Below are 56,152 nucleotides of genomic sequence, written 5' to 3'. Positions count from 1 at the left end.
CATTCCGACATGCCCGAGTTGCCCGGTTTCGCGGACCACGCGACCCCGGCCAAGCCGCTGCACCGGTTCGCTGAACGCTGGGCGCGTCAACTGGAACGGTTGCGCGCCGATCCGAACCTGGCGGACCGCGGGCTGGCCGTGGTCGGCGGCGGGGTCGCCGGGGTCGAGCTGGCCATGGCGATGGCCCATGGCGCCCGGCAGGCCGCCGGTCGCACCGGCCCGGTCCATGTCATCGAACATTCGGACGCCCTTTCGGGGATCGGCGCGGGCGCGGCGCGGGCCCTGCGCGCGCGGATGCGGGCGATGGGAATCACCTTGCTGGAACAGACCGCCGTCACCGCGCTGGACGCCGAGGGCGTTGTTCTGGCCGACGGACAGCGCCTCACCAGCGGTTTCACCACCGGCGCGGCCGGGGCACGGCCGCACGACTGGATCGCGCACACCGACCTGGCCCTGCACGAGGGGTTCATCCGCGTCGGCGCCACGTTGCAGACCCCTGACGATCCCGATGTCTTTGCCGTGGGCGATTGTGCGCACATGGGCTACGCACCGCGCCCCAAGGCCGGGGTCTTTGCCGTGCGCCAGGCCCCCGTTCTGCACCGCAACCTGATGGCGCGGCTGGGCCATGGCACGCTGAAACCCTATCGCCCGCAAAATGGCTATCTCAAGCTGATCTCGCTGGGCGAGAAATCGGCCGTGGCCGACAAGTTCGGCCTGCGGCTGGCGGGGCCGTTGCTGTGGCGCTGGAAGGACCGGATCGACCGCGCCTTCATGGACAAGCTGGCCGACCTGCCCCGGATGGCAGGGCCGAAACCGCCCGCAAGGGTGGCGGCCGGCATGGACGCGGCCCTGAACGGGGGCAAGCCGATGTGCGGCGGCTGCGGCTCGAAGCTGGGTCAGGCGGGGCTGAGGGCGGCGCTGGCCGCCCTGCCCGCGCCGTCACGTGCGGATGTGCAAAGCGCGCCGGGCGACGATGCCGCAATCCTGCGCTTCGGTGACATTCGACAGGTCATCACCACCGACCATTTGCGCGCCTTCACCGAAGACCCGGCCGTGTTCGCGCGCATCACCGCCAACCATGCGCTGGGTGATGTCTTTGCCATGGGCGCGCATCCCCAGGCCGCGCTGCCCACCGTGATCCTGCCGCGCGCGACGCCGGAAATCCACGCCGACATGATGGCCGAGATAATGGGCGCGGCGGCCGAGGTCTTTGCCGCTGCGGGGGCCGAGATCGTCGGCGGTCACACCCTGATCGGCGATCACCTGTCGCTGGGCTTCACCATCACCGGGCTGGCCGACGGGGCGATCACCTTGGCCGGCGCACGGGCGGACGACGTGCTGATCCTGACCAAACCCGTCGGCACCGGCGTCATCCTTGCCGCCGAGATGGCGATGGGCGCGCGCGGTGGCTGGGTTGGCTGCGCGCTCGAGGCCATGCAACAGGGCCAGGGCCGCGCCGCCGAAATCCTGCGCCACGCCCATGCCATGACCGACGTGACGGGCTTTGGCCTGGCGGGACACTTGATGGGCATGCTCGACGCCTCGGGGCTGGCCGCGGCGGTGGCATTGGGCGATGTGCCGTTGCTGGATGGGGCGGCAGATTTGGCGCGGGCCGGTCACCGCTCGACCCTGTTCCCGGAGAACCACAGGATCGCCTTGCGCATGGCCCTGCCCGACACGCCCGAGGCGGATCTGTTGTTCGATCCGCAGACCGCGGGCGGCTTGCTGGCGGCCGTCGCGCCCGACGCGGCGCGCGAAACGCTGGCCGCGCTGCAGAAGGCGGGATACGCGGCGGGCGTCATCGGCACCCTGCACGCGGGCGCGCCCTTCATCACGGTGCGCTAGCCGACGCCGAACATCAGCGATCCGGCACTGCCTGCGCCGCCAGGCCGTGCATAAGGGCCGCGATCCGGTCCGCGGCGCGGGCAAGGCCGTCGGCGTCCAGCGTCGCCGCCTCGATCACGGCCAGCCGGTCGGGCGCGCCGCGTTCGCGACCATAGCGCGGATCGTAGTGGTCGCGCATCAGCTCCAGCGCCAGGGTTTCATGTGCGCCGGCCATCGCCAGATCCTTCCAGCGCGCCACCCGGTCATGCCCCTGAAGGCGCACCAGCGCCGACAGCGTCTGCATCAGGCGGGGCGTGTCGGCCACGATGTCGGCATAGGTGCGGGTCAGATAGCTGGCGCGCGCTTCGGGCGGCACCCGCAGTTCGATGCGCCGCGCCCGGCCCATGGCCGACCAGAGCGATGGCGGCACGACCCGCTGGCCGACCTTGCTGGATTCCGCCTCGACCAGCACCGGACGGCCCGGCGTCAGGGCGGCAACGGCGTCGGCCAATCGCGATTCGAACCCTTTTTGCGCCGGTTGGTCGCCCATGGCACCGAACAGCGATCCGCGATGGTTCGCCAGCCCTTCGAGGTCCAGGATCTGCACCCCCCGATCGCGCGCGAGGTGCAGCAGTTCGGTCTTGGCGGTGCCGGTGTTGCCGTCCAGCAGGACCACCGGACAGGGAAACGGCTGGTCATAGAGCATGGCCTTCACCGCCCGCCGATAGCTGCGATAGCCGCCCTCGACCACCCCGGCGCGCCAGCCGATCTGCGTCAGGATCGACGCGAAGGCGTTCGAGCGTTGACCGCCGCGCCAGCAATAGACCAGCGGCCGCCAGCCACCGTCGTGTCCGGCCAGCGCGCCCTCGATATGGGTCGCGGCATTGCGCGCCACCAGCGCCGCGCCGATCTTGCGGGCATCAAAGGCGCTGACCTGTTTATAGATGGTGCCGACGCGGGCACGTTCCGCATCGCTGAGCACGGGCAGCGAGATCGCGCCGGGAACGTGATCCTCGGCGTATTCCGACGGTGCGCGCACGTCGATCAGCGTGTCGAAGCCGTGGTCGCGGAAGGCGGTGAATGTATCGAACGCAATGGCCATGGTGCTGCCTACTCCAACCTGTGGGGGGCGACCAGCCCCGGCGCCGGACTCAGCCCCCCAGCGCACGGCCCATGGCCTGACCGCTGGTGAAGGCATGGCCGGCCTGCGGGCCAAGCGCCCAGTCCCCCCCGATCAGGACGCGCCCGCCGGCCTGCGCGAGGAAGTCCCGGCCCATGGGCACGGCAGTGCGGGCATAACGCCAACGGTGCGCCATGGCGATGTCGGGCTGACGGGTTGTGCCGAGGTGCGCCATCAGGGCATTGGTCAGAACGTCGCGGGCATCGTCGCGGTCGAGTTCGAGATTGGCCCGGCTCCAGTCGGGGGCGGCGTGGGCAACCCAGACGGGGCGGTCGCCATGGTGCTGACACAGGACGCTGGCGAAAGGTGCGCCGCCCGTTTGACGCGCCAGCGCCGGTCCGCCGTTCCAGCTGGCCATGAGGGTCCAGCAGGGATCCATGCGCGCCGCCTCGATCCGCTGCACGCCGGTGCCGTCCAGCACCGCCGCCAGAACCCGCGCGGCCTGTGGCGCGGGAATCGCACAGATCAGCCGGTCGAACGTGCCCAGATCCTCGTCACAGGCGTCCAGCAAGGCCAGGCGCCCGCCACGCCCGATGACGCGGGCAACCTCGGTTGCGCGCCGGATGTCCAGCCCGACGGCCAGCGGTTTCACCAACCCGCTCATCCCGGGCAGGCCACGGTGGGTGTTGGGCGCATCCCGGATCGGCTTGGCCGCGCCCGCCGCCGTGGCAGCGATCAGGTAGGCGGCCAGATCGCCCCCGGCCGGAGCGACCCCCGGTGCGCCGTGATCGAACGCCCAGGGTGCGCGGCGGCGCGTCGCCAGACGGCCGCCGAGGCCCCGCCCCTTGTCGAAGATGACCGCCGGTCTGCCGGCATCGGCCAGAATGCGCGCCGCCGCCAGCCCGGCCAGCCCCGCCCCGATGATCGCCACGTCCATGTCGTTTCCTTTGCCAGGGTTCAGCGGAGTCTAGCCCCCGCACCGGCCATGACCAGACTTGGCGGCGGAATGAGTATTTGGATCAATGAGAAGCGGGGGATGGCATTGCCGGGCCGGGGCGTGCGGTCTAAGACGAGGCCATGGAACGTTTTGATCAATCGCCTACCGATCCCGCCTTTGTCCAATCGCCCTATGGCGCCTATGATCGTGCGCGCGACATGGGAGACATCGTGTTCTGGGCCGATTACGGCTTGCCCGCCACAACCACGCACGCCGCGACGCAGGCGGTGTTGCGCGACCGCCGGCTGGGCCGCGAGGCCCCGGGCGAACATGCCGAGGCACCGGCCCCCCATACCGCGCCGTTTTATGCCGTCGAAGCCCATTCGATGCTGGAACTGGAACCGCCGCGCCACACCCGGCTGCGCGGCCTGGTGTTGCGGGCGTTCACGTCCCGCCGGATTGCCGGGCTGGCCCCGGATATCGAGGCGCTGTGCCATCGGCTGATCGACAGCTTCGGCGGCGAGGTCGAACTGCTTTCGGCCTATGCGCGGGCCGTTCCCGTCACCGTGATCGCGCGGCTGCTGGGGGTACCCGAGACCATGGGCGATCAGTTGCTGGCCTGGTCGGGCGCCATGGTCGCCATGTATCGGCCCGGCCGCACCCGCGCCGAAGAGGATGCCGCCGCCACGGCCGCGCGCGCGTTCTCGGATTTCCTGCGCCGCCATATCGAGGCACGGCGCAGCCGCCCGGCCGACGATCTGATCACCCATCTGATCGCGGCGGAGGAGGACGGCGCCAGGCTGACGCCGGACGAGATGATTTCGACGTGCATCCTGCTGTTGAACGCGGGACATGAGGCGACGGTGCACGCCCTGGGCAACGGCGTGAAGACCCTGCTGGAGACCGGCACGCCGTTCTATCCCGAGAATTCCGTCGCGATCGCCGAGGAGATCCTGCGCTTTGATTCGCCGCTGCACCTGTTCACGCGTTGGGTGTACGAGTCGGTGGAGATCTTCGGCCACCGCTTTGCGCGCGGCGACCGGATCGCCTGTCTGCTGGGGGCGGCGAACCGCGATCCCGCCGTGTTCGCCGATCCGAACCGGTTCGATCCGGCACGGTTTGGCGGCAAGGCCCCGGTGCAGCTGGCGTTCGGCGCGGGGCCGCATTTCTGTGTCGGGGCGCCGCTGGCGCGGCTGGAGTTGCAGATCGCGCTGACGGTGTTGTTCGCGCGTTGCCCCGACCTGGCGCTGTGCGGGGTGCCGCGCTATGGCGACATCTATCATTTTCACGGGCTGGAGCGGCTGGAGGTCACGACAGGCTGAGCGCCCGTTGATAGAGCGCGACCAGCCGGCGCGCGGTCGCGTCATCGGGCGGCACGCTGTCGGCGGCGAGCAGGAGGCGGCCGAACAATGCCGCCGTGTCCGGCGATTCCAGCATCGCGTCGATCCGAGCGCGTGCCGTCGTGCGGGCCGCCTTTTGTGCCGCGGCCACACCCGGCAAGGCCAGAAGGCGATCGAACTCCGCGTCCGTTGCCGCCGCCATGGCGTCGATCGAGCGGTCTTCGACGGTGTTGAAGTTGCGTTCGATCCAATAGGTCAGGTCGATCGCCTTGTCGGTGTGGTTGGGCAGGCCCCGGGCCTGTTTCAGAAGGAAATCCCCCGCCGAACGCAGGGAATAATGGTTCAGCTGGACCAATCCGGTGGCCAGGGGATCGCCCCAGAGCATGATGCGGTTCGCGGCGCTGGCAAACCCGTCTGGCAACGCGCGACCTGACCCGTCGACCCAACGCACCGTCCGGTCACCGGGTTTCGGCCGATGCACCCCCGGTTTCGCGAAGGCGGCGCGCCGGTACAGGGTCTTGAAGAAGCGCGACAGCGGCGGATAAAGCGCGTCGGGCGCTATCGCCCGCCTGAACGCGCGCCGAGTCGCCTGATCGGGCGGCATGGCGTGGCCGCCATGGCCGAACAGCCGCCATGGCAGGACGATGGCATCGGCGGCGCATCGGTCGATCAGGCCCGGCAAGCCGCCACCGGGCGCGCGCAGGTTGATGAACTCGTCACAATCCATCACGGCGATCCAGTCGGCCGCCGCATGAACGGGATGGCGGGCCGCAAGGCGCAGGGCCGACCATTGCGGCGTGCGCCCGTCCGGCACCGGGTTGCGGATGTGATGCACGACGCCGGCGCCGCCGAGCAGGTCCAGCATCGTGTCGGTGCCATCGCTGCAATCGTTCGAAAAGACCAGGAAGTCATCGACCCCCGCCGCGCGATGATGGGCGATCCACTCCAGAAGGTGCGGCGCTTCGTTGCGCATGGTGGTGACGATGGCGATCCGGCTCATGGCGTGCCGCCCGTCGCCGCGTGCCAGAACCGGTCGTAAAGCGGCGCCAGCACGGCCATCCTGGCGGGGCCAAGGGTGTCGTTCAGGCGCGCAAGCTCGGTTTTGAACTGTGGCCAGTGCGGGCCGTAGGTGAAGGAATGATAGTGCAGGATCTTCGGCGTCGCGTCGGGTTCGAACGCGCGGTCCGAGATCGAGAAGTTATAGACGTCGGGCAGCACGTCATAGGCCAGCCCGAAGCGTTTCAACGTGACGGGCAGCGCGATCTGGTCCAGCCAGGGGCGCTTTTTCGCCACCGACACGTTCCAGTCGATCTCGCGCGCGGTGGCGAGCCAGAGTTGGGCAAACGGCTTTGACGCGCCCGGATCGCTGTGAAAGCCGATCAGGCCGGCGTTGAAGTATGGCAGATACGAAACCCGGCGGCGGCGGGTCAGGCGGACGCGGTCGGTGGGCAGGGCCAGATCGAAATGCCCATAGACCCGGTCCCAGCGATCGTTGCCCTTGCCCCAACCGGGCGTGCCGTCGGGAACCAGCGATACCGCGGTGGGCGTGATGCGGCGTTCCAGGTCCAGGGGGGCGACACAGACCATGTCGGTGTCGAGAAACACATGCCGCGATGTGGCCCGTGGTGCCGCACAGGCGAACAGCTTGTTGCCATGGGGATAGGGCTTTTTCCAGAAGGACCGATCGACCGCCAGCGGGCGCAGATCGACGCCGAGATGGGCGAACGCCTCGGCCGTGACCCGCGGCATCGCGGGTGCATCGGGCCCGTCGGGGCGATAGGCGATCAGCGTATAATCATCGCCGGTATGGCCGCGCAGGGACGATGCCAGAAGCAGGCCCTGCGCTTCGAGATGGGGGCCTTCGACCACGAAGAAGGCTGACAGGTCGGCGCTCATGGCTGCACGGCTTCGGCGGTGGTCCAGCCTGCGCAGATGGCCGAATCCAGCGGCAGGCGGGCGCGATAACCGTTGGCTTTCAGGGCGGTCTTGAACGACTCCAGATCTGGCTGCGCCTCGGCCCAGAGCCGCCCGGCAAGAATCAGCACCGGCGGCACCGGAGCGCGCAAGGCGGCGATGGCGGCCGGTGTGATCGCCGGATCGCCGAGGAGAAGGACATGGGGCAGAGCGTTGGCAACCTGGGTGGCCAGCGTGCCGGGATCGGTTGCCATGGGGCGGGCGGTCAGCGTTATCCGGCCTTCGGGAACGATCGCGTTCTCGGCCATGATCCGTCTGATCAATCCATGCAGCGGGGCGGATTCCTCTTGTATCCACAGTGTCAGATCGGGGCGTTCGCGCGCCAGCCGGGTCGCCAGGAATCCGGCACCTGCACCGATTTCCATGTAGGTCGTGAACTCGGGCAGCAGGGTCGGCAGGTTGCGCGCGAGGTTGCGTTCGAACTTGCCCGCCTCGATATTCAGCAGGGCCGGCGGCGTGAAGACACGCGGATCGGCGGGCAGCCGGATGGAATGATTGTCGAACCAGTCGAGCGGAACATTCGCGGCAAGGTCGATGTCACCGCGCACATAGGTTTCGACCGGCGCCAGCGCGCGATCCTGCGCGGGCTTTGCCTTTTCGGCGTCGCGGGTTTCGCCGGCGCGCTTTTCCACCTCGCTCATCAGGGCGGCGATCTTTTCGGGGTCGCGTTCCTTTGGGGGTTTCGCTTCGACCTGCGTGATGGGCACGGCGCTGGCGGTCTTGAGTTGCGCGACGAAACCGGCATAGTCGGGCGTGCGCTTGAATTCGGCCAGCCGTGCCTCGGCCCGCTCAAGCGCCGCGTGATGCAGCCGGTTCAGGACCGGATCGCCCAGCAATCCTTCGAAGATCTCGCGCCGGCACGCGGAATAGCGCAGCATCGTGTCGTCGCGCACCTCGTTTCGGTCCTGCAGCGACCAATAGCTGTCGTTGTACTTGTCTTTCTTGTCGTTCACGTTGCCGCGGAACTTGCGGATCGCATAGCTGTCGATGCTTTTCACCGCGTAATGGTTCATCTGCGCCCAATCGTATCCGACCGTGCGCACGATCGAACGCCAGCCGCGGAACTTGAAATACTCCTCCATCTCGCGGCCCGATCCGTTCAGCCAGCGCACCGAGGCGGGATAATCGGTGTCGAGCACGCGGTTCTTCAGCTTGGGCCGGTGGATGCCTAGCTTCCAGGCGTCGGGATCGAATCGGAACAGGGTTTTGACCCCCCATCCCTTGTTCCACATCGGCGGCGCGGCCATCAGGTATTGTTCGGTGACGAAATCGCGGCTCCAGTCGACCACGCCACCCGACCCGAAAATCCGCCATGTGATGACGATGCCGTTGGCTCCCGCCGCCACAACGCCGTCGAGCAAATCGTCGAGGGTGCCGTCGCCGTGACGGATCGACAGGAATTCGTCGGCGTCGAACACCATCACCCAATCGCTGTCCTGCACCTGGGGTTCGGCCTGGGCGTGCTTGATCGCCGACGGCTGTGGCTTGATCCCCGGCTTGATGACGTTGCGGCGGTGATGGGCCAGGCCCAGCGTTTCCAGCCGGATCAGCATGTCGTCGGTGCCGTCGGTGCAATCGTTGGTATAGACCACCAGATCGGTGAACCCGACGGCGATGTGATGCGCGACCCATTCCAGAAGGAACGGCCCTTCGTCCTTCATCATCGACACGGCGGTGATCTTGCCATGGCGGCTGACGTTCTTCGCCGGCAGACCCGGACCCGTGCCCTCTGAAATGCCCAATCGTTTCCCTGCCCGCATTATTCCGGCACATGGCCGTTATTTCTTCACTTTCGTGCATCATAAGGGCGGAGGAACGTTCCGCACAACCGCACCTGTCCGCGTGACAGTGTTCCCCAAATCGGGCAGGGTCATGGCAGAACAAGAAACAATCGCGGGCAACCCGCGAAACGAGAGGCATATATGGCAAACCCCGAACGCCGCCCGGTCGCATCCCTGTGGATTGGCGAAAAATTGCAGTATATCAATCAACTGTGCCTGCTCAGCCACGTGCAGCAGGGGCATCCGACGACGCTGTATTGCACCGATACGGTCGAAAACGTGCCCGACGGCGTGATCGTGCGCCCGGCCACCGATATCATGGACATCGACATGGGCGTGGTCGGCGCAACGTCGGCCTCGTTCCTGTCGAACGTGTTCCGTTACAAGATGATCCAGAAGACCGACGCGATCTGGATCGATTGCGATGCGTTCTGCCACCGGCCGTTTCCCGACGACATCGACCACATCTATGCCGGGCACGGGTTTCGCGGCGCGCTGAACTGCGGTGTGGTCAAGATCCCGCGACAAGGCGCGTTGATCGACGCGCTGCTCGATTACTATGACAACCTGCCGCCGGCCCCGCCCTGGTTCAACAAGAACCAGAAGAAGCGGCTGGCCCGCCAGGACGAAAGCCTGCCCCATGCGGTCAAGATCTATAACGCCGAGCGGACGGCCTTCGGCCCCCAGGCATTCACCTATTTCGCCCAGCAGACCGGCGATTACGACCGCGCCATGGCGCCCGAATACCTGTATCCCGTGCCGTTCCAGTTGAACGACATTTTCTTCGATCCCCACGGGCGGGTCGAGGGGTGGTTCACCGACAACACGCTGTCGGTGCATCTTTATACCAACGGCACCCGGCCCTGGTGGAGGAAGAACGTGCCGCTGGAAAATTCCTATGTCTGGCGGATGGCGCGGCAGGTCGGCGTCGATCCGGCTCTCGCGCTGGAGTGACCGGATGGCCCGCCCCCGTCTGACCTTCGCCTATATCGTCGAGCCGCCGGAATACCAGATCTTCGCCTGCACCCTGCTGGCTTCATTGCGCAAATGCTGGGGACCGGACGTCGCGGCGGTGGGATATTGCCCCGCCCACCGGTTCGACGAATTGCACCCCGCGGTGCACAAGGCGCACGCGATGATGGGGGCCGAGGTGCGCCCGATGGTCACCGAAGGCATGTGGGACACCGAGTATCCCCACGGCAACAAGATCATAGCGGCGATGCAGCCGCGCGATTCGGATTTCTCTGCGTTTGTGGACTCTGACGTGCTGTTCCTGGAACCCAACGACCCGGCGAACCTGTGCCGCGACGGCCATGTGTCGTGTTCCATGGCCGCGTCGATGACATGGGCGGATCAGGACATATGGGATCCGATCTGGGGCGCATTCGGTCTGCCCGTTCCGGACGAAAGGATGCACCTGATGCGCCGCTCGCCGGATCCGGTGGTGCCCTATTTCAGTGCCGGGCTGGTGGTGTTTCCCGAGAACGCGGAAGGCGGTGCGCAGCGGTTTCCCGACGTCTGGTACGACAGCGCGCGCACCGTCGACCGGATCGAAACACTGGACAACCGCCGCCCCTACCTCGACCAGATGACCCTGCCGGTGTCGATCCGGCGGGCCGGGCTGGACTGGAACGTGCTGCCCGAGGAACAGCATTACATCATGGGCGGGCGGATACGCGGCGAACCCCTGCCCGACGACCGGACGATCCACACCGTGCATTATCGCCACAACGGCGTGCTGAAGGAAAGCGGGCTGCTGAAGACGGCCCGCGGCATCCTGCACGAACAGACCGGCGTGTCCTATGTGCGCCGCCTGACCGAAGGCAACCTGCGGAAGACCGGCTGATGCGTATTGTTATTTCTTCCCCCGACTCTTCCCGCCCTGCGCACCGTTGCCCCCGCCATCATCCATGAGAACACCATGACCCTGCCCCTGCCCGAAGCGCCAAAGACGGATGGTGAACTCCAGGCGGACAAGATCATCCGCCGTCACAAGCGCAACCTTCGGAAGGCCAGCGCCGAAGGTTTCCTGCGCGGCGTCTGCGCCATGCTGCGCCCCGGCGACCTGGCGCTGGATTGCGGCGCGAACATGGGCGTGGTCACCGCACAGCTTGCCGCGACGGGCGCCGACGTCATCGCCTATGAGCCGGACCCTTTCGCCTTTGCTCGCCTGTGCGAGCGTTTCGCCGATCACGCCAACGTCATCCTCGTCAATGCCGCCGTGGGCGCAACGGCGGGAACGGTCCGCCTGATGCGTGCCGAGGGATTTGACGACAACCCCGAGGGCGCGTCGGTGAAATCGACGATCCTCGACGGCGGCCGCGCGATCGACGCCAGCACGGGGGTCGAGGTAAACTGTCTTGATTTCACCGAAATCCTGCGCCGCGAAGCGCTGGCCCGTGGCACCATCGCCTTCGTCAAGATGGACATCGAAGGCGCCGAGCTGGACATCCTGGAAGAGATGCACCGCCAGGATCTGTTCGGCACGGTCCGTTGTCTGGTGGCCGAGACCCACGAGCGGAAGTTCAAGGCGTTGCGCCCCCGCTTTCGCCAGTTGCGCCGCGATCTTGGTGCGACCTATGGCCCCGGGCACGTCAACCTGGACTGGATCTGAGGCGGTCGGGATCACAGATAACCTGTGATTGCACCAAATTGCCTTGTTGTGTCCACATCGGCAGAACATTCATCTGCTGTTATCGAAGATGACAATGACCGATCTGTTTGGGGTGCGCGCAATGACAGCGATGGATGACATGGTTTCCGATGATCCCGAAGACGACGAAGAAAACGTCTCGATCGACCGGCTGGACCGTTTTTCCTATGGATTGACACCCTATGACGCGGTGGCCTTCCAGCGGCGTGGCGCATCGCTTCTGGTCAGTTTCGAAACCGCTTCGGATCCCGATGTCGCGTTGAAGACCCACCGTTCGCGCCTGCACGAGTTGGCCGATGACATGGACTGGTCCCATCTGTCGCTGGCCTCCCGCGGCGCCACGCTGTTTCGCGCGCCCGAAGTCATCACGTTCATCGACGCGCTGGCCGACAGCACGCTGTTCGATCAGTTCGACGATGTGCTGTTTTACGGCGCCGGCGTCGGCGGTCACGGCGCGCTGTCCTATGCGCTGACCGCGCCGACGGCCCGTGTCCTGGCCATCGCGCCCCTGGTCGGACTGGACGGGCGCAACGGCCCGACCGATCCGCGTTTCGATCTGGAAGACGGCATCGACATTTCAGAGCGATATGCCGTGAACGACGCCAACCTTCAGGCTGCCGGTGATGTGTTTCTGGTGCTGGACGCCGCTGATCTGGCGGACAATGCACAGGCCCGCTGCCTGACCGGGGCCAACATCCACACCCTGATCTGTCGCGACGTCGGCGAGGTGCTTGAACGCGCGCTGAACGATCTGGGGGTGCTGGACGATCTGCTGGTTCACGCCATGGACGGCGTTCTGACGCCCCAGCTGTTCTATGCCGAAATGCGCGTCGCCCGCCGCGAAAACTCGGCCTATCTGCGGCGGCTGACGGCCCGGCTGATCGAACGCGACCGGCCGCTGCTCGAGGCGATGGCGGTGCGCAACGTCGCTTATCGGACGGGCCGCAAGCGGTTCGAACGACGGCTGGCGCAACTGGAGGCGGCCCTGATCGAACGCGGGATCGCACTGCCCCCGCCCCTCGACCCGGATCGCACCTCGGGCTGAGGCGATCCTGTCACGGCGGTGGCGGGTGCGGTGCGCGTGCGTTCAGAAGTGCGCCCGATCCTGGCGGACGGGCCCGTTGATCTGGTCGCGCCGCAGGCCCATCTGGGCCAGTTGCGCATCGCTCATCGCCATCAGGGCTTCGATCCGCATGCGGCGTCCGCGGGCCTCCTGGGCCTGCATCACCGCGTTGGCCACCGCGCGCCCCGCCCGGCGCAAGGCCGCCAGCGGCAAGATGTGAGACGGCTGGTCGTGTTCGTGTCGCGCTGCGGCGTGTGTTGCAGTGGTCATGGAACTGCTCCTTCTGTCCTGCGATTATTTTCTATCTTGACCAGATAGATAACCATCACACCGCAGAAGTGTAGGCCCGATGCCGCATCGCAGCATTGCAGGGACCGCAAGGCTTGCAGGTCGCACGTCCGCGGAAAGGAATTGGTAACCCGGGCATGGCAGGCTCGGACTCATCCCTTGGTCGGAGATCGCACATGCCGTCCCATCACACGAGGCTTCAACGGCAGAACCACTGTGTCGCCCGCGAAACGGAACCGCGGCCGCTGGCCCCTAGCGGGTGTCCGTCGGCAGGCCAAGGCGTGGGCCGCGTTTTGACAGGCGTCGCACGTTGGCATGCGTCTTGCGCCCCAGCGGCTTTACCGCGGCATCCAGAATCTGATCGGGCCGTTTGCCGGACATCAGGGCATTCGTGGCCTTGGTCGACGCCGCGATCATCGCCGGCCCCTTTTCGGCGATCATGCGGCGATTCTCGGACGGTGCGACAGACCAGAGCCCCGCCATGCCCATCATTCGATAGGCAATCACCGTCTGCGCCTCGGCCATCATCTGCGCGGTCGCGCACCAGGTGGCAAACATGTCGAAAGGGGATGCGGGACGGCGGGGCATGGCGAATCCTGTGCAGGTGCAATTTCCATGGGCGCCGTCATGGCGTTCACAGCGCTGTCACATGGCCATCCGCCACACCCGGCGCAAGGCCGGCCCGCTTTTTCGCACCCCGTTGACCCGCGACAGGCGAACCACCCCCGGTCGACCATCAAAGTCTCGATGCCGCAGCCGGCGTGCGGAACCTGTGCAGAGGGCGATTTGCAGACTGGAAACCTGTCCGGCGACGGGCTATGGCGATGCCATGGACAGATTGACCCTTCGCCGCCCCGACGACTGGCACCTGCATCTGCGTGACGGCGCGATGCTGAACGCCGTTCTGCCGGAAACCGCCCGCCATTTTGCGCGCGCGTTGATCATGCCGAACCTGGTGCCCCCGGTGGTCACCGCGGCCGACGCGGCGGATTACCGCGACCGGATCCTGGCGGCCAAACCGCGCGGCTCACGGTTTCAGCCGCTGATGACGCTGTATCTGACCGAAGACACGGATGTGCGCGACCTGCGCGCTGCCGCCGAGATCGGCCTGATCTCGGCCGTCAAGTTGTATCCTGCCGGTGCCACGACCAATTCGGCAAGCGGCGTCACGGATTTCTCCAAGGTCAAGCGCGTGCTGGAAAACATGGCGCAGATCGGCCTGCCGCTGTGCGTCCATGGCGAGGTGACGGACCCCGCGGTGGACATCTTCGATCGCGAAGCGGCGTTCATCGAAACGGTTCTGGACCCGATCCGGCGCGACGTGCCCGGTCTGCGCGTGGTGATGGAGCATGTGACCACCTCGGACGCCGTCGACTATGTGCGCGGCGGCGGTGACGACATCGTCGCCACGATCACCACCCATCATCTGGTGATCAACCGTAACCACATCCTGGCCGGCGGGATCCGGCCGCATTATTATTGCCTGCCCGTGGCCAAGCGCGAAAGCCACCGGCGCGCCCTGGTCGCGGCCGCCACCTCCGGTGATCCGTCGTTCTTCCTCGGCACCGACTCCGCACCGCACCTGGATGCGGCCAAGTTGCAGCCCTGCGGCTGTGCGGGCTGTTTCACGGCCACCAACACCCTGTCGGTCCTGGCCGAAGTGTTCGAGGCCGAGGGCGCGCTGGAGCGGCTGGAGGCCTTTACCTCGCTGAACGGCGCGGCCTTCTACGGCATCGAGGCCAATGACGAGCGCATCGTTCTGGTCAAGGGCGATCCGATCAACGTGCCGCCAGGGATCCTGACCGACGAGGGGGTCGTCACGGTTTTCGATCCGGGCATGCCCCTGCATTGGCATGTCGAAGGCTGAAGCGGCGGAGCCTGCGGCACGCGTATTTGGATCAGTAAGAAAGACGGGGACACGATGATTCCGACGGGATTTCCAGCCAAGCAGGAGATGGCGCGGCTGAGTGCACGGATGCTGCTTGAGATCGGCGCAGTCAAGTTCAACGCCACCGAGCCGTTCATCTTCGCATCGGGATTGGCCGCGCCGGTCTATGTCGATTGTCGCGCGCTGATTTCCTATCCCCGGATCCGCGCGACGCTGATGGATTTCTTGGCCTGCACCGTCATGCGCGAGGCCGGGTTCGAAGCCTTCGACAATGTCGCCGGGGGTGAAACCGCGGGCATTCCGTTCGGCGCCTGGATGGCCGAACGGCTGGCGCTTCCGATGACCTATGTCAGGAAGAAACCCAAGGGATACGGGCGCAATGCCCGCATCGAAGGCGTGATGACCGAGGGGCAGCGCGTGCTGCTGGTCGAGGATCTGACGACCGACGGGGGCAGCAAATTGTCGTTTGTCGATGCGATCCGCGAAACCGGTGCGACCTGTGGCCACACCGCCGTCATCTTCTATTACGGAATCTTTCCCGAAACGCTGAAGACCCTGGGCGATCATGGCGTTGCGCTCCATCATCTTTGCACCTGGTGGGACGTTCTGGAGGAGGCCCGCGACAGCGGAGCCTTCGACGCCGAGACCCTGCGCGAGGTCGAATCGTTCCTGCGCGCGCCCGACGTCTGGCGCGCGGCCCGCGCAAAGGGGTAACCCGGCCGAAGGCGGAAGCCTGCCGGTGCGGCGGCGTGAAATGCCGTCGATCTGGAGGGTGACGGTTTCGGAACCGCCAGATGTTGTGCTAGAATCATCGCACGACTTGTCCACAGAAACATACAAGTTGCGGTGGGCGCGGCACGGGTTCTAAGACGCTTGGGATCAACAGGGATCGCCCGGACCGAAGGGCGACCACACTCAGCAGGGGCAGCAGCATGAACGAGATTGCAACAATTCGCGGCGGTGACATGCAGGGCACGAACGAGGCGATGGCCGATCTTCTGCCCCACAACGTCGAGGCCGAACAGCAGTTGCTGGGCGCGATCCTGACCAATAACGACGTCTTCGATCGCGTCGCCTCGGTGATCAACGAAAGCCACTTCTACGACCCGGTTCACGCCCGCATCTACGAGATCGCGGCCAGCCGGATCGCGAAGAACGCCCTGGCATCCCCCGTCACCCTGAAAGCGTTCATGGAGGACGAGCCGGGCCTGAAGGAACTGGGCGGTGCCGCCTATCTGATGCGTCTGGCGGGCGCTGCGATTTCCAGCTTTGCGGCGCGCGATTACGCGCAGATGATCCACGATCTGGCGGTGCGGCGCGAATTGATCAGCCTCGGCCGGGACATTGCCGCCAAGGCGGCCAAGGTCGATGTCGAGAGCGAGCCGAAAGAGCAGATCGTCGAGGCCGAACAGCGGCTTTACAAGCTGGGCGAGGCCGGGCAATCGAACCAGGGGTTCCAGTCGTTCCTGCGCGCCGTGACCGATGCCGTGAACGTGGCCAATGCCGCCTATCAGCGCGAGGGCGGGTTGTCGGGCGTGTCCACCGGCCTTGTCGATCTGGACAAGAAGCTGGGCGGGTTGCACAAGTCCGACCTTCTGATCCTGGCCGGGCGTCCGTCGATGGGCAAGACGTCGCTGGCGACGAACATCGCCTTCAACATCGCCAAGGCCTACAAGAAGGGGCGATTGGCGGACGGCACCGAAGGGGCCGTGGATGGCGGCGTTGTCGGGTTCTACAGCCTCGAGATGAGCGCCGAGCAGTTGGCCGCGCGGATCCTGTCGGAAGCGTCCGAGGTGCCCAGCGAACAGATCCGCCGCGGCGACATGAACGAGACCGAGTTTCGCCGGTTCGTGCAGGCGGCCAAGGACCTGGAGGCCTGTCCGCTGTTCATCGACGACACGCCCGCCCTGCCCATTGCGCAGCTCGCGGCGCGCGCGCGGCGGCTGAAACGCACCCATGGGCTGGACGCGCTGTTCGTCGACTACCTGCAACTGGTGCGTGGCACGGGGCGGTCCGAAAACCGGGTGAACGAGATTTCCGAGATCACCATGGGCCTGAAGGCCATCGCCAAGGAATTGCAGATTCCCGTCGTCGCGCTGTCGCAGTTGTCGCGTCAGGTGGAAAACCGCGAGGACAAGCGGCCGCAACTGTCCGACCTGCGCGAATCCGGCTCGATCGAGCAGGACGCCGACGTGGTGATGTTCGTCTTCCGCGAGGAATACTACAAGGAACGCGAAAAGCCGGGCGACAACGAGCTGGACAAGATCGCCGCCTGGCAGGACGAGATGGAGCGTCTGCACGGTAAGGCCGAGGTCGTCATCGGCAAGCAGCGTCACGGCCCCATCGGGACGGTGGACCTGTCGTTCGAGGGGCGGTTCACCCGGTTCGGCAACCTTGTGAAACCTTGGCAGCAGGGTGGCGACGCCGAATTCTGAATGGGACTCACCGGGGTCAACCATGTCACCCTTTGCGTCGCCGATCTGGACCGCGCGCTGGCGTTCTATCGCGATGTTCTGGGTGGGGTGCCGCGTGCGATCTGGCCGCGTGGGGCCTATCTGGAACTGGGCGCGTTGTGGCTGTGTCTGGAACTCTCGGACAATGTGACGCCGCGGCGTGACGACAGCCATGTCGCGCTGTCCGCGACACCCGGCGATTTCGCGGCCATGGCGGCCCGGATCAGCGCCCATGCCCGGATCTGGAAAGACAACCGCAGCGCGGGCGCGTCGGTTTACTTTGTCGATCCCGATGGCCATAAACTTGAACTTCACGACGGCGATCTGGCTTCCCGCCTGGCGCAATACCGCGCTCAGGGACGCGCCGACATGATCCTGTTGCCCTGACATTTGCGGACGCACCCATGCAGATCGAATTCGTCAACCATGCCTCTGTCCTGATCACCGAGGGTGACACCGGATTGCTGAGCGATCCTTGGTATTTCGGACCCGCCTTTCACAAGGGGTGGTCATTGCTGGTGGAAACGCCGCCCGAACGGATCGAGGCGGTTCTGGCGCGCACCACGCATATCTGGATGTCGCACGAGCATCCCGACCACTTCTCGGTGCCGTTCTTCAAGACATACGGCAACGTGCTGCGCGAGCGCGATATTCCGGTGTTGTTCCAGAAGATCGACGACCGGCGTGTGGTGAATTTCATGACGGCCGAGGGGATCCGGGTCGAGGAGCTGGAGTTCCGGAAATCGCATCGGGTGTCCGGCGACATGAGTGTGATCTGCCTCAAGGATGAATTCTACGATTCGGCGCTGTCGGTGCGGGCCGGCAACACACATATCCTGAACCTCAACGACTGCGCGGTCGGAACCGAGGAGCGGGCGAAGGAAATCCGTTCGGCCGTCGGCACTTGCGACGTGTTGTTGACACAGTTTTCCTATGCCGCCTGGAAGGGCGGCCCCGAGAATGTGGCGTGGCGTCAGGAAGCCGCGCGCCAGAAGATCGGCAACGTCGAGGTCCAGACCGAGGTGTTGCGCCCGCGCGTCACAATCCCCTTTGCCAGCTTCGTGCGGTTTTCCAATGCCCGGAACACCTATCTGAACGACGCTGCCAACACGCCGCGCACCGTGGTCGAGCATTTCGAGGATCACGACACCGAGATCGTCGTGATGCAACCGGGCGACGTGTTCGACGGCACGCCCGATCCGGTGAAAACCGGTGCTGCGCTGACCTTCTGGGACCGGGTTTATGTCGCGGTGCCCGATCAGCCGGTGCAGCATTTCGACACGAAATCGCCGGCCGAACTGAACGCTGCCTTCGCGACCTATATCGCCCGCGTTCACGCCAGGAACAACGCCACGATGATGCGGGTGTTTCAGCGGGTCAGCCCGGTGAAGGTGTTTCAGCCGGTGATCATCCACCTCGACGATCTCGACCGGACGTACCGTGTGGACGTCGCGCGCGGCGCCTTCGACGAAACCGATGCGGTGCCCGATCTGTCGATGCACTCGGAATCGCTCTGGTTCCTGTTCTCGAATTCCTTCGGCTTCGATACCCTGACCGTCAACGGCTGCCTCGAAGAAAAGGCCCCCGGCGGATTTGCCAAGGCGGCCAAGTCGATTTCGATCGAAAACCTCAACAACCTCGGGATCGCCTTCGGTCCGGGGTTGGTGTTTCACGGCAAGATCATCGCGATCTTCCTTGAACGATTGGTCGCGGTGTCGAAACGGTTGCGCCGGGCCGAGTGAGCCGGCGATCGGGCAGGAACCGGATAGCGCCAAATCTTCCCCCTTGCCCCGGCCCGCGGGCTTGGTCACAAAGTGGCATGGGAACCGCAACACTTCACATCGATCTCGACGCGCTGACCGCCAACTGGCGGGCGCTTGATGCCAAATCCGGCCCCGGGGTGGAAACCGCCGCCGTGGTCAAGGCCGACGGTTACGGGCTGGGCGCGGGCCGTGTTGCGCGGGCGCTGTGGCGCACCGGCGCGCGCCGGTTCTTCGTTGCCGTCGCCGAAGAAGGGGCCGCCCTGCGCGAAGCCCTGGGCCCCGACCCCGAAATCTGCGTCTTTTCAGGCCACATGGCGGCCGATGCAGACATGATCGAAGACCTGTCCCTGACGCCGATGCTGAATTCCATCGAACAGATGACCCGCCATTTCGAGGCGTTGCCCGGCCATCCGTTCGGCGTGCAACTGGATACCGGCATGAACCGCCTGGGGCTGGAACCCGCCGAATGGGCAGCCGCACAGGCCATCGCCATGGCCCAGAATCCGGTTCTGCTGATCAGCCATCTGGCCTGTGCCGACACGCCCGCCGATCCGATGAACGCCGCGCAACTGGCGGCCTTTCACGCCATGACCGACGGTCTTGACGTGCCACGCTCGCTGGCTGCGACGGGGGGCATCCTGCTGGGCCCCGACTATCACTTCGACGTCACGCGGCCGGGCATCGGGCTTTATGGCGGTCTGCCGTTCGACGAGGCCGCGCCGGTTGTGCGCCTGTCGCTGCCCGTCGTCCAGGTGCGGGCGTTGGAAACCGGCGAAACGGCCGGTTACGGCGGCGCCTGGACCGCCGAGGAACCATCGCTGATCGCGACGCTGTCCGGCGGATATGCGGACGGTCTGATCCGTGCCATGGGACAACGTGCCGTTCTGTTTGCCGGCGATACGCCCTGTCCGCTGGCCGGTCGCGTCTCGATGGATCTGCTGACCGTCGACATCACCCACCTGCCCGAGGTGCCGACCCACCTTGATATCCTGTGCGACGCGCAATCGGTTGACGACCTGGCCGAGGCTGCCGGCACCATCGGGTATGAGATCCTGACGTCGCTCGGCCCACGCTATGGCCGGCGTTATGCCGATAGTGGCGGCGGCTGAGCCATATCTTTGCGGATACGGAAACAGTCGGCGCACCGCCCGGCAACTGTCGCCAAGAAGTCGGCTTAACGTCCTGTAACTTATCGCTATACTTGGTCTGATGCGGCCGCCGGATTGATCGCGCGGCCACGTCCGGATCGGGGGGATTGCATGGACAAGCTGAACGCGCCGCCCGTGCCGGGTGTCGGCGCAATGGCCCAGGCCGTGGCGCTGGCCGGTGTCGCCGCACTCGCCGGGCTGAGCGGTGGGTTGACCGCGCTGTCGGCGCTGGGGCTTGCGCCCTGGCTGGAAATCGACGCGCGCTATGGCGGTTTCGCGCTGCCGTGGGCGGGGATGGCGCTTCAGATCGGGTTCACGGTGTTATGTATCGGGCTGTGTTTCTTCCTGCCCGCCAGCCGCCGCATCTTGCAGCTTGAGCGGTCGCACCGGGATTTCCACATCGGCATGGACGACGTCGCCCGCGCCTATCGCGCCAGCCACGCCGCCGACCGCAAGGGATTGTTTCGCGCATCGTCCGAGTTCGATTCGGTGCGCGAACGCATTCTGCATCTGCGCGCCCATCCCGACCTCGGCGCGCTGGAACCCGGCGTGCTGGAAGTCGCCGCGCAGATGAGCCACGAGTCGCGCGACCTGGCCGCCGTCTATTCCGACGAAAAGATCGAGCGCGCCAAGACATTCCTGCGCCAGCGCCAGGAAGAGGCACAGCGCATGTCCGACACCATCGCCATGGCGCGCAAGACCTGTGATCAACTGAAGCACTGGCTTCTCGAGGTGCAGACCGAAGAGGCGCTGGTAAAGCGCCACCTGTCGCGGCTCGAGGCCGATCTGCTGGACCTGCTGCCGCAACTGGGGTTCGAGACCACCATCGAGACCGAAAAGCCCCGTGGCGACACGGTGATTCCGATGAACCGCCGCGTCGGCGATCACCCCCCACGCACGCTGCAAGGCCCGCCCGCCCCCTAAGGGCGCGCGCCTCGGAACGCCCTGTTACAAAAACCGGGCGCCGTGGGTCACAAACTTGCCCGCGCGCGGTCCGCGACATGTGGAACGTTCCGAACAGCCGCGCTATAGAAGGCCGACCATCCCGATTTGACGAAGGACATCCGATGCCTGCCTACCGTTCCCGCACCACCACCCACGGTCGCAACATGGCAGGGGCGCGCGGCCTCTGGCGCGCGACCGGCATGAAGGACGGCGACTTCGGCAAGCCGATCATCGCCATCGTCAACAGCTTTACCCAGTTCGTGCCGGGCCATGTCCACCTCAAGGATCTGGGCCAGCTTGTCGCGCGCGAGGTCGAGGCAGCGGGCGGAGTCGCCAAGGAATTCAACACCATCGCGGTGGATGACGGAATCGCCATGGGCCATGACGGGATGCTGTATTCCCTGCCCTCGCGCGAAATCATCGCGGATTCGGTGGAATACATGGTCAACGCGCATTGCGCCGACGCCATGGTCTGCATCAGCAACTGCGACAAGATCACGCCGGGGATGCTGAACGCGGCGATGCGGCTGAACATTCCGGTGGTGTTCGTCTCGGGCGGCCCGATGGAAGCGGGCAAGGTCGTGCTGGAAAACGGCGTGGAAAAGGCGGTCGATCTGGTGGATGCCATGGTGGCCGCCGCCGACGACAGCGTTTCGGACGCCGACGTCATGGCGATCGAACAGAACGCCTGTCCGACCTGCGGATCGTGCAGCGGCATGTTCACCGCCAATTCGATGAACTGCCTGACCGAGGCGTTGGGCCTGTCCCTGCCCGGCAACGGATCGGTCCTTGCCACCCACGAGGATCGCAAGCGGCTGTTCGTGGAAGCCGGCCACCTGATCGTCGACCTGGCGAAACGCTATTACGAAGGCAATGACGCAAGCGTGCTGCCGCGCAACATCGCCACCCTGGCCGGGTTCGAGAATGCCATGACCCTGGACATTGCCATGGGGGGGTCGACGAACACCGTGCTGCACCTGCTGGCCGCCGCCCACGAGGGCGAGGTCGATTTCACCATGTCCGACATCGACCGCCTGTCGCGCCGCGTGCCGGTGTTGTGCAAGGTCGCCCCGGCCAAGGACGACGTGCACATGGAAGACGTCCACCGCGCCGGCGGCATCATGGCGATCCTGGGCGAACTGGACCGCGCCGGATTGCTGGACACCACGGTCGGCTCGATCCATTCGGCGAACCTGAAGGCCGCACTGGAACGTTGGGACGTGGCGCAAACGACCGCCAATTCCGTGCACGAATTCTATGCCGCGGCACCGGGCGGCGTGCCAACGCAAACCGCGTTTTCCCAGAACCGTCGCTATGAATCGGTCGATCTTGACCGCGACAACGGCGTGATCCGCAACGCGGACCATGCATTTTCCACCGATGGCGGTCTGGCCGTCCTCTATGGCAACCTGGCCGAGGACGGATGCATCGTGAAGACCGCAGGTGTCGACGATTCGATCCTGAAGTTCACCGGCCCCGCGCGGATCTTCGAATCCCAGGATGACGCGGTATCGGCGATCCTGACCGGCAAGATCGCGCCGGGCGACGTCGTGCTGATCCGGTATGAAGGGCCGCGCGGCGGGCCGGGAATGCAGGAGATGCTGTATCCCACCAGCTATCTGAAATCCAAGGGGCTGGGGAAGGATTGCGCCCTCGTCACCGATGGCCGGTTCTCGGGCGGCTCGTCGGGCCTGTCGATCGGCCACGTCTCGCCCGAGGCCGCCGAAGGGGGCACAATCGGCCTGGTCGAAAACGGCGATTCCATCGTCATCGATATCCCGAACCGGGTGATCAAGCTGGACGTGGACGATGCAACCTTGGCCGAACGCCGTGCGGCGCGCGACGAAAAGGGCTGGCAGCCCGACAAGCCGCGCAAACGCAAGATCACCGGCGCCTTGCGCGCCTATGCGGCGCTGACCACCAGTGCCGCGAAAGGCGCCGTGCGCAACATCTGACGCCCCGTCCCACGACGGCCCGCGCCCGAAACCGCTCTGCCCCGCACCGCCGGGCGCGGGCGGAGCGGGCCGTCGAACCGCCACCGCCAGCCTTTGGTGCGGCAAAAGTCCGGGAACCGTTGCGCCGCCGACGGGTTGAACGGCATGGACACACACACCGACACGACATCTGATCACGACTTCGGCTGGGCCGTCGTCATCATGCGGGCCGGCTATCTGGGCCGCGCTTTGGTCTATCTGGCGGTTGCCGGCATATCGCTTTGGGCGATTGCGACGGGCGGACAGGCGTCGGGAACGTCGGACGCGTTGTCACGATTGGAAGACATCGGCGGCATCCCCGCCTTGGTCGCCATCGCGTTGGGCATGCTCAGCTATGCGATCTGGCGACTGGTCGATGCCCTGTACGACCTCGAAGATTACGGCAGCGATGGCGAAGGCATCATCGCACGTCTCGGCATGCTGGTGACCGGCATCATTCACCTTGCAATCGGGTTCATCGCTGCCGGTCTGATCTTCAACACCGGCAGCGGCGGCGGCTCGTCGATCTCGAAGGTCGTATCGAACATAATGGACCTTCCTGGCGGGCGCTGGATCGTCGGTGTGATCGGCCTGATTATCGTCGCCTCGGGTATCTATTACATCCACAAAGGGTGGACCCGCAGCTATCGCAAGCATTTGCGCGCCAATACGGTGACGCGGAACGCGGCGCCGGTGCTGACCGCCGGGGTAATCGCCCAAGGCGTCATCGTGGGCGGTATCGGCGGTCTGTTCGTGCTGGCCGCCGTGCGCCGGTCGCCCGGTGAAGCGGGCGGCATGGGCAAGATGTTCAACTGGGCCTATTCCACGCCCTTCGGCGCCACGGTCGTAATCGCCATCTGTATCGGCCTGCTGGGGTTTGCATTGTTCTGCGTCGTCAATGCGATCTGGCGCATCGTGCCCAAGGCCGATGACAGCGAAGAGCTTCAGACATTGTCGGCGGCGCTGGACAAACACACGCCGGACAACCCGATGTGATCACCCGCCCCAGATGACCTTGACGTAATTCATCGTCTCGCGATACGGCGGCACACCGCCGTATTTGGTCACCGCACCCGGCCCGGCGTTATAGGCGGCCAAGGCCAGTTGCCACGTCTTGAAGGCGTTGAACTGCCGGCGCAGGTAACGCGCGCCCCCTTCCAGATTTTCGCGCGGATCGTGCGGGTTCACGCCCAGACGTTTTGCCGTGCCAGGCATCAACTGGGCCAGACCGATGGCGCCCTTGTGTGACAGCGCGTTGGAATTCCATCCCGATTCCTGTTGCACCAGGCGCAGGAACAATTCCTCGGGGACGTTATGCTTGCGGGCCGCGGCGCGCGCCATCGACAGGTATGGCCCGTTGTATTTGCCGGTATAGCGGGCCGTGCCACCGGTGATCTCACGCTTGGGGATCTTCACCGCGTCGGGACGCAGCCGGGACGAGTGGCCGTATTGCTTGGAGGCACGGTTGTCCAGAACGCTGGTCTGGCTCTGGAACAACGCCAGGCGGCTTTTCGTCGAGACCCGCGTTTCGGACCACGCCGGCCCGCACACCATCACCCCTGCCATGATGGCAAGCATCGCTTTCACCTGCATCGTCATCCCACTCCGACTTCGTTTCGGTGCCCACGTTTCGCTGGCACTATACCGATTTCGGGTGACGACGAAACCCTCGGCTTGGAACCGCTTATCCGTTGTGCTTTTCGCTCGCCCTGCGCTAACACCGGGGACAAACCGGGAATCGAAAGGACGCGGCACCATGGCGGGATCTGTCAACAAGGTCATACTGATCGGAAATCTGGGACGTGACCCCGAAGTGCGGACGTTCCAGAACGGCGGCAAGGTGTGCAACCTGCGCATCGCCACGTCGGAAACCTGGAAGGACAAGAACACGGGCGAACGGCGCGAGAAGACCGAATGGCATTCCGTCGCGATCTTTCAAGAGGGGCTCGTGCGCATCGCCGAGCAATACCTCAAGAAAGGCTCGAAGGTCTATATCGAGGGCAAGTTGCAGACCCGCAAATGGCAGGACCAGTCGGGCCAGGACAGGTATTCGACCGAAGTCGTGCTGCAAGGGTTTGACGGCGTGATGACCATGCTGGACGGTCGCGATGGCGGCGGTGGCAGCGGCGGCGATCGCGGCTATCCCGACGACCGCGATGGCGGCGGTTACGGCGGCGGCGGTGGTGGCGGATCGTCCCGTGGAGGCGGTGGCTATGGTGGCGGGTCGAACAACGACATGGACGACGAAATCCCGTTCTGACGGTTTTTCGAGCGCGCCGGACGCTACAAGCACCCGCCCCGCAAGGGCGGGTGCTTTGCGTTTCACCTCATCGATTCGGTGGCGTCAGTGCCCGGCCAGCGCATCGTTCAGAACGCCGATGACAACCTCGCGCGGCACATCGGCGGTGACGAACGCATCGCCGATTCCGCGCGCAAGGATGAACCGCAGCGTGCCGGCGACCACCTTCTTGTCCTGCCCCATCAGATCGAACAGCGCTTCGGCGTCGGGCAAATCGCCGTCGATGTCGCGGAGGTCGGCCTTCATGCCCATGTCGGTCAGGTGGGCGCGCACGCGGCCCGGTTCTTCCTGCGGGCACAGACCCAGACGCGCCGATGTCTCGAACGCCAGGGCGCAGCCGATGGCCACGCCTTCGCCATGCAACAGTCGCTGTGAATACCCGGTCGCCGCCTCAAGCGCGTGACCGAACGTGTGGCCCAGGTTCAGCAGCGCGCGATCGCCTTGCTCGGTTTCATCGCGCGCCACGAGATCGGCTTTCATCTGCACCGAGCGGCGGACGGCTTCGGCGCGCAGTGCCGCGTCTCCGGCCGCCAGAGCCGGGCCGTTGGCTTCAAGCCATGCAAAGAACGCCGCATCGCCCAGCATCCCGTATTTCACCACCTCGCCGTAACCCGACAGGAACTCGCGCCTCGACAGGGTGTCGAGTGCACCGATGTCGGCCAGCACCAGCGACGGCTGATGGAACGCACCGATCAGGTTCTTGCCCTGGGGCGCGTTGATTCCCGTCTTGCCGCCGACGGAACTGTCGACCTGCGCCAGAAGCGATGTCGGGATCTGCACGAACCGCACGCCCCGGCGCAGCACGGCGGCGGCGAAACCGGCAAGATCGCCGATAACCCCGCCCCCCAGCGCGATCACCAGATCGCCGCGCTCGATCCGTTCCGACAGCAGCCATTCGACGGTCCGGCTGAATTGCGGCCACCCCTTGGTCTGTTCACCGGCCGGCAGGGTCAGCGCGCTCACCGCAATGCCAGCCCCCTCAAGCCCCGCGCGCAGGATGTCCAGATGGGCGGCGGCCACGTTTTCGTCGGTCACCACGGCCACGCGCGGGCGCGCCAGAAGCGGGTTCAGATGCGCAGCCGCACCTGCGATCAGGCCCTGCCCGATCCGCACATCATACGAGCGCGCACCAAGATCCACACGCACCTGGGCCAGATCGGACATGGTCATTTCCTTTTCAAGACATCGGGACGGGTCAGCAGCGCCTCGATCACGCGCCCGACCATGTCGTCGATCGACAGGCCCGGCCGGCTTTCGACCGTCAGCGCGGCCGCGCTGTAGGCGGGTTCGCGTTGCGCCGCCAGGTCCGACAGGGTGGCGAAGGGATCGGGCGTGCGCAACAGCGGCCGAGTGTCCTTGTGGCGCACCCGCGACCAGAGAAGTTGCAGATCGGCCTTCAGCCAGACGGCGATGCCCGCCGCCGCGATCCGCTCGCGGTTGGTGGCCGACAGGAAGGCGCCGCCGCCGGTCGACAGGATTCCCGGTTCGCCGTTCAGCAGGCGTTCGATCACCTGGGTTTCGCGATCCCTGAAGAACGCCTCGCCGTCGCGGGCGAAAATCTCGGCGATGGTGCTGTTGGCGGCCTGCTCCAGCGCATGATCCGAATCGCGGAACGCCACGCCAAGGCGCCGCGCCAATGCCGTGCCCACCGCCGTCTTGCCCGCCCCCATCATACCCACCAGGACGACCGTCTTCTTCAACTGGTATGGCACTCTGGCGGTGTCCTGCTTGTTCGTTCGATTGATGCCTTGAATGGCGTGATCTTTAGGAAAATACCATATATAAATCCCGCAAAGGGGCATCAGATCCCGGTGGCAGGACACCCGTGAAGGGGGATTTATGGGCCGAATATTGAAATTGCTGGTTTTTCTCGCCGTTGTCGGTTTCGCGGCGCTGAGCGGTTACGCCTATCTGGGCGATCTTGGTCCTGAACAGGGCGAAGTCGTCGTGCCGGTCACCCTGAATGCGGACTAGGACTTGGATTGCCGGTGTTGCCGGCCTTGCGTTGGCCTGGCCCGGTGCCGTCGCGGCGCAAGGTCCGTTGTCGGCGATCGACTGGCTGTCGGACAGCGTGATCCTGCCGGCGCCCGTGGCCATGCCCCGACGGGTTGCGCCACCGCGTGCCGACGACATCGTCGACTCGGCGCTTCCCGAAACGGTCACCGTCACGCCGCTGGGCGCGCCGTCGCCCGATACGGTGGGCCTGCTTCCCGCACGTCGGCTGGGTCTGCCGCCGGATCTGTGGGGTGCGTCGCCATCGGCCGTGATCGCACAGAAGATCGCCACTGCGCGCACGCCCGATCTGCCCGCCATGCGCGATCTTCTGAAGAACATCCTGATCGCCGAACTGGACCCGCCGATCGATTCGGGGGACGACCGGACGCTGTTCCTTGCGCGCATCGACCGGCTGCTGTCGCTTGGCGCACTTGGGCCGGCGGCGCGGATGCTGGATCGTGCCGGCCGCACCGAGCCCGCATATTTCCGCCGCTGGTTCGATATCGCGCTTTTGACCGGCACCGAGGATGTCGCCTGTGCCCGTATGCGCGCCCTGCCCCAGATCTCGCCCACCTATGCCGCGCGGATCTTCTGTCTTGCCCGCACCGGCGATTGGCAGGCGGCCGCGCTGACCCTGGATACCGCCAAGGCGCTGGGCCTTGTGGACACCGCCGAAGATCACCTGATCGCGCGCTTCCTGTCCGCCGAACTGTCGGAAGAACCCGCGACCCTGCCGCCGATCCGGCTGCCCACGCCGTTGCAGTTCTCGATGTATTCCGCCATCGGCGAACCGATCGCCACCGCCAACCTGCCGCTGGCCTTTGCCCACGCCGACCTGCGCGAGACAACGGGATGGCGCGCCCGCATCGCCGCGGCCGAACGCCTGGCGCGCGATGGCGCCCTGGCCGCGAACGAGCTGTTCGAGGTTTACGGTGAACGTATGCCGGCGGCGTCGGGCGGTGTCTGGGACCGGGTCGCCGCGGTGCAAAGGTTTCAGGCCGCGCTGAACGACGGCGCAGCCGCGACCGTATCCGAAGCGCTGCCCGCCGCATGGGCGGCGGCAACCGACGTGGGGCTCGAGGTGCCGTTTGCCGAAGCCTTCGGCGACGCGCTGGCACCCCTGGCGCTGAGCGGTGCGGCCGACCGGCTGCGCCTGAAGATCGGCCTTCTGTCGCCGCGGGCCGAGGCCATTGCCCGCGCCCACGGCCCGACCAACGGCGAAGAGGCGTTTCAGGTCGCGCTGGCCACGGGCGACCTGGCCCAGGCCGAAGCCTATGATGCGGTATCGACCGCCTTGCGCGATGGCCTGCTGGGCGAACCGACCGGCGGCGACGACCTCAGCGCGCGCAAGGGCGAGGCGATGTTGCGGGCGATCGAGTTGTTCGGGATCGGCGCCGCGGGCAACCTTGACGAGTTGCAGCAGGCCGTCAGCCTGTTGAATGCGCTGGGCCAGGGCGACGTCGCACGCCGCGCCGGATTGCAGCTTCTGCTGCTGGATTTCGCGCCGTGAGGGTGCCCATGGAACGCCGGATCCAGACGTTTCTGGAAGCGCAGGCGGCCGAACTGGACGCCGCCGAGAATACGCGCATGGCCTATGCGCGTGACCTCAAGGGGTTTGCCGACTGGCTGGCGCAGCGGGATCTGGATTTCGATACGGCGACGCGGCCCGATATCGAAGCCTACATGATTGCCTGCGACGCCGAGGGGCTGGCGCAATCCACCCGCGCACGGCGGCTGTCGGCCATCCGTCAGCTGTATCGTTTCGCATTCGAGGAAGGCTGGCGTGCCGACAATCCCGCGATCCAGATCAAGGGGCCGGGACGCGCGAAGCGGCTTCCCAGGACGCTGACCATCGAAGAAGTCGACCGCCTGATCGCCGCGACCCTGACCGCCGGGCGCAGCCCCGAAGACCGGACGCGCAATGCCTGCCTGATGGAAATTCTCTATGCCACCGGCTTGCGGGTCAGCGAACTGGTGTCGCTTCCCGTGGCCGCGGCGCGGGGCGACCCGCGGATGTTGCTGGTGCGCGGCAAGGGCGGCAAGGAACGCCTGGTGCCGCTGTCCGGCTCAGCCCGCGATGCCCTGGCGGCGTGGCTCGCTACACGCGACGCGCAACAGCAGGCGCGCGAGGACAACGGCCTGCCGGCATCGAAATACCTCTTTCCGTCAAGGGGCAAGCAGGGTTTCCTGACACGTCACAGGTTCTACACGCTGATCAAGGAACTGGCCCTGGAAGCGGGAATCGATCCGGGCAAGGTGACGCCCCACACCCTGCGCCACGCCTTTGCAACCCACCTTCTGGCAGGCGGCGCCGATCTGCGTTCGATCCAGACGTTGCTGGGCCATGTCGATGTCTCGACGACCGAAATCTATACCCATGTGCTTGACGAACGGCTGCGCGACCTGGTGCTGGAACATCACCCGCTGGCCCGCGCGGCGGAATGATCCGCGCCGTTGGGTGGCGCCGGGTCTATCGCAACTGACGCCGGATCGGCGATGCTGCCCCCCATGGGCGCGGTGCCCTTGAAAGCGACCGGTCCGACGCCCATAAGAACGCCGTAAACAGGAAAGAAGAGCCGCATGGACACGACCGTTCCCGCCGCCGCCGCAGCGACGAACCTTGACGCTACATTCTGGATCACCTGCGCGGTGGTGTTGCTGCTGCTGATGATGTCGGCCTTCTTTTCGGGCACCGAAACCGCGCTGACGGCGGCATCGCGCGGGCGGTTGCGCTCGAACGCCGACCGGGGCGATCAGGGCGCGCGCCTGGCGCTGAAGATCAAGGAAGACGAGGAAACGTTCATCGGGGCGATCCTGATGGGCAACAACATCGCCAACGTCATCGCGACATCGCTGACCACCGCCGCCCTGACCAAGATCTTCGGGGTCAACGGCGTGGTTTTTGCATCGCTGGTGATGACGGCCCTGATCCTGATCTTTGCCGAGGTTCTGCCGAAAACCTTTGCCATCACCCGACCCGACCGGGTGTCGGCCTTTGCCGCCCCTGTCGTGATCTGGCTGATCCGCATCCTTTCGCCCATGGTGGCGGGGGTCCGGCTTATCGTGCGCGCGACGCTGCGCCTGTTCGGCGTGCGCACCGATCCCGACGGTCACGTCCTGGCCGTGCGCGAGGAAATCCAGGGCGCGCTGAACCTCGGCCATTCCGAGGGCCTGGTGCAAAAGGAAGACCGCGACCGGATCCTGGGCGCGCTGGACCTGGCCGAGCGCACGGTCGAGGAGATCATGCTGCACCGTTCCGAGATCGAGATGATCGATCTGTCGATGCCACCGCGCGAGATCCTGGTGCAATGCCTGCGATCGTCGCACACACGCCTGCCGATCTATCGCGGCACCCAGGAAGAGATCGTGGGTGTGGTGCACGCCAAGGATCTGTTGCGCGCCATGTATGCCATGCGGGACAAAAGCGCCGAGACCGACGACCCCTTCGCCGATTTCGACATCCTGGGGGTTGCGATGAAACCCTATTTCGTGCCCGAGACGACGACCCTGGACGACCAGATGCGCCAGTTCCTGCGCCGCCATACGCATTTCGCGCTGGTGGTCGACGAATACGGGGCGCTGCAGGGTTTGATCACGCTCGAGGATATCCTGGAAGAGATCGTCGGCGAGATCACCGACGAGTTCGACATGGACGCCGCGCAACCGCTGAAGCCGACACCGGCGGGCGATTACCTGATCGATGGCGGCATGACGATCCGCGATCTGAACCGCGCCACCGACTGGTCGCTGCCGGATGACGAGGCGAACACCGTCGCGGGCCTGGTGATTCACGAGGCACAGTTGATCCCCAACCAGGGCCAGGTGTTCAGCTTTCATGGCTTCCGGTTCGAGGTGGCACAGCGCAAGGACAACCGGATCACGCGGTTGAAGATCCGCCCGCTGTAGCGGCAACGCCCTCCGGACCGGCGGCACTGGCGGACAGGGCGGTGCCTCCGGCGGGAGTATTTCGGTCAGTAAGAAGCCCCGGGGTGCACAATTCCGGTCCGTTCAGAGGCTGTAGAGCGCGCCGAACTTGGTTTCGAGATAGTCGAGCAGCGGCCCTTCGTGGGGATCGAATCCGCAGGCATTGGCGATCGTCGCGCGGGACGTGTGCAAACCGCCGTGCCGCTGGAGGTTCTCGCGCAGCCATGTCGTGGCCGGGGTCGTGTCCCCACGCGCAAGATGATCGTCGAGATCGGGCACGGCGCTGCGCAGGGTCTGGTGCAGGCATCCCGCATACACGTTGCCGAGGGCGTAGGTGGGGAAGTATCCGAACAGGCCGATGGGCCAGTGGACATCCTGCAACATGCCGTTGGACGGCCGGTCGACGACAAGGCCGAAGTCCTGTTCGAACCGGGCGTTCCAGGCCTGTTCCAGATCCTCGGGGGCAAGGGTTCCGGCGATCAGATCGCGTTCCAGGTCAAAACGCAGGAGGACATGCAGGTTGTAATGCACTTCGTCCGCCTCGGTGCGGATGTGGCCCGAACGCACGCGGTTGACGGCGCCATAGAAGGCATCGGGATCGGTGATGTTCAGGGGGCCGAACGTCTGGCCCATCACCCCGTGAAGATACCGGGTGAACGCGCGCGAGCGGCCCAGCTGGTTCTCGAAGATGCGGCTCTGGCTTTCGTGCACGCCCATGGACACGCCGCAGCCCACAGGGGTCAGCAGATAGGCCTGGTCGATGCCCTGTTCATAGGCGGCATGGCCGACCTCGTGCACGGTGGAATAGAAACAGTTGAACGGATCGTCCGGCATCGTGCGGGTGGTGATGCGCACGTCGTTGCCGGAGCCGGATGAGAACGGATGCACCGCCTTGTCGATCCGCCCGCGGTCGAAATCATACCCGAAGGCGGTCGCAAGGGTGGTGGAAACCTTGAGCTGTCCGTCTTCCGGGAAGATCCCCGTGAGGGCGGCAGGCGTGTGTTCGGCCCCCAGGATCGCCTCGCGCAGGGCCACCAGACGCGGGCGCAGGGCCGCGAACATGGCCGACAGGCTGGCCCCGGTGGCGCCAGGTTCATAGTCGTCCAGCAGCGCGTCGTAGGGATCGCCGCCATCGGCCAGGGCGGCGGCCTGTTCGCGCACCAGAGACAGCACGCGGCGAAACGTCGGCAGGAACGCGGCGACGTCGTCAGTGGCGCGCGCTGCGGCCCAGATGCCCTGTGACAGGCTGGTCTCGCGGGCCAGGGCGGCGGCAAGGCGCGCGGGCACGCGGGTGTGGCGCAGATAGGCGCGGCGGATGTGGCGCAGTTGCGCGGCCTCGATCTCGGACTCGGGTTCGGCCCTGGCCAGCCAGTCGCCGATGCGCGGATCGGTGCGCCGCGCGTGAAGGACGGTTTCCATCGCCGACACCTCGTCGCCGCGCTGATCGGCGGCACCACGCGGCATCACGGTTTCCTGATCCCACGCCAGCCGACCGGCCACCTGCCCCAGGGCTTCGGTGTCGCGCTGGAACGTCATGAGATCTGTATAGGCCGACATCGTATGCTCCGATTCGTGAAGGGTTCAGCCGCGGACCGACTGGGCCACGGGATAGCGTGCCATGTGGCGGGCGCGCAGCATCAGCACCCAGAGCACGACGGCAACGGCCTGATGGACGATCGCGATTTCCCACGGCGCCTGATACAGCACCGCGGCGATGCCGATCAGCATCTGGATCACGGTCGCCGCCAACACCGCGTTCAGCGCAAGGCGCGTGGCATGATGGGGCGAGCGGCGGGCGCGCCACCACACCGCAATCACGAGGATGAACAGCACATAGCCCCAAGTGCGGTGCATGAACTGAACCAGGCCCGCATCCTCGAAGAAATTGCGCCAGATCGGGGTCAGCACGAACGGATCCGGCGGCAGGATGCCCCCCGCCATCAACGGCCATTGCGGAAACGCGCGGCCCGCATCGATACCCGCGACCAGCGCGCCCAGCAGGATCTGCACAAAGGCGGCCCCAATGACGAGACCGGTCAGCAGGGACAGGCGTTGCTCGCGGCTGCGGCGGGCCTGCATCAGGTCACGTTCGCTGCGCCCCAGGAGAAACGCGTACCATGCGATCAGCCCGAGGATGACGAACGCCAGCCCGAGGTGCGTCGCCAGCCGATAGGACGCGACCGCCACGCGGTCGCCGCCGAGGCCTGACGTCACCATCCACCAGCCGATTGCCCCCTGAAGCCCGCCAAGCACCCCGAGGCCCAAAAGCCGCAGCGTCCAGCCCGTGGGGATCTGGCGCGCGACCAGGAATCCGAAGAACCCCAGCGCCCAGACCACGCCGATCACGCGCCCCAGTTGGCGATGGCCCCATTCCCACCAGTAGATCGTCTTGAACTCGGCCAGGGTCATGCCCTTGTTTTCAAGCTGATACTGCGGAATCGCGCGGTATTTTTCGAACTCGGCGGCCCAGCCGGCGGCATCCATCGGCGGGATCGCCCCGGTCACCGGGCGCCATTCGGTGATCGACAATCCTGAATCGGTCAGCCGGGTCAGGCCGCCGACGGCAATCATCACCACCACCAGCGCGAACAGGATCATCAACCAGATCCGGATGCCACGCCGCGCGCCCCGGGGGCGGGCATCGATCATGCCGCCGGACGGTGTTGCGTTCCGCACCCTGTCGGTGCCCACTTCCTCGAAAATCGCGCGCTTGCCGCTCATCCTGTCCTCGCTTGTCGTATCGAGGGTATGGCAGCCCCCGCGCCCCTTCAAGACCGTCCCGCCGCCTACTTCAATTGGTCCCGGTGCCGCACCAGTTGCCGCAACACACCGTGAAAGATCCGCACATCCGCCTGGCTGAGCGACAGCTGCGACCAGAGATTGCGCAACGTCAGTTTCATCGATCCGGCCTTGTGCGCGGGAAAGAAGAATCCGGCCTCGTCCAGCCGGGCCTCGTAATGATCGGCCAGCTTTTCGATCTCGACCGCCGTGGCAGGCGCCTCGCGGGTGGCGCCCCTGGCAACGGGCGGGGTCGCATCGGACAGGCGGCGCCACTCATAGGCCGTCAACAGAACGCATTGCGCCAGGTTGAGCGACGGAAACTCGGGATTCACCGGCACCGAGATCAGCGCGTTGGCGCGCACGATGTCGGCATTCTCCAGCCCTGCCCGTTCGGGCCCGAACAACACGGCCACCCGGCCGCCGTTCGACATCAATTCCGCGGCATGGCGCATCGCCGCCTCGGGCGTGAACACCGGTGTGGCGAGGTCGCGGCGCCGGGCCGTGGTGGCAAAGGTGAAGGTGCAATCGGCCAGGGCCTCGGCCGTGGTGGCGTGCAATGTCGCCGCGTCCAGGATCCTTCCGGCGCCGCTGGCCAGGGCATTGGCGCGCGGATTGGGCCAGCCGTCGCGCGGCGCGACCAGCCGCATCCGAGTGAGGCCGAAATTGAACATCGCGCGGGCCGCGGCCCCGATATTCTCGCCCATCTGGGGATTGACCAGCACAAAGGCGGGTTCGGCGGGGGGTGTGATCTGCATCCTGTCCTCGCTGCGCGGGCCTGCGTGATACGGCGCACCGCGCGCGGGTTCAAGGGTCGCGTCGGCAATGGTCAATCGATGCGAAGCCCGCTATAGGGGGCACAACGACACGAGGATGCCCATGGACGACCCCGACCAGCCCCAGATCTATCTCATCACGCCGCCCGAAATCACGCTTTCGACCTTTCCCGATACGCTGGCCAGGGTGCTGGACGGGGCGGACGTGGCCTGTGTGCGGCTGCATCTCGCGACGCGCGACGATGACCGGATCGCACGCACCGCCGATGCGCTGCGTGAGGTGGCCCATGCGCGCGACGTGCCGCTGGTGATCCAAGATCACGTCCTGCTGGTCGAGCGGCTGGGACTGGATGGTGTGCACCTGGTCGACGGCGCGCGCAACGTGCGCAAGGTGCGCAAGGATCTGGGCAGTGACGCCATCATCGGCGCCCATTGCGGCACATCGCGCCATGACGGCATGAACGCAGGCGAGGCCGGGGCCGATTACGTCAGCTTCGGCCCGGTCGGCGCCACCCCCCTTGGCGACGGATCCCAAGCGGAACCCGACCTGTTCGCCTGGTGGTCCGAGATGATCGAACTGCCTGTCGTGGCGGAAGGTGCGCTGAGCCCCGACAGCTTGGCCCAGTTGGCGCCGATCACCGATTTCTTCGGTATCGGCGATGAGATCTGGCGCACTGACGATCCTGCCGCCAGCCTTGCGGATTACATCAGGATCATCGCGCAAGCCGTTGGTGAAAAATAACTTCCATCTCTGATCGAACCGCTGCTTCAAGATCCTGAGCAAGCGCCTTGCGCGACGCGAAGGCTGCCACCGGCCGAGGTTCGCCAAAGACCACGTCGACCGCTCCGTGGTGCGGCGCGGCCAGCATGCGAACCAGATGGCTGGCAAAATCCATGTCGCCCCACCATCCATAGAACGTCGGCGCAAGGCCGGACGGTGCTTGATAGACAACCGTGACCGGTTGAATATGCAGTGGAACGTTGATGTGATCTGAGAAGAATGCGCCGAAAAGCGTTGATTTGAAAGGCAACACACAGGTTCCGTCGGTGGATGTGCCTTCGGGAAAGAACAGCAGGCGATGGCCGGCCGACAGACGGTCGAGGAAGATCTCCCGCTGGCGCGCGGCCTCGCGCGGATCCCGGCGAATGAAGACCGTGCCGGTCGCGCGGGCGAGCCAGCCGATCCCCGGCCAGGCCGCAACCTCGGACTTAGCGACGAAATAAACCCGGTCCAGCGCGTTGAGAACGAAAATGTCCAGCCATGACGCATGGTTGGCAACGACAGCTCCGGCGTGACGCATGGGCGTGCCGCGGCGGCGGAGCCGCAGCCCGAGGATCTTCAGCGCGCCGCGACATACGCCCTGGGTGATCGCGGGGGTCACGGGCCGGCGCATACCGCACAGCGGCCGTTCGAACATGCGCACCAGCAGAAGCACGCCAAGCCCACCGAACACCAGCGCCGCCATGGTCGCGCCCCGCGCCGCGACTCGGATCCATCCCCGGACGCCGAGCGGTGCCGCGGGCGGCGGTGTATCGCGTTCCTGCCAAGGCGCGCTCATGCCCGCGCCCGTGTATAGATCGCACTTTGGCGCAGGTTCATCCGCGCCGTGTCCATGACCAGGCAGATGTCGGTCGTGTTGAACGCGTGATCGACATAGGCGCCCTCGCCCACGAAGCCGCCCAGCCGCAGATATCCCTTGATCAGGGCGGGAACCCCGCGCATGGCGGTGGTGCGGTCCAGATCGGATTCGGCGATCAGGTCCATGGCCTGAAAGCTGTCGGACCTTGCCCGCACGCGCAGCGCGGGCGGTGCCAGATGCCGATGATGCAGCACCGACAGCGACGGGCCAAGCCGCGCGATATCCGTGCCATGGAACGATGCGACCCCAAACAGGATCTCGGCCCCCTGTCGGGTCGCATAGTCGGCGAGACCCGACCACAGATGCATCATCGCCGTGCCGCCGCGATACTGCGGATGCAGACAGGACCGCCCCAGTTCAAGCAGGCGTCGCCCACTTTGCCGCAGAACCGAAATATCGTATTCATCCTCGGTATAATACTGTCCGGCACGCGCCGCGCCTTCGGGTGTCATGACGCGGTAGACGCCGACCACGTGATCCAGGCGCGCCGCATCGCGGGCCGGATCGACAAGGATCAGATGGTCGAAAAACGCATCGAAGCGATCCACCTCGCGCCGGGCTTCATGATCGACCAACGGGCCGTCGCCGCCCAATTCGGCCACGAACACCTCGTAGCGCAAACGATGGGCCGCGGCCCTGTCCCGGGGATCGGTGGCCAGTCGCAGCTGAAAGGCGGGTGCGGTGGCGCACATCGCGGAACCTCCGGCGGTCTGGTGACGCTGCGGCGTGTGTAGGCAGCGACGCCGCGGCTGGCAACAGACGCCAGCGAGAAAATTCTTGACCCGATGTCACCCAGCGTTGAGGTTTTGTTAACCAAAGGTCGAATATCAACGATGCAATGCAACCAGAACGGTGCGCGCCGCGATCAGGTGTCGAAAACAGGCTCAAGATCCACGCGCGTGCTGTCGATGACCACCTTGCCGGAATGCGGGAACATGACCGTAACCTTAGTGCCGATACTCGACTGCACCTGTCCAACGCCCCAATCCGGGCGTTGCGGATGGCGCACCAACATGCCCGGCTGCAGCAGCGCACTCATGCGTCGCCCCATGCGGTGCCCGATCCGCGGTCGCGGCACGTGAACCGCACCGGCCCCGATCTCGACTCGCTGCTTGGCTCGCGGATCTGCCACGACCTGATCAGCCCGCTGGGTGCCATATCGAACGGCATGGAACTGTTGGCGATGGCCGGCGTGGTCGAGGGGCCGGAACTGGCCCTGATCAGTGAAAGCGTCGACAATGCCAACGCCCGGATCCGGTTCTTCCGGGTCGCCTTCGGCGTCGCGCGGTCCGACCAATGCGCCGACGGGGGCGAAATCGCATCGATCCTTGCGGGCCTGTCGGCGGGCGGACGATCGACAATTTCGTGGCGGGTGCAGGGCGACATCGCACGCAGCGAGGTCAAGCTGGCGTTCCTCCTGATCCAGTGCCTCGAGACGGCGATGCCCTGGGGCGGTTCGGTCGACATCACGCGCGAGGACGCGGGGTTCGTCATGACGGGCACCGCCGAGCGTCTGAAATCGCTCGACACGCTCTGGGACCAGTTCGACGGCGGGGCCGAGACGGCCGAAATCGAAGCCTCCGAGGTGCATTTCCCGCTGGCGGGGCGCTGCGCGAGCGAAATCGGGCGCCGCGTGACGGTCGACATCGCGGACGGCCGGATCACCCTCACGTTCTGACGGCGCCCTTGCCCCGCACGAGGTATTTGAAGCTGGTCAATTGCTCGGCGCCGACCGGGCCGCGCGCGTGCATCTTGCCCGTGGCAATGCCGATTTCGGCGCCCATGCCGAATTCACCACCATCGGCGAACTGGGTCGAGGCGTTGTGCATCAGGATCGCCGAATCGAGCCGCGAGAAGAATTCGGCCACCGCGGTTTCGTCCTCGGTCAGGATGCAATCGGTGTGGTTCGATCCGAATTCGCGGATATGCGAAATCGCCTCGTCCAGGTTTGCAACGGTGCGGGCCGCGATCACCATGTCGAGAAATTCCTGGCCCCAGTCCCGTGGGGTCGCCGGGATGGTGCCGGGACACGTCGCAAGGGTGGCATCGGCGCGCACTTCGACGCCCGCCTCGATCAGCGCGCGAAGGACGGCCCGACCGATGGTGTCGGCGATATCGCGATGGATCAGCAGGCATTCGGCGGCACCACAGATGCCGGTGCGCCGGGTCTTGGCGTTCATCACCACACGCAAGGCGGTTTCCGCATCGGCCTCCTTGTCGATATAGATGTGCACGATGCCCTCGAGATGGGCGAAGACCGGGACGCGGGCCTGCTCCTGCACCAGGGCAACCAGGCTTTTGCCGCCGCGTGGCACGATCACGTCGATGATGCCCGACATGCCCAGCATCTCGGACACCGCGGCGCGGTCGGTCGTCGGCACCAGTTGAATGGCGTCGCGCGGCAAACCTGCGGCGTCCAGACCCCGCAACAGGCAGGCGTGAATGGCACGCGACGACGCCGCGCTTTCGGAGCCGCCGCGAAGGATCACCGCATTGCCCGCCTTCAGGCACAACGCGCCGGCATCGGCGGTCACGTTCGGGCGGCTTTCATAGATCACGCCGATCACGCCCAGGGGCGTGCGCACCCGCTGAATCGACAGCCCGTTGGGTTGTTGCCAGTCGGCCAGAACCTTGAACACTGGATCATCCTGCGCCGCAACGGCGCGCAGACCGCCGGCAATCGCCCTGACGCGTTCAGGATCGAGAGTCAGCCGATCGAGCATGGCGCCGGCGAGGCCCTTCTTGCGGGCGGCGGCGAGATCCCGGGCGTTCGCGGCGAGGATGGCATCGGTGTCTTCGTCGATCGCGCTGGCGGCCGCGTTCAGCGCGTCGGCCTTGCGCGTGCCCGTTGCAACGGCGAGTTCACCTGCGGCCCGCCGCGCCCGTGCGCCGATGTCGGCCATCACTGCCGCGATATCGCTCAGGTCTTTCATCGGTCTGTCCTCGTGGAGGTCTTGGGATTGAGTACTTATAGCAAGAAAAAGCCGGGTGTCAGAGCACCATGTCATCACGGTGCACCAGGGCGGCGCGCCCGGGATAGCCGAGGATTGTTTCGATTTCGGCCGAGTGGCGGCCCATGATCGCCCGTGCCTCGGCGGCCGTGTACCGCACCAGTCCGACGCCGACGGGGTGCCCGGCCGCGTCGTGCAGCGTGACCGGATCGCCGCGGCCGAAGCTTCCCAGAACGCGGTGTACACCGGCCGGCAGCAGGGATTTGCCGCGGCGCAGCGCATCGACCGCACCGGGATCCAGACACAGGGTCCCGCGCGGCTTCATCGCGCCGATCCAACGTTTTCGCGCGGCCTGCGGATCGTCCAGCGGTCGAAACCACGTGGCGGGCGCACCATTGGCCAGGGCGCGCAGCGGGTGGTCGGGGCGCCCATCGGTGATCGCCATGGCACAGCCCCCCTGCGTGGCCGTGCGCGCGGCCATCACCTTGGTCTTCATGCCCCCCTTGGACAGGCCCGAGCCGGCGTCGCCTGCCATCGCCTCGATTTCGGGGGTGATGCGATCGATGGTGTCGAACCGACGCGCGCTGGGATCGGTTTGTGGGTTGGCGGAATAAAAGCCATCGACATCGGACAACAGCACCAGTTGGTCGGCGCCGACCGTCACGGCGATTTGCGCGGCCAGGCGATCGTTGTCGCCGAACCGGATTTCATCGGTGGCCACGGTGTCGTTCTCGTTCACGATGGGCAGGACGTCGAGCGCCAGGAGTTGCCCGAGGGTTGCGCGCGCGTTCAGATAGCGGCGGCGGTTTTCGGTATCTTCCAGGGTCACCAGAACCTGCGCCGTCATCAGCGCATGGGGGGTAAAGGCCTGTTCATAGGCGCGCGCCAGGCGGATTTGGCCAACGGCGGCGGCCGCCTGGGATTGTTCCAGCGCCAGGGTGCCGTTGCCCAGTTGCAAAACCCCCCGCCCCAGCGCGATGGAGCCGGACGAGACCAGGATCACTTGGGTGCCGCGGGCCACGATCTCGGCCACATCGGCGGCCAGCGCGGTCAGCCAATCGCCGCGAAAGGCGCCTGTGTCGCGGTCGACCAGCAACGCCGAGCCGATCTTGACGACCAGCCGGCGTGCATCGTTCAGGGCCGCCACGGTGCTGCCTTGACGCTGTCATCCCGCCGCCGCAGCCGGTCGTCGGCGATTCCGGCGCGCACCGCGCGCAGCGCGTCGGTCAGGCCTTCGCGGCTGACGCCGGAGATTGCCATGACCGCCGGACCGGCAACCGCCCGAAGCGCGGCCAGCTTTTCTGCCCGTTCGTCATCGTCCAGCGCGTCGATCTTGTTCAGGGCGGTGATCCTCGGCTTGTCGGCCAGGCCGGCGCCATAGGCCTCGATCTCGTCGATGATCGTCTGGTAATCCGCCACGACATCGTCGGAGGTGCCATCGACAAGATGCAGCAGGATCGCGCAACGTTCGACATGGCCGAGGAAGATCGCGCCAAGACCGCGACCGTCCGAGGCGCCTTCGATCAGGCCGGGAATGTCGGCCAGGACGAATTCGGCGTCATCGACGCCGACCACGCCCAGGTTCGGTGCCAACGTCGTGAAGGGATAATCGGCAACCTTGGGCCGCGCGTTCGACGTGGCGGCAAGGAACGTTGATTTACCCGCGTTCGGCAGACCCAGCAAACCGGCGTCGGCAATCAGCTTGAGGCGCAGCCAGATCGTGCGTTCAACCCCCTCCTGCCCCGGATTGGCGCGGCGCGGCGCCTGGTTGGTGGCGGATTTGAAATGCAGGTTACCCCAGCCACCGTTGCCGCCCCGCGCCAGGGTCACGCGTTGCCCGACCTCGGTGATATCGGCGATCACCGTCTCTTCGTCGTCCTCGAGGACCTCGGTTCCGACCGGCACACGCAGCACGATATCGTCGCCCGAGCGACCGGTCATCTGGCGGCCCATGCCGTGTTGGCCACTTTGCGCGAAAAAATGCTGCTGATAGCGAAAGTCGATCAGGGTGTTCAGGCCATCGACCCCTTCGACGATGACATCGCCGCCGTTGCCACCGTCGCCGCCGTCGGGGCCACCGTATTCGATGTATTTCTCGCGGCGAAAGCTGATGCAGCCGGCGCCCCCGGCCCCCGAACGGATATAGACTTTGCACAGGTCGAGGAATTTCATGACGGATGGCCTTTGGGCTGGACTTGGCGGGCAATAAAGGGTTTCGGCTCCGGCCTCAAGAGGTCGGGGCCGCAGCAAGGGTGGTCAGGCCCGCCGCGCGCGGCACGTCCTGCACCGCAAACCGACGCCCGAGGTCGCCGGCCACCGCCGCGCGGGCCTCGCGGGCGAAACCGCGGCGGCGGTGGTGGGGCGCGATACATACGGTGACGTTGATGTCTGCGCCGGGCGCGCGTGTAACCCCGGCGAGACCGATCACCCGACCCCAGCGGCAAATGGCGGCGTGAAACCCCACCCGCCCGCGGAACCGCGCCCGCCACAGCCAGCGCCAAGCCGCGTCCCGCGTCCATGCCACACCCGGCGCGATCATCGCCGCGATGTCGTCGTGGGATCCGAGGCCGTGAACCGCCGCCAGATCGCGATCGGAAAGGCCCCGCAGCGTCAGGCGGGCGGTCTTCAGCCGGAATGTGCGGCGCGCGGCCCAGCGGTCACGCTCAAGCGTCATGACCTGGGACGTCACGGTTTGCGACAGGGCGGCGGACTGAATTCGGCGCAGGGCGTCGCCCGGGATGAACCCCTGCTTTTGCAGAACACCGACCGAGCGCCGATTGCCTTCGACATAGCACGCGTCGATCCGGCGTGCTGCACGATCGCCGAAGAACGCATCGATTGCCGCATCGCAAGCCTCGGTCGCGACCCCCTGCCCCCAGGCATGGCGCGCAAGCCAGAAGCCCAATTCACCGTCGACCGACAGGCCGCCGACCAAGCGACCGTCCCGTTCGATCAGCCATTCGCGCCCCGCCCTCCGCGACGCGTCTTCGATAAAATCGCGCGCTTCGGCCAACCCGTATGGGTATGGCACCCGCCCCAGCCAGCGTGCCACGTCGTAAACCCCGATGGCCTCGGCCAGGGCCGCGGCGTCAGGTTCAGTCCAGGGTCGCAGCAGAAGGCGCGGCGTGCGCAGAACGTCGCGCACGACGGCCATCGTTCAGGCCAGTTTCATCGTGTAGGTCCAGGTCGGCACCGTCGCCGCACGCCCGACGCAATAGGCTTCGGCATCGCCAAGATAGGTGAACCCCGCGTTCGTCAGCACACGCGCCGAAGCCGGATTGTCCTGGAACACGCTGCCGAACAGCGTTTTCGCGTTTTGCGGGTTCAATGCGACCATTGCCTGCACGGCTTCCGAGGCAAGACCCGTATTCCAGAAGGCGGGGGCGATCCAGTATTTGATCTCGGATTGGTCGCGGTCCATCCGCTCGAGGCTGAGAATGCCGAGGACTTCCGGCAGGTTCGCGCCGCTGCCGTCGAGAACCCAGTGATCTTCGGTCCGGTCGGGACTCTGGGCGCGGGCAACGAAAGCCTCGGTCGCACCGGGCGGCAGGGGGTGCGCGATGGAGCGGGTCGCAGCGGCAACGCGCGGATCTGAGGTGTGCATCGCGATCAGTCCCGCATCGGATTTGACCAGCGGACGCACCACCAGACGCTCGGTCTTGAACGTCGGCTGCTCTATCACCCTATCCATCTTCATGATCTACCTCCCAACATTACCAAACTTCGACGCCTGCAATCGCCGGCGCCGCAACGGTCCAACCTGTCAATTCGTCCGATTCGCATCGACGCCGCACTGTGCGGCGATGGCCCCTCCCAAGGCGCGGACCGGACTGCCTCAAATTCCTGCATTTCCCCTTTGAGATGGGGACGTTGGCAAACGCTTGCAAGAACTGCCAACCAGAGATTGCGCATCAATCCCGCCATGAACAAAGCAGGTCCGGCCACAAAGGCAAGCCCTTTGGCGGGAATGCAAAAAGGGAACCGGCGATGTGCCGGCTCCCTGAAGCGTGACCTCGTGAAGGTCGGCTTACTCGGCGGCCTCGGCCGTGGGCAGCACCGATACGAAGGTGCGCCGCTTCAGCCCCTTGTGGAAGGTGACCTGACCTTCGACGGTGGCAAAGATCGTGTGATCGCGGCCCAGACCCACGCCTTCGCCCGGCCACCACTTGGTGCCGCGCTGACGCACGAGGATGTTGCCGGGAATGACGGCTTCGCCGCCGAACTTCTTGACGCCAAGGCGCCGGCCCGCAGAGTCGCGACCGTTGCGCGAGGAACCGCCTGCTTTTTTGTGTGCCATGGGGTGTTACTCCTTTTCAGCGGCGAATTCGGCAGCCTGCGACTGCCAGTCATCGCGTGCGATACGGCCCTTGAACGACAGCTGTTCGTCCATGAAGGCGATTTCTTCGGCGGTCCATTCGACGATCTGGTCGAAGTGGAACACGCCGTTTTCGTGCAGCAGGCTTTCCAGCTTGGGACCGACGCCCGAGATCTTCTTCAGATCGTCGGCCTTGCCGTCGCGCGCTTCGCTCAGCAGGTTGGCGGGCTTGCTGCCTTCACCCTCGGCGGCGGCGGGTGCCTTGGCCTTGCTGGTCTTGGCGGCTTTCGCCTTCGCCGGTTTGGCGGTGCGATCCTGCTCGGGCTTGGCGGGCTTGTTGCTGGCCGGGGCCATGGCGGCCAGCGCCGCGGCCGACAGGGATCCGGTGCCGATGGCGGCCTTGACGCCCGTATCGCCGGCACCCGATTCGAGGATGTCGCCGATGCGGACCAGCGTCAGCTTCTGGCGATGCCCCTTGGTGCGCTGCGAGCTGTGCTTGCGGCGACGCTTGACGTAGTGGATCAGCTTCTCGCCCTTGATCTGGTCGATCACTTCGGCCTGGACACCCGCACCTTCGACGAAGGGGGTGCCGACGGTATCGCCGACCATCAGGATTTCGTTGAACTGGATCTTTTCACCGGCTTCGGCCGCAAGACGTTCCAGGCGCAGCACATCGCCGCTCTGAACCTTGTATTGCTTGCCGCCGGTTTTCATAACCGCGAACATCGGATCTTCCTTTTTCTCTCCGCGTCCTGTGGCCCCCGGTGCCGGGTGTTTCGTGGCCCGATGGTTCGGGCCTGCCTCGGACAGCGCGCCCTTGGCGGGCTGCGTTGCTTGCAATCCGCACGGAGACTCCCGTGCCAGAGCGCGGCTTATCCGTCGGATCGTGCCGCAAGTCAAGGTCGCGCACCGATGTTTTCATGCGCCGAACCGTGATCGGCATACCATTGCATACACTTCCCACGGCGCCACGATTACGCTACACCGCGCGCCAAGTGCAACAAATCGCAGAGGCCACAATGTCGAAAATCAAAGTCGAAAACCCCGTCGTCGAGCTGGACGGCGATGAGATGACCCGCATCATCTGGGATTTCATCAAGCAGAAGCTGATCCTGCCCTATCTGGACATCGATCTGAAGTATTACGACCTGAGCATCCAGTCGCGTGACGAGACGGATGACCAGATCACCATCGACGCGGCCGAAGCGATCAAGAAATATGGCGTCGGCGTCAAATGCGCCACCATCACCCCCGACGAGGGCCGGGTCGAGGAATTCGGCCTGAAGAAGATGTGGCGTTCGCCCAACGGCACGATCCGCAACATTCTGGGCGGCGTCGTGTTCCGCGAGCCGATCATCTGTTCCAACGTGCCGCGCCTTGTCCCCGGCTGGACCGAGCCGATCATCATCGGCCGTCACGCATACGGCGACCAATACCGCGCCACCGACATGAAGTTCCCTGGACCCGGCACCCTGACGATGAAATTCGTCGGCGAAGACGGCACCGTGATGGAAGAGGAAGTGTTCAAGGCGCCGTCCTCGGGCGTTTACATGGCGATGTACAACCTTGACGAATCGATCAAGGATTTCGCGCGCGCCTCGTTCAACTATGGCCTCAAGCGCAACTATCCGGTTTACCTGTCGACCAAGAACACGATCCTCAAGAACTATGACGGCCAGTTCATGATCCTGTTCCAGAAGGTGTTCGACGAGGAATTCGCCGACAAGTTCAAGGAAGCCGGCCTGACCTATGAACACCGTCTGATCGACGACATGGTCGCCTCGGCGATGAAATGGTCGGGCGGTTATGTCTGGGCCTGCAAGAACTATGACGGCGACGTGCAGTCGGACACCGTTGCGCAGGGCTTCGGATCGCTGGGCCTGATGACGTCGCAGCTGATGACGCCCGACGGCAAGATCGTCGAGGCCGAAGCCGCCCACGGCACCGTCACGCGCCACTATCGTCAGCACCAGAAGGGCGAGGCGACCTCGACCAACTCGATCGCGTCGATCTTTGCCTGGACCGGCGGTCTGCGCCACCGTGCCAAGCTGGACGACAACGCCGCCCTGATGACCTTTGCCGAGACGCTGGAAAAGGTCGTGGTCGATACGGTGGAATCCGGCTTCATGACCAAGGATCTGGCGCTTCTCGTCGGACCCGATCAGCAGTGGCTGACGACCGAAGGCTTCCTTGAGAAGGTCGACGAGAACCTGAACAAGGCGCTGGCCGCCTGAGGGTTCCGACCCCGAGTGACAACGCCGGGGGCCTGCGGGCCCCCGGTTTCCGTCATGCGGCATCGACGAACGATGGCCGCACAAACCATGTCGGGCCGGTTCCGGCCTTCCGTTCTGGCGCAGGCACATGATCGCACCCCGGACCACTCAGCAGCACACGGTTTTCGAGGACGCACAGGGATTGTCCCTGGGGGTGTTCCTGTGCGGCTTGGGGCTGCACATCCTGACCCATATCGGGCTGATCACCGGCCAGACGGCGGGGATGGCCGTGATCGTGTCGTATCTGACCGGCTGGTCCTTCGGCCCGGTGTTCTTCGTCATCAACCTGCCGTTCTATGTGTTGGCATGGAAACGCCTCGGGCCGGTTTTCACCGTCAAATCCATGATCTCGGTGACATTCCTGTCGCTGGTCACCGAATTCCTGCCGTTCGGCTTCACGCTGGGAGCGGTCAACCCGGCGCTTGGCGCGGTCATCTTCGGCTGTCTGACCGGACTCGGCCTTCTGGTGATGTTTCGCCACAACGGATCGCTGGGCGGGTTCGGCGTCGTGGCCCTGTTGGTGCAGGATACCACCGGCTTTCGCGCCGGGTATGTGCAGCTTGCCGCCGATGCGGTGATCTTCACCGTGGCTCTGGCCCTGTTCCCGGTCGACATCGTGGTCTATTCCCTGTTGGGTGCGGTGGTCCTCAACATGATCATCGCGATCAACCATCGCCGCGACCGCTATGTCGCCACCTGATCCGGCAGGCTGTCCATGCCCCTCCATTATGTCTATCTGATCCTCGCCATCGTGGCCGAAACCGTGGGAACGACCGCGCTTCAGGCCAGCCATCAGTTTTCGCGCCTGTGGCCGTCGCTTCTTGTCGTGGTCGGCTATGGCCTGTCGTTCTGGCTCATGGCGCTGACGTTGCGGGTGATGCCGGTCGGAATCGTCTATGCGATCTGGTCGGGCCTTGGCATCGTGATGATCGCCGCGATCGGCCTGGTGGTGTTCGGCCAGCGGCTGGATATGCCGGCGGTCGTCGGCATGGCGCTGATTCTGGTCGGGATTCTGGTGATCCACCTGTTCTCGGACAGCACGCAACATTAGCATCGGCGCAAGGCCGGGGGAGGATGGCGAACGTGATCGAACGCATTTGGGCCCATTTTCCCGAACCCATGCGGGTTCAGTTCGAAAGCTATTTCACCGCTTTCTGGCGCTCGCTGCCGCTGATCCTGATGGCGCTGGTCTTTCTGGCGGTGGTCTGGGGCATCGTGCGCGTCGTGCAATGGTCGGCGCCACGGGTGTTGCGGCGGGCCGGTCTGCGGCGCGCGCTGGTCGATGTGCTGGTGATGCTGGCCACGGTCGGATTGTGGCTGATGGGCGGCCTGATCGCCGTGACCATCGCCTTTCCGACGATCACCCCCGGCAAGGCGCTGACCGCGTTGGGAATCGGCGGCGTCGCCGTCGGTTTCGCCTTCAAGGACGTGTTCGAGAATTTCCTGGCCGGGATCCTGCTGCTGATCCGCGAACCCTTTGCCGTCGGGGATTATATCGAATGCGAAGGCATCGAGGGCCAGGTCGAGGTGATCACGATTCGCGACACGCACGTCCGGCAGACTGACGGGCAACTGGTGGTGGCGCCTAACGCGATGTTCTTCAAGAACCCGGTGACGATTCGCACCTCGCGCGACGTGCGGCGCACCACGATCATCTGCCGCGTCCCGGTCGATGCCGATATCGACACCGCCCGCGAGGTGATCGAAGCCGCCGTGCGCGATACCGATCTGGTCCGCGACGATGTGAAGGATGTGCAGATCTTCGCGCGCGAATTCGCCGACAGCTCGATCAACTTCGAGGTGACATGGTGGACCGGATCGCGCCCGGTGGACATCCGCAGTTCGCGCGATCACGTCATATCTTCGGTCAAACGCGCGCTGGATGACGCGGGCATCGAAATACCGCTGCCCTATCGCAATCTGACGTTCAAGGATCCGCTGGTCCTCAGGCGTGAGAGGCGTTCCGGCAAGGACACCGAAGAGGAAAGCTGATCTTTCCTGCGACATCTTGGAACCATCGCGCCGTTTCACACTTGTGTGACCAGAGGCCCGCATTCGTGCCGGGCGGTTACATCAAGGAGACGCACCCATGGGCGGTATCATTTATCTTGTCGGTCTGATTGTCATCGTTTTGGCGATTCTGTCGCTGCTGGGGCTTGGCTGAAATGGTTGAGCGCACACAACAGATGACAGATCGCGCCGCGCCACTCGCGCAGCAGCCAGGCAGTTACTTCGACTGGCCCGCGATCATCGGCGGCGGCGTTGTGGCCACCGCAATCGGCATCCTGTTCGCAGGCTTCGGTGCCGCGCTGGGGCTGTCGGCAATCTCGCCCTACCAAGGCGAAGGATCGGGTGGCTTCGCCCTGATCCTTGTCGGCGCTTGGCTATTGATCACGACGGTCGCGGCCTATGGTGCGGGCGGTTATATCGCCGGCCGGATGCGCCGCCGGGTCGATAACGCCGACAAGGACGAGGTCGCGGCGCGTGACAGCATGCACGGCGCCGTGGTCTGGGGGCTGGGCCTGTTGCTGAGCGCCTGGATGGCCGCCGGCGTCGTCGGCACCACCGCCAACACCGTGGGTAACGTCGCCCAGGGCGCGGCGGGCGCCGTCAGCAGCGTCGCACAAGGGGCCGCATCGGCCGCGGGCAGCGCCGGAAACGCGATCGAGGGGGTCAACGTCAACCCGCTGCAGATCATCAACCAGCGTCTTCTGCGCGGCACCGGCATCCGTGTCGACGGCGATGCCACCCTGCCCGATGGTGCCATGGCCGTTCTCGGTGACATCGTGCGCACCGGCGAAATCGACGAAGGCGACCGCGAATACCTGGCAACGGCCATCGCCCAGAACTCGAACCTGTCACAAGCCGGCGCCGAAGCCCGCGTGGACGAGGCCGCACAAGAGGTGATCGCCCTGCGCGAACAGGCCGAGGCCGCCGTCGCCGACGCCGAACAGGCCGCACGCGACGCTGCCGAAGCCGCGCGCACGGCCTCGGTCCTGACCGGTTTCGCCCTTGCCGCGGCATTCCTGATTGCGGCCGTCGCCGCGATCTGGGGCTCGTCGGTCGGCGGACGCCACCGCGACGAAGGTCGCCTGTTCCGCGGCTTTCACAGCATCTGATACCGACCCTGACGCAACGAAAGCGCGCCCCTCACCGGGCGCGCTTGTGCATTGGCGGTTTGGTCTGGTATTTTCCGCGTCTGCATTGTAAGGCGCGACAACTCCGAAAAAGGCTGACCCAATGGACCTTCGCAATATTGCGATTATCGCTCACGTCGATCACGGCAAGACCACCCTCGTCGATGAGCTTCTGAAACAATCCGGATCCTTCCGCGCCAACCAGGCCGTGTCCGAACGCGCCATGGATTCGAACGACATCGAACGCGAACGCGGCATCACCATCCTGGCCAAGGCGACCAGCCTTGAATGGAAGGGCAAGCGCATCAACATCGTCGACACCCCCGGCCACGCCGATTTCGGCGGCGAGGTCGAGCGGATCTTGTCGATGGTCGATGGCGTGGTGCTGTTGGTCGACGCCGCCGAAGGGCCGATGCCGCAGACCAAGTTCGTCACCTCCAAGGCGCTTGCCCTCGGGCTTCGTCCGATCGTCGTGCTGAACAAGGTCGACAAGCCCGACGCCGAGCCTGACCGCGCGCTGGACGAGGTGTTCGACCTGTTCGCCAGCCTCGACGCCGATGACGACCAGCTGGACTTCCCGCACCTCTATGCCTCGGGGCGCAACGGTTGGTGCGACGCCGAACTGGACGGCCCGCGCAAGAACCTCGATGCGCTGTTCAATCTTGTCGTGCGGCACGTTCCGCCGCCCACGCAGATGAAGAACATCGACGAGCCGTTCCGCATGCTGGCCACCACCCTGTCGGCCGATCCCTTCGTGGGACGTATGCTGACCGGCCGGGTCGAGTCCGGCACGCTGAAGGTCGGCGCCACGGTTCAAGCCCTGTCGCGCATCGGCCAGAAGATCGAACAGTTCCGCGTCACCAAGATCTCGGCCTTCCGGGGTCTCGCCCCGCAGGACATCGACGAAGCCCAGGCCGGTGACATCGTTTCGCTGGCCGGCATGACCAAGGCCACCGTGGCCGACACGATCTGTGCGCTGGCGGTGGACGAACCGCTGCAGGCGAAACCGATCGATCCCCCGACCATCACCGTGACGTTCGGCATCAACGACAGCCCGCTGGCCGGGCGCGAAGGCAAGAAGGTGCAGTCGCGCGTCATCCGCGAGCGTCTTCTGAAAGAAGCCGAATCCAACGTCGCCATCAAGATCACCGACACACCGGGCGGCGAGGCCTTCGAGGTCGCCGGTCGTGGCGAACTGCAGATGGGCGTGCTGATCGAGAACATGCGCCGCGAGGGGTTCGAATTGTCGGTGTCGCGGCCCCAGGTCCTGTTGCGCGATATCGACGGCGTCACCCACGAGCCGATCGAGGAAGCGACGATCGACGTGGACGACGAATACTCCGGTGTCGTGATCGAAAAGATCACCGGCAACCGCAAGGGCGAGTTGATCGAGATGAAGCCGGCCGGCGCCGGCAAGACCCGGATCATCGCCCATGTGCCGTCGCGCGGCCTGATCGGCTATCACGGTGAGTTCCTGACCGACACGCGCGGCACCGGCGTGCTGAACCGCGTTTTCCATTCCTGGGCGCCGCACAAGGGCCCGATCCCCGGCCGTCGTCAGGGTGTCCTGATCTCGATGGAGAATGGCGTCTCGGTCTCCTATGCGCTGTGGAAGCTGGAAGATCGCGGCAAGTTCTTCATCGGCGCACAGGAACCGGTCTATACCGGCATGATCATCGGTGAACATTCGCGCGACAACGATCTGGAAGTGAACCCGTTGAAGGGCAAGCAACTGACCAACGTGCGCGCCAGCGGCACCGACGAAGCCGTGCGTCTGACGACGCCCGTCACGCTGAGCCTGGAGCAGGCCATCGCCTATATCGACGACGACGAACTGGTCGAGGTCACGCCGTCCTCGATCCGCCTGCGCAAGCGCCACCTCGACCCGCACGAACGCAAGCGTCATGCGAAAGCTGCCACCTGAAGTGACCTGAGCGAGGCCCCTTCGGGGCCACACGACATCCGATTGGCGCGGCCGGCAACGGTTCGCGCCAATTCTTTATCGCGCATCAAGCGGAAACCGAGCGATTGCGCCCGAGCTGTCGGACGTGAACCTTGGCTTGGGATGTGAAGATGAAACGGAAAGAAACGTTGTTTCCGGACTGCAAGGCCACACGTCAAAGCGCCCGAAACGAGCACCCGAGCAATGCCGCGCTCGACATTGCTCGCTTGGTCACGCAGATCGCGCCATGCTGGTTACTAAGACGCGGCGCCCAGGATGTCGCGGGCGGCCGACATGGCCGCATCCGCGCCGCTGACGTCTTTCGCGCCACCCTGGGCCAGATCGGCGCGGCCACCACCGCCCTTGCCGCCCATCGCCGCAACCGCGGATTTGACCAGATCGACGGCAGAGACGCGGTCGGTCAGATCGCTCGTCACTCCGGCCGCAACGGCGGCTTTGCCGTCCGTGTCGGCGATCAACAGAACCGCACCCGAGCCCAGCCGCTCCTTGTGGGTATCCACCAGCGAAGGCAGATCCTTTCCGCTTACACCGCTCAGAACCTGGGCGACGAACGCGATACCGTTCACCGTTTCGGCCGGTTCTGCCGCGCCTGAACCACGGCCCCCCGAAATCGCAAGTTCACGGCGCAGCTGCGCGACTTCGTTCTGAAGCGCGCGCCGTTCGTCCAGAAGTCCGCGAACGCGCCCGGGAACATCGTTGGCCGACGCTTTCAGCGCCAGTGCGCTTTCGGCCAAGGCCCGGTCCTGCCCCTTGAGATAGGCGAAGGCCGCCGCCCCGGTCAGCGCCTCGATCCGCCGCACGCCCGCCGACGACGCACTGTCACCGGTGATCACGAACAGGCCGATGTCACCGGTCTGGGCCACGTGGGTGCCACCACACAATTCGATCGACCAGGTCCGCCCGTTGTTTCCCTTGCCAGTGTCCGCCTCGCCCATGGACACGACGCGCACCTCGTCGCCGTATTTCTCGCCAAACAGGGCCTGTGCCCCAAGGGCGCGGGCATCGTCGGGCGTCATGAGCCGCGTGCTGATCGGTGCGTTCTGACGGATGAAATGGTTCACCCGCGCGTCGATCTTGTCCAGTTCGTCCGCGTCCAATGCCCGGTTGTGGCTGAAATCGAACCGCAGGCGGTCGGGCGCGTTCAAGGATCCGCGCTGTGCCACGTGATCGCCAAGAACCTCCCGCAGCGCCTCGTTCAGCAGGTGGGTCGCGGAATGGTTCGCCCGGACCAGCGACCGCCGCTCGTGATCCACAGCCAGCCCGGCCCCTGCCCCGCGCGAAACGCTGCCTTCGGTCACCTCGGCAAAATGGATGAACACCCCCCCGACCTTGCGCGTATCGGTGATGCGGGCGCGCCCGGATGCGGTTGTCAACTGACCGGTGTCGCCGACCTGCCCCCCCGCTTCGGCATAAAACGGCGTCTGGTTGACGACAATCTGAACCTTTTGTCCGGCCGTCGCCTCGCTCACCTCGGTGCCGTCGCGGACCAACGCCAGGATCTGACCTTCGGCGCTTTCGGTCTCGTAGCCCAGGAATTCGGTATTGCCGACCCGCTCGGCCAGATCGAACCAAATCGCCGCATCGGCGGTTTCGCCAGAGCCGGCCCAGGACGCACGTGCCTTGGCCTTTTGCGCCGCCATGGCGGCGTCAAAACCCGCGACGTCCACTGACCGCCCCTTTTCGCGCAAGGCATCCTGCGTCAAATCCAGCGGAAAGCCGAAAGTGTCATACAATTTGAACGCGGACGGCCCCGGCAAGGCGGCGGCCGCTGGCAGACCCGCCAGTTCGTCATCCAGCAACCGCAAGCCACGCTCCAGTGTCTGTCTGAAGCGCGTCTCCTCGGTCAGCAACGTGTCTTCGATCATGGCCTGGGCGCGGACAAGCTCGGGATAAGGCTGTCCCATCTGGCGCACCAGCGCCGGCACCAGTCGATGCATCAGCGGATCGCTCGCGCCAAGAAGATGGGCATGACGCATCGCACGGCGCATGATCCGGCGCAGGACATATCCGCGCCCCTCGTTCCCCGGCAGCACCCCGTCGGCCATCAGGAACGATGTCGATCGCAGGTGGTCGGCAATAACGCGGTGGTGAATGTTGCCGGCACCGTCGGGATCAGTGCCGGTGGCCTGTGCCGATGCCTCGATCAGGGCCCGCAGGATATCGGTGTCGTAATTGTCATGCTTGCCCTGCAACAGGGCGCCGATCCGCTCGAGCCCCATCCCGGTGTCGATGCTCTGGTTGGGCAGATCGCGACGGGTGCCGTCCTCGAACTGTTCGTATTGCATGAATACGAGGTTCCAGATCTCGATGAAACGATCGCCGTCCTCGTCCGGGCTTCCCGGCGGGCCGCCGGCGATGTGATCGCCGTGGTCATAGAAGATTTCGGTGCACGGGCCGCAGGGACCGGTCGGACCTGCCGACCAGAAGTTGTCGTCGGTCGCGATGCGGATGATCCGTTCGTCCGGCAGGCCGGCGTGGGCCTTCCAGATCTTCACCGCCTCTTCGTCGGTGTGATACACCGTGACCAGCAACCGGTCGGGATCGATCCCGAACTCCTTCGTCAGAAGGTCCCACGCCAGCGGAATCGCCTGTTCCTTGAAATAATCTCCGAAGCTGAAATTCCCCAGCATCTCGAAAAAGGTATGGTGGCGGGCCGTGTATCCGACGTTGTCCAGATCGTTGTGCTTGCCGCCCGCACGCACGCATTTCTGCGCGGTCGTCGCACGGGTGTAATCGCGATGTTCCACCCCGGTGAACAGGTTCTTGAACTGAACCATGCCGGCAGCGGTGAACATCAACGTCGGATCGTTGCGCGGCACCAGCGATGAGCTGTCCACGATCCGGTGGCCGTTGCGAGCGAAGTAATCAAGAAAGGTCGAGCGGATATCGTTCAGGCTGGGCATGGGGGCATTGGTCCAAGAGTTGATCGCGGCTCTCGTGGTCTAGCTCCGCCATCGGCCACTGTCCACCGCAAGCGCAGACCGGAAAGGGACAGAGTGCGGATCGCCGGAGGGGCGCGCGCGCCTCCGGCGATCCGTCTAGTCTTCCGTCACGGGATCGTCGTCCGAGTCCTTCGAACTGAAATCCAAGCCATGGGACGCGCGGATCTTGTCCTCGATCTCGAGCGCCATGGCCGGATTGTCCTTGAGAAAGGTCTTGGCGTTTTCCCGGCCTTGGCCGATCCGTTCGTCTCCGTAGGAAAACCATGACCCCGACTTGTTCACGATCCCCGCTAGAACGCCCAGATCCAGAAGCTCGCCGCGTTTCGAGATGCCTTCGCCATACATGATGTCGAACTCGACGGTCCGGAACGGCGGTGCGACCTTGTTCTTGACCACCTTCACCCGAGTCTGGTTGCCCACGACCTCGTCGCGATCCTTGATCGAACCGATCCGGCGAATATCGAGACGCACCGACGAATAGAACTTGAGGGCGTTGCCGCCGGTCGTGGTTTCCGGGCTGCCGAACATGACGCCGATCTTCATGCGAAGCTGGTTGATGAAAATCACCATGCATTTCGAACGGTTGATCGAGCCGGTCAGCTTGCGCATGGCCTGGCTCATCAATCGGGCCTGAACCCCCACGCTGGAATCGCCCATGTCGCCTTCCAGCTCGCTTTTGGGGATCAGCGCTGCCACCGAATCGACGATCACCATGCTCACCGCGCCGGATCTGACGAGTGTATCGGTGATTTCCAGTGCCTGTTCGCCGGTATCAGGCTGGCTGATCAGCAGTTCATCCAGGTTGACGCCAAGCTTCCTTGCATACTGCGGATCCAGGGCATGTTCGGCATCCACGAAGGCGCAAACGCCACCGTTCTTCTGTTCTTCGGCCGCTGCATGAAGTGCGAGAGTTGTCTTGCCCGAGCTTTCCGGGCCATAAATCTCGATAATCCGCCCACGCGGCAGACCCCCGATCCCCAGAGCGATGTCCAGCCCGAGGGATCCCGTCGAAATCGCCTCGATTTCGGCCACGGGATTGTCCACGCCAAGACGCATGATCGATCCCTTGCCGAACTGCCGTTCGATCTGGGCCAGCGCGGAATCCAACGCCTTCTGCTTGTCGCCGCTTTGCTTGTTTGTCATGTCGAGTAAGTTCGCCGTTGCCATTTTAGCCATCCTTATTTCACACCCTCAACCGATCAGCAATCGCCGCATTGTTCATTTTATGTTCCGCTCACATATGGGACCAAAACAGGAACATCGCAAGCCTTTTATAAAATTAGTCTAAAGCTGTCCGGGTTAACGAAGGGTTACGGTTTGAGGGCAAACCGCGTCCGCGCGCTCAGGCAAACTGCTTTTGGACGACGGTGGTGAGTTGCGTGAGGGAAAACGGTTTGGGCAGGAAGGTCGAGTTTGGGATCAGTGTCTGCGCATCGGCCAGGTTTTCTTCCGAATAACCCGAAACGAAGATCACCCGCGTCGCGGGACGTGTTTTGAGCGCGCGCCGCACCCAGCTGGGGCCGTCGAGCCCCGGCATGATCACGTCGGTGACGAACACGTCGACATGAAGCGCCGGGTCGGACAGGAGTTCCAGCGCATCCTCACCGTTCTCGGCCTCGAGCACGGTATAGCCACGGAGGCGGAGCGCCCGCGACGCGAACGCCCGGACCGGTGGTTCATCCTCGACCAGCAGAACCGCTCCCGCGCCGATCTGGAGTGCTGGCGCGGGTTGCTTGACCGCCGGCGCTTTCTGGACGGCCTTGCCGGGGTTGTGGGCGGGAAAGTAGAGGGAGAAGCACGACCCCTTGCCGACTTCGCTTTCCGCAAAGATGAAGCCGCCCGTCTGCTTGACGATGCCGTAGGCCGTGGACAGGCCGAGTCCGGTGCCTTCGCCGGTCTTTTTTGTCGTGAAGAAGGGTTCGAATATCTTGTGGGCACCTCGATTTTTCACCGGTCTCGGCTGTTTCAAGCGGGTTGGACCGGATGAAGTTCGCATGATGTCGCCAGCC

Annotated in this window: 54 protein-coding genes (1 of these 54 cut by a window edge); 28 read left to right on the top strand and 26 right to left on the bottom strand. The window is 65.3% G+C overall.

Features of this window, described 5'->3' with window-relative positions; translation table 11 throughout:
* A protein-coding gene (gene selD / locus CFP68_RS00270; RefSeq protein ID WP_338152791.1) for a selenide, water dikinase SelD crosses the window boundary here: on the top strand, positions 1-1,845 show its 3' portion. The gene continues 351 nt to the left of window position 1, outside the view; the window shows 1,845 of its 2,196 coding nt (coding positions 352-2,196); its start codon lies off the left edge, out of view; its stop codon occupies positions 1,843-1,845.
* Between the two features lie 13 nt (positions 1,846-1,858).
* Here selD and mnmH read toward each other — a convergent pair whose 3' ends face one another.
* A complete protein-coding gene (gene mnmH, locus CFP68_RS00265; protein WP_099823251.1) occupies positions 1,859-2,926 on the bottom strand; it encodes a tRNA 2-selenouridine(34) synthase MnmH in 1,068 nt (355 codons plus the stop codon).
* Between the two features lie 49 nt (positions 2,927-2,975).
* On the bottom strand, positions 2,976-3,881 hold the full coding sequence (locus CFP68_RS00260; protein ID WP_099823249.1) for an NAD(P)/FAD-dependent oxidoreductase: 906 nt from the start codon (positions 3,879-3,881) through the stop codon (positions 2,976-2,978).
* A gap of 140 nt (positions 3,882-4,021) precedes the next feature.
* Here CFP68_RS00260 and CFP68_RS00255 point away from each other — a divergent pair, with 140 nt between their 5' ends.
* Positions 4,022-5,203: a cytochrome P450 gene (locus CFP68_RS00255; protein ID WP_099823247.1), complete on the top strand. Its 1,182-nt coding sequence runs from the start codon at positions 4,022-4,024 to the stop codon at positions 5,201-5,203.
* Here CFP68_RS00255 and CFP68_RS00250 read toward each other — a convergent pair.
* Genes CFP68_RS00250 through CFP68_RS00240 form a run of 3 tightly spaced genes read right to left on the bottom strand, consistent with a single transcriptional unit; the run spans position 5,190 to position 8,937 of the window.
* Complete coding sequence (locus tag CFP68_RS00250) at positions 5,190-6,221, bottom strand: glycosyltransferase family 2 protein (RefSeq protein ID WP_099823245.1); 1,032 nt, start codon at positions 6,219-6,221, stop codon at positions 5,190-5,192. The two genes, CFP68_RS00255 and CFP68_RS00250, sit on opposite strands and share 14 nt — an antisense overlap.
* Positions 6,218-7,117, bottom strand: coding sequence for a hypothetical protein (locus tag CFP68_RS00245; protein ID WP_099823242.1), 900 nt, complete (start codon positions 7,115-7,117; stop codon positions 6,218-6,220). Before CFP68_RS00245 ends, CFP68_RS00250 begins: the two co-directional genes overlap by 4 nt.
* The gene (locus CFP68_RS00240; RefSeq protein WP_241523893.1) at positions 7,114-8,937 is read right to left on the bottom strand and encodes a glycosyltransferase family 2 protein; all 1,824 of its coding nucleotides are present in this window, start codon (positions 8,935-8,937) and stop codon (positions 7,114-7,116) included. The genes CFP68_RS00245 and CFP68_RS00240 overlap by 4 nt, the downstream gene beginning before the upstream one ends.
* Before the next feature lie 180 nt (positions 8,938-9,117).
* Here CFP68_RS00240 and CFP68_RS00235 point away from each other — a divergent pair, with 180 nt between their 5' ends.
* From CFP68_RS00235 to CFP68_RS00220, 4 genes are all read left to right on the top strand, one after another.
* A complete protein-coding gene (locus CFP68_RS00235) occupies positions 9,118-9,930 on the top strand; it encodes a hypothetical protein (protein WP_099823240.1) in 813 nt (270 codons plus the stop codon).
* Between the two features lie 4 nt (positions 9,931-9,934).
* Positions 9,935-10,822 carry a hypothetical protein gene (locus CFP68_RS00230; protein WP_099823238.1) on the top strand — a complete coding sequence of 296 codons (888 nt, stop codon included), beginning with the start codon at positions 9,935-9,937 and terminating at the stop codon, positions 10,820-10,822.
* 75 nt (positions 10,823-10,897) lie between these two features.
* A complete protein-coding gene (locus tag CFP68_RS00225; RefSeq protein ID WP_099823236.1) occupies positions 10,898-11,590 on the top strand; it encodes an FkbM family methyltransferase in 693 nt (230 codons plus the stop codon).
* A 94-nt stretch (positions 11,591-11,684) separates the two neighbouring features.
* The gene (locus CFP68_RS00220) at positions 11,685-12,674 is read left to right on the top strand and encodes a hypothetical protein (protein ID WP_099823234.1); all 990 of its coding nucleotides are present in this window, start codon (positions 11,685-11,687) and stop codon (positions 12,672-12,674) included.
* A 42-nt stretch (positions 12,675-12,716) separates the two neighbouring features.
* Here the strand turns inward: CFP68_RS00220 and CFP68_RS00215 are convergent, their stop codons facing one another.
* Together CFP68_RS00215 and CFP68_RS00210 are read right to left on the bottom strand one after the other, a co-directional pair.
* Complete coding sequence (locus CFP68_RS00215) at positions 12,717-12,962, bottom strand: hypothetical protein (RefSeq protein WP_099823232.1); 246 nt, start codon at positions 12,960-12,962, stop codon at positions 12,717-12,719.
* Positions 12,963-13,232: 270 nt separating this feature from the next.
* Positions 13,233-13,568, bottom strand: a complete 336-nt coding sequence (locus CFP68_RS00210; RefSeq protein ID WP_241523892.1) for an antifreeze protein — start codon at positions 13,566-13,568, stop codon at positions 13,233-13,235.
* Positions 13,569-13,809: 241 nt separating this feature from the next.
* Here CFP68_RS00210 and pyrC point away from each other — a divergent pair, with 241 nt between their 5' ends.
* The 9 genes from pyrC (at position 13,810) to CFP68_RS00165 (ending at position 24,146) form a co-directional block, all read left to right on the top strand.
* A complete protein-coding gene (gene pyrC, locus CFP68_RS00205; RefSeq protein ID WP_099823228.1) occupies positions 13,810-14,847 on the top strand; it encodes a dihydroorotase in 1,038 nt (345 codons plus the stop codon).
* Positions 14,848-14,901: 54 nt separating this feature from the next.
* Positions 14,902-15,582 (top strand): orotate phosphoribosyltransferase, encoded by a 681-nt coding sequence (locus CFP68_RS00200; protein ID WP_099823226.1) that lies wholly within the window; start codon positions 14,902-14,904, stop codon positions 15,580-15,582.
* Between the two features lie 218 nt (positions 15,583-15,800).
* On the top strand, positions 15,801-17,303 hold the full coding sequence (locus CFP68_RS00195) for a replicative DNA helicase (protein ID WP_099823224.1): 1,503 nt from the start codon (positions 15,801-15,803) through the stop codon (positions 17,301-17,303).
* Entirely contained in the window at positions 17,304-17,708 is a 405-nt protein-coding gene (locus tag CFP68_RS00190) for a VOC family protein (RefSeq protein ID WP_099823221.1), read from the top strand.
* A gap of 17 nt (positions 17,709-17,725) precedes the next feature.
* On the top strand, positions 17,726-19,063 hold the full coding sequence (locus CFP68_RS00185) for an MBL fold metallo-hydrolase (RefSeq protein ID WP_099823218.1): 1,338 nt from the start codon (positions 17,726-17,728) through the stop codon (positions 19,061-19,063).
* A gap of 77 nt (positions 19,064-19,140) precedes the next feature.
* On the top strand, positions 19,141-20,193 hold the full coding sequence (alr, locus tag CFP68_RS00180) for an alanine racemase (protein WP_099823216.1): 1,053 nt from the start codon (positions 19,141-19,143) through the stop codon (positions 20,191-20,193).
* A gap of 150 nt (positions 20,194-20,343) precedes the next feature.
* Positions 20,344-21,156 carry a DNA repair protein gene (locus CFP68_RS00175; RefSeq protein WP_193825195.1) on the top strand — a complete coding sequence of 271 codons (813 nt, stop codon included), beginning with the start codon at positions 20,344-20,346 and terminating at the stop codon, positions 21,154-21,156.
* A gap of 143 nt (positions 21,157-21,299) precedes the next feature.
* Positions 21,300-23,132, top strand: a complete 1,833-nt coding sequence (gene ilvD / locus CFP68_RS00170) for a dihydroxy-acid dehydratase (protein ID WP_099823214.1) — start codon at positions 21,300-21,302, stop codon at positions 23,130-23,132.
* 144 nt (positions 23,133-23,276) lie between these two features.
* A complete protein-coding gene (locus CFP68_RS00165; protein ID WP_099823212.1) occupies positions 23,277-24,146 on the top strand; it encodes a DUF1206 domain-containing protein in 870 nt (289 codons plus the stop codon).
* Here CFP68_RS00165 and CFP68_RS00160 read toward each other — a convergent pair whose 3' ends face one another.
* Positions 24,147-24,728 carry a lytic transglycosylase domain-containing protein gene (locus CFP68_RS00160; protein ID WP_099824115.1) on the bottom strand — a complete coding sequence of 194 codons (582 nt, stop codon included), beginning with the start codon at positions 24,726-24,728 and terminating at the stop codon, positions 24,147-24,149.
* Between the two features lie 178 nt (positions 24,729-24,906).
* On the opposite strand from CFP68_RS00160, the gene ssb reads away from it, so the two are divergent.
* Positions 24,907-25,410, top strand: coding sequence for a single-stranded DNA-binding protein (gene ssb / locus CFP68_RS00155; RefSeq protein ID WP_099823210.1), 504 nt, complete (start codon positions 24,907-24,909; stop codon positions 25,408-25,410).
* 84 nt (positions 25,411-25,494) lie between these two features.
* On the opposite strand, the gene aroB is transcribed toward ssb, so the two are convergent.
* Together aroB and CFP68_RS00145 are read right to left on the bottom strand one after the other, a co-directional pair.
* Positions 25,495-26,613, bottom strand: coding sequence for a 3-dehydroquinate synthase (gene aroB / locus CFP68_RS00150; protein WP_193825194.1), 1,119 nt, complete (start codon positions 26,611-26,613; stop codon positions 25,495-25,497).
* A gap of 2 nt (positions 26,614-26,615) precedes the next feature.
* Positions 26,616-27,251 carry a shikimate kinase gene (locus CFP68_RS00145; protein ID WP_099823208.1) on the bottom strand — a complete coding sequence of 212 codons (636 nt, stop codon included), beginning with the start codon at positions 27,249-27,251 and terminating at the stop codon, positions 26,616-26,618.
* A gap of 37 nt (positions 27,252-27,288) precedes the next feature.
* Between CFP68_RS00145 and CFP68_RS18555 the strand changes: the two genes are divergently transcribed.
* The 4 genes from CFP68_RS18555 (at position 27,289) to CFP68_RS00125 (ending at position 31,350) form a co-directional block, all read left to right on the top strand.
* Positions 27,289-27,423 carry a hypothetical protein gene (locus CFP68_RS18555; protein WP_099823206.1) on the top strand — a complete coding sequence of 45 codons (135 nt, stop codon included), beginning with the start codon at positions 27,289-27,291 and terminating at the stop codon, positions 27,421-27,423.
* Entirely contained in the window at positions 27,413-28,954 is a 1,542-nt protein-coding gene (locus CFP68_RS00135; RefSeq protein ID WP_145953367.1) for a hypothetical protein, read from the top strand. The genes CFP68_RS18555 and CFP68_RS00135 overlap by 11 nt, the downstream gene beginning before the upstream one ends.
* An 8-nt stretch (positions 28,955-28,962) precedes the next feature.
* Complete coding sequence (locus tag CFP68_RS00130) at positions 28,963-29,889, top strand: site-specific tyrosine recombinase XerD (protein ID WP_099823201.1); 927 nt, start codon at positions 28,963-28,965, stop codon at positions 29,887-29,889.
* A gap of 135 nt (positions 29,890-30,024) precedes the next feature.
* Entirely contained in the window at positions 30,025-31,350 is a 1,326-nt protein-coding gene (locus CFP68_RS00125; protein WP_099823199.1) for an HlyC/CorC family transporter, read from the top strand.
* A gap of 102 nt (positions 31,351-31,452) precedes the next feature.
* Here the strand turns inward: CFP68_RS00125 and CFP68_RS00120 are convergent, their stop codons facing one another.
* The 3 genes from CFP68_RS00120 to CFP68_RS00110 all read right to left on the bottom strand — a co-directional run bounded on the left by CFP68_RS00120 (position 31,453) and on the right by CFP68_RS00110 (position 34,904).
* Entirely contained in the window at positions 31,453-32,925 is a 1,473-nt protein-coding gene (locus tag CFP68_RS00120) for a carboxypeptidase M32 (protein ID WP_099823197.1), read from the bottom strand.
* A 24-nt stretch (positions 32,926-32,949) separates the two neighbouring features.
* Positions 32,950-34,089 carry a heme A synthase gene (gene ctaA, locus CFP68_RS00115; protein ID WP_099823195.1) on the bottom strand — a complete coding sequence of 380 codons (1,140 nt, stop codon included), beginning with the start codon at positions 34,087-34,089 and terminating at the stop codon, positions 32,950-32,952.
* 65 nt (positions 34,090-34,154) lie between these two features.
* A complete protein-coding gene (locus tag CFP68_RS00110) occupies positions 34,155-34,904 on the bottom strand; it encodes an RNA methyltransferase (protein ID WP_099824111.1) in 750 nt (249 codons plus the stop codon).
* A gap of 121 nt (positions 34,905-35,025) precedes the next feature.
* Between CFP68_RS00110 and CFP68_RS00105 the strand changes: the two genes are divergently transcribed.
* Positions 35,026-35,664, top strand: a complete 639-nt coding sequence (locus tag CFP68_RS00105) for a thiamine phosphate synthase (RefSeq protein ID WP_099823193.1) — start codon at positions 35,026-35,028, stop codon at positions 35,662-35,664.
* Here the strand turns inward: CFP68_RS00105 and olsA are convergent.
* The 3 genes from olsA to CFP68_RS00090 all read right to left on the bottom strand — a co-directional run bounded on the left by olsA (position 35,636) and on the right by CFP68_RS00090 (position 37,601).
* Complete coding sequence (gene olsA, locus CFP68_RS00100) at positions 35,636-36,481, bottom strand: lyso-ornithine lipid O-acyltransferase (protein ID WP_099823191.1); 846 nt, start codon at positions 36,479-36,481, stop codon at positions 35,636-35,638. The two genes, CFP68_RS00105 and olsA, sit on opposite strands and share 29 nt — an antisense overlap.
* Positions 36,478-37,254, bottom strand: coding sequence for an L-ornithine N(alpha)-acyltransferase (olsB, locus tag CFP68_RS00095; RefSeq protein ID WP_099823189.1), 777 nt, complete (start codon positions 37,252-37,254; stop codon positions 36,478-36,480). The genes olsA and olsB overlap by 4 nt, the downstream gene beginning before the upstream one ends.
* Before the next feature lie 173 nt (positions 37,255-37,427).
* Entirely contained in the window at positions 37,428-37,601 is a 174-nt protein-coding gene (locus CFP68_RS00090; protein WP_099823187.1) for a DUF3553 domain-containing protein, read from the bottom strand.
* 39 nt (positions 37,602-37,640) lie between these two features.
* On the opposite strand from CFP68_RS00090, the gene CFP68_RS00085 reads away from it, so the two are divergent.
* A complete protein-coding gene (locus CFP68_RS00085; protein WP_241523890.1) occupies positions 37,641-38,240 on the top strand; it encodes a histidine phosphotransferase family protein in 600 nt (199 codons plus the stop codon).
* On the opposite strand, the gene CFP68_RS00080 is transcribed toward CFP68_RS00085, so the two are convergent.
* The 7 genes from CFP68_RS00080 to CFP68_RS00050 form a co-directional block, all read right to left on the bottom strand.
* Positions 38,230-39,495 (bottom strand): glutamate-5-semialdehyde dehydrogenase, encoded by a 1,266-nt coding sequence (locus CFP68_RS00080; RefSeq protein ID WP_099823181.1) that lies wholly within the window; start codon positions 39,493-39,495, stop codon positions 38,230-38,232. The two genes, CFP68_RS00085 and CFP68_RS00080, sit on opposite strands and share 11 nt — an antisense overlap.
* Before the next feature lie 58 nt (positions 39,496-39,553).
* Positions 39,554-40,660 (bottom strand): glutamate 5-kinase, encoded by a 1,107-nt coding sequence (gene proB / locus CFP68_RS00075; RefSeq protein ID WP_099823179.1) that lies wholly within the window; start codon positions 40,658-40,660, stop codon positions 39,554-39,556.
* Positions 40,648-41,685: a GTPase ObgE gene (gene obgE / locus CFP68_RS00070; RefSeq protein WP_099823177.1), complete on the bottom strand. Its 1,038-nt coding sequence runs from the start codon at positions 41,683-41,685 to the stop codon at positions 40,648-40,650. The genes proB and obgE overlap by 13 nt, the downstream gene beginning before the upstream one ends.
* A 55-nt stretch (positions 41,686-41,740) precedes the next feature.
* Positions 41,741-42,658, bottom strand: coding sequence for a GNAT family N-acetyltransferase (locus CFP68_RS00065; RefSeq protein WP_206601884.1), 918 nt, complete (start codon positions 42,656-42,658; stop codon positions 41,741-41,743).
* Between the two features lie 12 nt (positions 42,659-42,670).
* Positions 42,671-43,210, bottom strand: coding sequence for a GNAT family N-acetyltransferase (locus CFP68_RS00060; protein ID WP_099823173.1), 540 nt, complete (start codon positions 43,208-43,210; stop codon positions 42,671-42,673).
* A gap of 330 nt (positions 43,211-43,540) precedes the next feature.
* On the bottom strand, positions 43,541-43,810 hold the full coding sequence (gene rpmA, locus CFP68_RS00055; protein WP_099823170.1) for a 50S ribosomal protein L27: 270 nt from the start codon (positions 43,808-43,810) through the stop codon (positions 43,541-43,543).
* A gap of 6 nt (positions 43,811-43,816) precedes the next feature.
* The gene (locus CFP68_RS00050) at positions 43,817-44,554 is read right to left on the bottom strand and encodes a 50S ribosomal protein L21 (RefSeq protein ID WP_099823168.1); all 738 of its coding nucleotides are present in this window, start codon (positions 44,552-44,554) and stop codon (positions 43,817-43,819) included.
* A gap of 293 nt (positions 44,555-44,847) precedes the next feature.
* Here CFP68_RS00050 and CFP68_RS00045 point away from each other — a divergent pair, with 293 nt between their 5' ends.
* From CFP68_RS00045 to typA, 6 genes are all read left to right on the top strand, one after another.
* A complete protein-coding gene (locus CFP68_RS00045) occupies positions 44,848-46,062 on the top strand; it encodes an NADP-dependent isocitrate dehydrogenase (protein WP_099823166.1) in 1,215 nt (404 codons plus the stop codon).
* Between the two features lie 127 nt (positions 46,063-46,189).
* Positions 46,190-46,801 carry a YitT family protein gene (locus CFP68_RS00040; protein WP_099823164.1) on the top strand — a complete coding sequence of 204 codons (612 nt, stop codon included), beginning with the start codon at positions 46,190-46,192 and terminating at the stop codon, positions 46,799-46,801.
* Positions 46,802-46,816: 15 nt separating this feature from the next.
* Positions 46,817-47,152, top strand: coding sequence for a DMT family transporter (locus CFP68_RS00035; protein WP_099823161.1), 336 nt, complete (start codon positions 46,817-46,819; stop codon positions 47,150-47,152).
* Positions 47,153-47,220: 68 nt separating this feature from the next.
* Positions 47,221-48,093, top strand: a complete 873-nt coding sequence (locus CFP68_RS00030) for a mechanosensitive ion channel family protein (RefSeq protein WP_099824108.1) — start codon at positions 47,221-47,223, stop codon at positions 48,091-48,093.
* 194 nt (positions 48,094-48,287) lie between these two features.
* Complete coding sequence (locus CFP68_RS00025) at positions 48,288-49,220, top strand: hypothetical protein (protein WP_099824105.1); 933 nt, start codon at positions 48,288-48,290, stop codon at positions 49,218-49,220.
* 121 nt (positions 49,221-49,341) lie between these two features.
* The gene (typA, locus tag CFP68_RS00020) at positions 49,342-51,162 is read left to right on the top strand and encodes a translational GTPase TypA (protein ID WP_099823159.1); all 1,821 of its coding nucleotides are present in this window, start codon (positions 49,342-49,344) and stop codon (positions 51,160-51,162) included.
* Between the two features lie 275 nt (positions 51,163-51,437).
* Here typA and alaS read toward each other — a convergent pair whose 3' ends face one another.
* The 3 genes from alaS to CFP68_RS00005 all read right to left on the bottom strand — a co-directional run.
* Positions 51,438-54,104 (bottom strand): alanine--tRNA ligase, encoded by a 2,667-nt coding sequence (gene alaS / locus CFP68_RS00015; protein ID WP_099823156.1) that lies wholly within the window; start codon positions 54,102-54,104, stop codon positions 51,438-51,440.
* Between the two features lie 135 nt (positions 54,105-54,239).
* A complete protein-coding gene (gene recA, locus CFP68_RS00010) occupies positions 54,240-55,310 on the bottom strand; it encodes a recombinase RecA (RefSeq protein ID WP_099823154.1) in 1,071 nt (356 codons plus the stop codon).
* Positions 55,311-55,485: 175 nt separating this feature from the next.
* The coding region (locus CFP68_RS00005; protein ID WP_145953366.1) for a response regulator at positions 55,486-56,152 on the bottom strand (667 nt) is incomplete at its 5' end.

The organism is Oceaniglobus indicus, from assembly GCF_002751875.1.
Classification (GTDB): domain Bacteria; phylum Pseudomonadota; class Alphaproteobacteria; order Rhodobacterales; family Rhodobacteraceae; genus Oceaniglobus; species Oceaniglobus indicus.
The sequence above is the reverse complement of the archived record's forward strand: the minus strand, read 5'-3'. Positions and strand labels throughout refer to the sequence as shown.

What these genes read in the sequence shown, in the direction of transcription:
- CFP68_RS00050 (WP_099823168.1), bottom strand. Translation starts at nt 44,554, where the DNA reads ATGTTCGCGGTTATGAAAACCGGCGGCAAGCAATACAAGGTTCAGAGC.
- CFP68_RS00195 (WP_099823224.1), top strand. Translation starts at nt 15,801, where the DNA reads ATGAACGAGATTGCAACAATTCGCGGCGGTGACATGCAGGGCACGAAC.
- CFP68_RS00255 (WP_099823247.1), top strand. Translation starts at nt 4,022, where the DNA reads ATGGAACGTTTTGATCAATCGCCTACCGATCCCGCCTTTGTCCAATCG.
- CFP68_RS00035 (WP_099823161.1), top strand. Translation starts at nt 46,817, where the DNA reads ATGCCCCTCCATTATGTCTATCTGATCCTCGCCATCGTGGCCGAAACC.
- ctaA (WP_099823195.1), bottom strand. Translation starts at nt 34,089, where the DNA reads ATGAGCGGCAAGCGCGCGATTTTCGAGGAAGTGGGCACCGACAGGGTG.
- CFP68_RS00110 (WP_099824111.1), bottom strand. Translation starts at nt 34,904, where the DNA reads ATGCAGATCACACCCCCCGCCGAACCCGCCTTTGTGCTGGTCAATCCC.
- CFP68_RS00225 (WP_099823236.1), top strand. Translation starts at nt 10,898, where the DNA reads ATGACCCTGCCCCTGCCCGAAGCGCCAAAGACGGATGGTGAACTCCAG.
- CFP68_RS00060 (WP_099823173.1), bottom strand. Translation starts at nt 43,210, where the DNA reads ATGAAGATGGATAGGGTGATAGAGCAGCCGACGTTCAAGACCGAGCGT.
- CFP68_RS00260 (WP_099823249.1), bottom strand. Translation starts at nt 3,881, where the DNA reads ATGGACGTGGCGATCATCGGGGCGGGGCTGGCCGGGCTGGCGGCGGCG.
- ssb (WP_099823210.1), top strand. Translation starts at nt 24,907, where the DNA reads ATGGCGGGATCTGTCAACAAGGTCATACTGATCGGAAATCTGGGACGT.
- CFP68_RS00120 (WP_099823197.1), bottom strand. Translation starts at nt 32,925, where the DNA reads ATGTCGGCCTATACAGATCTCATGACGTTCCAGCGCGACACCGAAGCC.
- CFP68_RS00175 (WP_193825195.1), top strand. Translation starts at nt 20,344, where the DNA reads ATGGACAAGCTGAACGCGCCGCCCGTGCCGGGTGTCGGCGCAATGGCC.
- CFP68_RS00245 (WP_099823242.1), bottom strand. Translation starts at nt 7,117, where the DNA reads ATGAGCGCCGACCTGTCAGCCTTCTTCGTGGTCGAAGGCCCCCATCTC.
- CFP68_RS00045 (WP_099823166.1), top strand. Translation starts at nt 44,848, where the DNA reads ATGTCGAAAATCAAAGTCGAAAACCCCGTCGTCGAGCTGGACGGCGAT.
- CFP68_RS00160 (WP_099824115.1), bottom strand. Translation starts at nt 24,728, where the DNA reads ATGCTTGCCATCATGGCAGGGGTGATGGTGTGCGGGCCGGCGTGGTCC.
- CFP68_RS00090 (WP_099823187.1), bottom strand. Translation starts at nt 37,601, where the DNA reads ATGAGTGCGCTGCTGCAGCCGGGCATGTTGGTGCGCCATCCGCAACGC.
- CFP68_RS00030 (WP_099824108.1), top strand. Translation starts at nt 47,221, where the DNA reads ATGCGGGTTCAGTTCGAAAGCTATTTCACCGCTTTCTGGCGCTCGCTG.
- recA (WP_099823154.1), bottom strand. Translation starts at nt 55,310, where the DNA reads ATGGCAACGGCGAACTTACTCGACATGACAAACAAGCAAAGCGGCGAC.
- olsA (WP_099823191.1), bottom strand. Translation starts at nt 36,481, where the DNA reads ATGAGCGCGCCTTGGCAGGAACGCGATACACCGCCGCCCGCGGCACCG.
- aroB (WP_193825194.1), bottom strand. Translation starts at nt 26,613, where the DNA reads ATGTCCGATCTGGCCCAGGTGCGTGTGGATCTTGGTGCGCGCTCGTAT.
- mnmH (WP_099823251.1), bottom strand. Translation starts at nt 2,926, where the DNA reads ATGGCCATTGCGTTCGATACATTCACCGCCTTCCGCGACCACGGCTTC.
- CFP68_RS00250 (WP_099823245.1), bottom strand. Translation starts at nt 6,221, where the DNA reads ATGAGCCGGATCGCCATCGTCACCACCATGCGCAACGAAGCGCCGCAC.
- CFP68_RS00235 (WP_099823240.1), top strand. Translation starts at nt 9,118, where the DNA reads ATGGCAAACCCCGAACGCCGCCCGGTCGCATCCCTGTGGATTGGCGAA.
- alr (WP_099823216.1), top strand. Translation starts at nt 19,141, where the DNA reads ATGGGAACCGCAACACTTCACATCGATCTCGACGCGCTGACCGCCAAC.
- CFP68_RS00080 (WP_099823181.1), bottom strand. Translation starts at nt 39,495, where the DNA reads ATGAAAGACCTGAGCGATATCGCGGCAGTGATGGCCGACATCGGCGCA.
- CFP68_RS00220 (WP_099823234.1), top strand. Translation starts at nt 11,685, where the DNA reads ATGACCGATCTGTTTGGGGTGCGCGCAATGACAGCGATGGATGACATG.
- CFP68_RS00190 (WP_099823221.1), top strand. Translation starts at nt 17,304, where the DNA reads ATGGGACTCACCGGGGTCAACCATGTCACCCTTTGCGTCGCCGATCTG.
- alaS (WP_099823156.1), bottom strand. Translation starts at nt 54,104, where the DNA reads ATGCCCAGCCTGAACGATATCCGCTCGACCTTTCTTGATTACTTCGCT.
- CFP68_RS00185 (WP_099823218.1), top strand. Translation starts at nt 17,726, where the DNA reads ATGCAGATCGAATTCGTCAACCATGCCTCTGTCCTGATCACCGAGGGT.
- CFP68_RS00025 (WP_099824105.1), top strand. Translation starts at nt 48,288, where the DNA reads ATGACAGATCGCGCCGCGCCACTCGCGCAGCAGCCAGGCAGTTACTTC.
- CFP68_RS00230 (WP_099823238.1), top strand. Translation starts at nt 9,935, where the DNA reads ATGGCCCGCCCCCGTCTGACCTTCGCCTATATCGTCGAGCCGCCGGAA.
- olsB (WP_099823189.1), bottom strand. Translation starts at nt 37,254, where the DNA reads ATGTGCGCCACCGCACCCGCCTTTCAGCTGCGACTGGCCACCGATCCC.
- CFP68_RS00105 (WP_099823193.1), top strand. Translation starts at nt 35,026, where the DNA reads ATGGACGACCCCGACCAGCCCCAGATCTATCTCATCACGCCGCCCGAA.
- CFP68_RS00210 (WP_241523892.1), bottom strand. Translation starts at nt 13,568, where the DNA reads ATGCCCCGCCGTCCCGCATCCCCTTTCGACATGTTTGCCACCTGGTGC.
- CFP68_RS00135 (WP_145953367.1), top strand. Translation starts at nt 27,413, where the DNA reads ATGCGGACTAGGACTTGGATTGCCGGTGTTGCCGGCCTTGCGTTGGCC.
- typA (WP_099823159.1), top strand. Translation starts at nt 49,342, where the DNA reads ATGGACCTTCGCAATATTGCGATTATCGCTCACGTCGATCACGGCAAG.
- CFP68_RS00200 (WP_099823226.1), top strand. Translation starts at nt 14,902, where the DNA reads ATGATTCCGACGGGATTTCCAGCCAAGCAGGAGATGGCGCGGCTGAGT.
- CFP68_RS00215 (WP_099823232.1), bottom strand. Translation starts at nt 12,962, where the DNA reads ATGACCACTGCAACACACGCCGCAGCGCGACACGAACACGACCAGCCG.
- ilvD (WP_099823214.1), top strand. Translation starts at nt 21,300, where the DNA reads ATGCCTGCCTACCGTTCCCGCACCACCACCCACGGTCGCAACATGGCA.
- CFP68_RS18555 (WP_099823206.1), top strand. Translation starts at nt 27,289, where the DNA reads ATGGGCCGAATATTGAAATTGCTGGTTTTTCTCGCCGTTGTCGGTTTC.
- CFP68_RS00145 (WP_099823208.1), bottom strand. Translation starts at nt 27,251, where the DNA reads ATGCCCCTTTGCGGGATTTATATATGGTATTTTCCTAAAGATCACGCC.
- CFP68_RS00165 (WP_099823212.1), top strand. Translation starts at nt 23,277, where the DNA reads ATGGACACACACACCGACACGACATCTGATCACGACTTCGGCTGGGCC.
- CFP68_RS00130 (WP_099823201.1), top strand. Translation starts at nt 28,963, where the DNA reads ATGGAACGCCGGATCCAGACGTTTCTGGAAGCGCAGGCGGCCGAACTG.
- CFP68_RS00125 (WP_099823199.1), top strand. Translation starts at nt 30,025, where the DNA reads ATGGACACGACCGTTCCCGCCGCCGCCGCAGCGACGAACCTTGACGCT.
- pyrC (WP_099823228.1), top strand. Translation starts at nt 13,810, where the DNA reads ATGGACAGATTGACCCTTCGCCGCCCCGACGACTGGCACCTGCATCTG.
- CFP68_RS00040 (WP_099823164.1), top strand. Translation starts at nt 46,190, where the DNA reads ATGATCGCACCCCGGACCACTCAGCAGCACACGGTTTTCGAGGACGCA.
- rpmA (WP_099823170.1), bottom strand. Translation starts at nt 43,810, where the DNA reads ATGGCACACAAAAAAGCAGGCGGTTCCTCGCGCAACGGTCGCGACTCT.
- obgE (WP_099823177.1), bottom strand. Translation starts at nt 41,685, where the DNA reads ATGAAATTCCTCGACCTGTGCAAAGTCTATATCCGTTCGGGGGCCGGG.